Origin of the sequence: Nocardia sp. NPDC050710 (assembly GCF_040654375.1) — a bacterium.
Lineage (GTDB): Bacteria > Actinomycetota > Actinomycetes > Mycobacteriales > Mycobacteriaceae > Nocardia.
Map to the genome: position 1 here is coordinate 1 of NZ_JBFAHV010000033.1, position 57,671 is coordinate 57,671.

Genomic DNA, 57,671 nt, shown 5'->3' on the forward strand with positions numbered 1-57,671 from the left:
GAGGTCTGTCTTCACAAACTGACGTCGATACCCTCCGCCATGCCAAAACTCGAGCCCCTCACGCCCCGAACCGATTAGGAATCACTCGTCTAGGGGCGGACTCAGGAGTCGAAGGGCGTCCGGTCGGCGGAGCAGGTGGCGCCGGGCGCCGGAAGTTGCAGGTCGACGAGATAGCGCTCGTTCAGGCGACGGGTGCAGTCGTTGGTCGGATCGTGGCCGTAGCCGTCGGAAACCACGACCAGGCGGGCGTTCACCATCGCCTGCTGTGCGCGCTGAGCGAACGGCAGCGGGGTCACCGGATCGAACCGGTTGTTGATCAGCAGCGCGGGCTTGTCGGCGCTCAGCGTCCACGGCCCCGCGTAGCGCTGGGGATAGCCGTCAGCGGGCGCGGACCACGACGCACACGGCTGGCGCATATAGAGCCAGAACGCGCCGTATGTCGGTGCGGTGGTGGTGAATTCACTCGACAGGCGCGGCCACAGCTCGGGCTGCCGGGGAAAGGTGTTGTCCGCGCAAGAAATCGCGGTGAAGGAGTCGAGGAAGTCGAAGCCGATGCCGATCGCGGCGAGGACTTCTCGCACCACGTCGGCATTTCCGGCGGGGCCGCGCTCCAGTTCGGCGAGCAGTTGGGCCAGGGCGGGCCAGCCGCGCTCCGCGTCGTACAGCATCATCGTGTGAGCCTGGACGGCCTCGGCGTAGCTCACCGACACCGCGCGCTCACCCGCGCCGACCGTAATCGGTTCCTGCCGAAGCCGTTCCAGCAGCGCGTTATCGCGGGTCCGGATGTCAGCGTTGGGTTCGCCGCCGGTGACCGCATCGGCGGCGCCTTGGCCGCCGAGCGCGGGTGGCTCCGCGAACGCGCACCTCGACTTACCCGCCTTGCCACACAGACGGACGAACTCGCTCAATACGTCCTCGGTGCCGATCGCGGTATCGGTGATCTCCGCGCGGGTATCGGTGGTGTACGCGTCGGGATCGATCATCGAGCTCAGCTGCAGCGCCCGGACCCGATCACCGAACAGTGCGCCGTACACTTCGCCCAAATAGCTTGCGTACGAACCGCCCTGGTAGGTCAGGTGGGTATCGCCGACCGCGCGGCGCAGCAGGTCCAGATCCCGGGCCGCGTCGACGGTGGTCAGATGCGGCAGCAGTTTTCCGCTGTGTGCCGCGCAACCAGCGGCCAGATCCCGGCTGGCCCGCTCGGCCGCCGCCTCCTGCTCGGGCGTCACCGGTGGCAGCGCGGCCGCCAACCAGAATCGTTGCTGCTCATCCGCATTCGCGAAACAGCGCACCTGCGCGCTGCGGCCGATCCCGCGTTGGTCGAAGGTCACCACGTCGAATCGCCGACTCACCTCACCGGGAAACATTTCCCCGCGCGCGGCCCACTCGAAGCCGGATTCGCCGGGACCGCCCGCGGCGGTGAAGAGCGTGCCGACCCGGCGGGCCGGCTCCGATGCGGGCTGCCGGATGACGGCCAGCTCGATGGTCTCGCCATGGGGTTGCGTGTAGTCGAGCGGCACCGCCGCCGTGGCGCATTGGTACCGATCGAGCCGCGGCTCCGCGCACTTCCTCCAGTCCAGGCTCGGGGTCGGCGCGGCGTCGGCCTGCGCGACCAGATCGGCCACCGCCGATTCCTGTTGAGTGGTACGGCCGCACCCGCTCAGCGTGGGCAATGCGGCGATCAGTACCCCGGCGACGACAATCCTCCAGCTACGCACGGTAATCATCGTCCGCCGCCGGGGCCGCCGCGGTCGTCATCCTTAGTGACGAGATAACCCTGAATCGGATCGGAACCGCCGCGGCTCACGTGGTGAGCAGCCGGATGACGGCGATGGTGCCCACCACCACGATCACCGCGCGCAGCACGGTCGGCGACAGGCGCCTGCCCACCGTTGCGCCGAGTTGTCCGCCGATGATCGAGCCGACCGCGATGAGCGCGACGGCCCGCCAGTCGACGTCCGCGATCGCGATGAAAATCAGCGCCGAAACCGCGTTCACGATCAGCGCGAGCACATTCTTGACGCCGTTGAGTCGCTGGATGTCCTCGTGCACGAACACGCCGAGCAATCCGATCAGCAGCACACCCTGGGCGGCGCCGAAATACCCGCCGTAGATGCCGGTCGCGTAGACGGCCGCCAGCAGGATCGGCCCACCGTGCTCCGGCGCGGGACTCGTGTTGTTGTCCCTGCGTTGTTTGACCCAGCGGGCCAGCCGCGGCTGCACCATCACCAGGATCAGCGCCGCGATGATCAGCACCGGCACGATCGCCTTGAACGCCTCCGCCGGGAGGGTGAGCAACAGCACCGCACCGGTGATGCCGCCGAGCAGGCTGGCGGTGCCGAGTTGCAGCAGCCGGGCGCGCTGGCCCTCCAGTTCACGCCGGTATCCGATGACACCGCTGATCGAGCCGGGCACCAGCCCGATGGTGTTGGAGACATTCGCGGTCACCGGCGGCAGTCCGAAGGCGAGCAGTACCGGGAAGGTGATCAGGGTGCCCGATCCCACGATGGTGTTGATGCCGCCCGCCGCGATACCCGCGGCGAGGACGGCCAGCATTTCCAGCCAGGTCATATGAACGGTTTCCTTCGACGTCCTTCGCTCGGCGGAGCGACACGCGAGTGTCTCCGTTGAGGGTGGTGGTGGGTGACGGGCGGGCACCGCGCCCGTACAAGCGTTCAGTTCGAGTTCGAACGCTAGCCCCCGACGTCGGATGACCGGGCGATGGGACCGGGGTTCCGGCACGGGACAGCCACACGGTAAACTCGTGGCCATCATGCAGCGGACGCTTCTTCTCGGCCGCCGCGACGGGGTCTGATCGGACCGGTTCCCGTCGCGGGGTTTTGCCGCGCCGGTCGACCCTCATAACGGGACCAACCACACCCTCCCTGGAGAATTGCATGTCCCCCGCTGACGCCTATGTATCCGGCACGCGCACGATCGCCGCACCGTCCAAGCCCGCGCCTGCCGACCAGCCCTTCTGGAACAAGCAGAACAACTCGTCCATGCCGACCTTCCGGTACCGGCCCTTCGCCGAAGAGGTCGAGCCGATCACACTGCCCGACCGCACCTGGCCGGACAAGGTCATCGACCGCGCTCCCGGCTGGTGCGCCGTCGACCTGCGCGACGGCAACCAGGCCCTGATCGACCCGATGAGCCCGGCCCGTAAGCGCCGCATGTTCGACCTGCTGGTGCGGATGGGCTACAAGGAGATCGAGGTCGGCTTCCCATCGGCCAGCCAGACCGATTTCGACTTCGTCCGCGAGATCATCGAGGACGGGGCCATCCCGGACGACGTCTCCATTCAGGTGCTGACGCAGTGTCGCCCCGAGCTGATCGAGCGCACCTTCGAGGCCTGCGCCGGGGCCGCGAATGTGATCGTGCACTTCTACAACTCCACCTCGATCCTGCAACGCAAGGTGGTCTTTCGTGCCGACCGCGAGGCGGTGAAGAAGATCGCCACCGACGCGGCGGCGCTGTGCCTGGAGGTCGAGAAGCGCTACCCCGACACCAACTGGCGCTATGAGTACAGCCCGGAGTCCTACACCGGCACCGAGCTGGAATACGCCAAGGACGTCTGCGACGCCGTCACCGCGATCATCGCTCCGACCCCGGACAACCCGATGATCATCAACCTGCCCGCGACCGTCGAGATGGCCACCCCGAACGTCTACGCCGACTCCATCGAGTGGATGAGCCGCAACCTGGCCCGCCGCGACTCGATCGTGCTGTCGCTGCATCCGCACAACGACCGCGGCACCGCCGTGGCCGCCGCCGAACTGGGCTACCAGGCAGGCGCCGACCGCATCGAAGGCTGCCTGTTCGGCAACGGTGAGCGCACCGGCAATGTCTGCCTGGTCACCCTGGGCATGAATCTGTTCTCCCGCGGCGTGGATCCGCAGATCAACTTCTCCGATATCGACGAGATCCGCCGCACCGTCGAATACTGCAACCAGCTGCCGGTGCACGAGCGCCACCCGTACGGCGGCGACCTGGTCTACACCGCGTTCTCCGGCTCGCATCAGGACGCGATCAACAAGGGTCTGGACGCGATGAAGGCGGCGGCGGACGCGGCCGACTCCGATGTCGCCGACATTGTCTGGGAGGTCCCCTACCTGCCGATCGACCCGAAGGATGTGGGCCGCACCTACGAGGCGGTCATCCGGGTCAATTCGCAGTCCGGCAAGGGCGGCGTCGCCTACATCATGAAGACCGATCACGGCCTGGTGCTGCCGCGGCGGCTGCAGATCGAGTTCTCCCAGGCGATCCAGAAGATCACCGACGGCGAGGGCGGCGAGGTCTCGCCCAAGGAGATGTGGGACGTCTTCTCCGAGGAGTACCTGTCCCCGATCCGCCCGCTGGAGCGGATGCGGCAGAAGGTGACCGCCTCGGAGATCGACGGCGGCGTGGACGCGATCAGCGCGGTGGTCAAGGTCGACGGCGTCGAGCAGGAGATCACCGGCTCCGGCAACGGCCCGCTGGCCGCATTCGTGGACGCCATCGCCACCGTCGGTTTCGACGTACGGGTGCTGGACTACTCCGAGCACGCCATGTCGGCGGGCGACGACGCGCAGGCCGCGGCCTATGTGGAGTGCGCGATCGGCGACAAGGTGCTGTGGGGCGTCGGCATCGCCACCTCCATCACCACCGCCTCGCTGCGCGCGGTCGTCTCCGCGGTGAACCGCGCGCACTGAGCGCGGCGCCCGGGTAGCGTGAGGGCCGGACGTCCACTCGTACGCGAGTGGATGTCCGGCTCTCGATCTTGCTGGGAGAGACGGACAATCGTGGACCGCCGCGCAGTCACACGAGGCCGTGTGTAATCCGGCGTGTCCGCTGTATATACCGCGACGCGGGGGCGAGAACCCCGTGCTAGCGTTTATTCGCATTCAAGCGCCGAGCTCTCTGCTCGCTTCCGAGCAGATGGGGGAACTGTGACAAACAACGACCACAACCCGACTTCTCCGCCCTGGCTGCAGAGTCATTCGGTGGATACGGCCGACGTCACCACCGACTCCGCCGGCGGACCCGCGGCGCAAGACCAGGCGCCCGAACCGATTTCGGCCGATGCGGCCGCCGAGCACGGCCAGGAACAGGCGGCATCCGCCGCACCCGAGCCGCAGCAGGCCGCGCCCGAAGCGGAGCCGGAGGCGCAGTACACCGGGTACCCCGGGCCGCCGCTGGACCAGACGATGGCCTATCCGCAGGGTGGCGCACCGCAAAACTACGGGCCGGTAGAGGGTTTCGCGCCGCCCGCGGAACAGCAGCAGTTCGCGCCGTACAACCCCGGACAGTTCCAGCAGCCGTACGCGCCGGAGCAGTACCAGGGCGGTCCGTACCAGCAGGGTCCGGCCCAGGCGCCCGAGCCGCACAGCGGCAATCATCCGGTGGCGGAACAGCACTACGGCGAGTACCGCCAGGAGATCGGCCCGGACGGGCTGGTCCGGCGGGTACCGCAGGAGAGTGCGCCGGAAGCCGGTGTCGCACAGGACCATCAGGGTGGTCCGATCTACAGCTGGGCTCCCCCGCCCCCGCCCGCGCACCAGCCGCCCCCGCCGCAGCAGCAGATGTACCAGCCGCCCGCGGGCCCGAATCCGACCGGACCGATGGGACACGGCGGCCCCGGCCAGGGTTGGCAGGGTGGTCCGGCCGCACCCCAGCAGCAGCCGTTCCAGCCGCAGCATATGCAGCAGCCGGGCCAGCCCGGACATTCGGTCAACGACCTGAACCTGCTCAAGCGGGCCCGCAGGGCGCCGCGCAGCGGGTGGCGCCGGGCGGTGCACAAGGCCTCCGGCGGCATGATCAATCCGGGTGAGTCCTCGGCCGATATCGTCTACCGCGACCTGGTCGACCAGGTGAATCAGCCGGTGCGCGGCGACTATCGGATCGCGATCCTGTCGCTCAAGGGCGGCGTCGGCAAGACCACGACCACGGTCGGACTCGGCTCCACCTTCGCATCATTGCGTGGCGACCGCGTCATCGCGATCGACGCCAACCCGGACCTCGGCACGCTCGCGCACCGGGTTCCGCGCCAAACCCGCTCCACCGTGCGCAATCTGCTCGAGGACAACCACATCTCCAGGTACTCGGATGTGCGCGCACACACCTCGCAGGCCCCCAGCCGACTGGAAGTGCTCGCCTCCGAACAGGATCCGGCCGTTTCCGAGGCGTTCAGCGAGGCCGACTACCGCAAGGCCATCGGAATCCTGCAGTCCTTCTACAACATCATCCTCACCGACTGCGGTACCGGCCTGATGCACTCGGCGATGTCCGGCGTCCTCGATATGGCCAGCTCGCTGGTGCTGGTCACCTCGCCGGCCATCGATGGCGCGCGCAGCGCCTCGGCCACCTTGGACTGGCTGGACCACCACGGCTACGGCAAGCTCGTCGAGCGAACCGTGGTGGTGGTCAACGCCTCTCGCCGCGGCGCCTCCACCGTCGATCTGGACCAGTTGCGCAAGCTGTTCCTCGACCGCACCCGCGCGGTGCAGGTGGTCCCGTTCGACGACCACCTCGCCGAAGGCGCGGAGATCGACCTGGAGTTGGTGAGCAAGCCGACCCGACGCGCCCTGCTCGAACTCGCGGCCATGGTGGCCGACGACTTCGGCTATATCGGGGCACAGCAGTACCGCCACCCCGGGCCGCTCCCCGGCCACCGCTAGTCGCGCAAAGGCCGGGGCCGCACACTATTCGGCGGTGACCTGACGGGCCGCGGCGTGGAAGGCGGACAGGACGGCGGCGATGGCCGGACGTCGTTCGGCGTGCGGACGGGTGGCGAGTTCGTAGCTGCGGGCCGCGCGAACACCGGACAGGCGCAGGACGGCGAGGCCGGGGTGGGCTACGGCGAAACGGGGCATCAGGGCCACACCGTAGTCCGCGGCCACCAGGGTTTCGATGACACGGAATTCGTTGAGACGCTGGGCGACCCGCGGTTCCACACCGGTGACGGTGGCGATCGAATTCAGCACGTCGTCGACCGGGAATCCGCCGCGGACGCTGATCCAGGTCTCGTCGGCCAGTTCGGCCGGGGTCACCGCCGATTTCCGCGCCAGCCGGTGCGTCGGCGCGACCACCACGTCGATCGGTTCGCGCATCAGGATCCGCGCGGCGACGCGGGTGCCCGCCACCGAGGGGGCGCGTTCGTCCCGGTGGGTCAGCACGATGTCGTAGTCGGCCAGTAGCCGGGCGACGCCGGTGGGCGGCACATCCTCATCGCTGGCGACAACGTCGACCCCGCTGTCGGCCAACGCGGTCAGCACATGCGGCAGCAGCAGCGCACCGCCCGAGGGGAAGACCGCGACGCGCACGCGGCCGCGCGGCGAGCCACGGTAGTGCGCCATCTCGGCGACCGCGCGCTCCATCGCGGCCAGCACCTCGTCGGCGCGCACCACCAGCGCGTGACCCGCGTCGGTGAGCCGGACTCGGCGGCCGTCGGGCTCCAGCAGGGCGACGCCCGCCTCCTTGGCCAGCACCTTGAGCTGTTGCGAGACCGCCGAGGGAGTCATCGACAACGCCGAGGCCACGGCGCCGATGGTGCCGCGATCGGCCAGTTCCCGCAGCACCCGCAGGCGCTCCACCGACATTGCCGGACCGCTTGGCACAACCACATCGCCTCCCTGCTGCCAGATCCCTTCGACCGGGCGGATTGTGAAGTATTTCTACATGAATAGTCCATATTAATTCGATTGTTCTGATGCTTTCCCGGTCGGACGATGGGACGCGTGACCAAGCGTGACCGCCTCCTGGGACTGACCGTCGTGCTGCTGTGGGGGCTGAACTTCCTCGCCATCCGCATCGGCCTCGACCACTTCCCGCCGTACTTCTTCGCCGCGCTGCGGTTCGCGGTGATCGCGGTTCCGGTGCTGCTGTTCGTGCCGCGGCCGCAGGTGCGGTGGCGGTGGATCCTGCTGTACGGCAGCGGGTTCGGCATCCTGCAATTCGCGTTCCTGTTCACCGCCATGCGGGTGGGCATGCCGACCGGACTGGCCTCACTGGTCCTCCAGTCCTCGGCGCCGTTCACCGTGCTGCTCGGGACGCTGCTACTGCACGAACGGATCCGCCCGGTGCAGGTGGCGGGCATCGCCGTCGCGATGACGGGGATGGCGGTGATCGGCTGGGACCGGCTCGAGCACGCCACCCTGCTCCCGGTGCTGCTGACCCTGGCGGGCGGGCTCGGCTGGGCCTTCGGCAATATCGGCGCCCGAATGGCGGGCAGCGAGTCGCCCGGCTTCAACCCGCTACACCTCACACTGTGGATCGCGGTCGTCCCGCCGGTGCCGCTGTTCGCACTGTCGGCGCTCACCGAGGGAACCGCAGGCCCGCGCGATCTGGCGGACGCGTTCACCACCACCGGCTGGCCCGCGCTGGCGGCGCTCGCCTATATCGCGATCCTCGCCACCATCGTCGGCTCCGGGCTGTGGACCTACCTGATGGGCCGCTACCCCGCGGGCGTGGTGGCGCCGTTCTCGCTGCTGGTCCCGGTTGTCGGCATCGCCGCCGCCTGGGCATTCCTCGGCGAGACCCCGACTGTCACCTCGCTCGTCGGCGGCGCCGTCGTCATCGCGGGCGCCTTCGCCGCCACCGCGGCGAAGCGGCCCGCGCCGAGTCCGGTCGACGAGTCCGCGCGGGCGGCACGGCTGGTGGGGGTCCGATAGACCGAACCGGCCTCAGGTCACACCGTGAATCCGCGGCGAATCGGCATCCATGACGGTAATCTCGGGGCGCCTGTACTCGTGCGGCCGGTCGATGCTCGATGCCGACGGTGGTCCGCGGGCGGCGGCCGGGGTGGGTCGGAGAGCCCGGAGTTGTCACCTTAGAGTAGGTGCGGCGGTGAAGGTAGGGTCGGCGAAGGCTAGGCAGCAAAGAAGCGCATGGCAGAGAATCGATGGGCCGTCTCGCGAAGGTCGATGCTTCGCGGCACAGCGGCGATGGGGGTAGCGGCGGCCGGGGGACTATCGGCCGGTGCGCTCAGACCGGCGTCTGCCGCCGGAACTCCGGACGGCGGGCGGGTCGCGGTACTCGGTGGTGGCGTCGCGGGCCTGACCGCCGCCCATGAGCTGGCCGAACGAGGTTTCCAGGTCACGGTCTACGAGCGGCGCGCGCTCGGCGGCAAGGCCCGCAGCATCCCGGTGCCGGGCACCGGTTCCGGTGGACGGCCGGACCTACCCGGCGAACACGGGTTCCGCTTCTTCCCCGGCTTCTACCAGCATATTCCGGATACCATGCGGCGAATTCCGTTCGCGGGCAACGAGAACGGCGTCTGGAACAACCTGATCTCGGTACCGGAGGCCCGCTTCGCCCGGCGCGGCGGCGATGATTTCCGCCAGCTGCCGCTCGGCCCACGCGCCCGCCTCACCCCGTCACCGGAAGCGTTCCAGGAGACGGTCGGCGCGGCGATCTCCACCTCACTGAAACTGCCCGCGGCCGAAGGTCTCTATTTCGCCAATCGACTGCTGGTCTTCAACAGCAGCAGCGACGCCAGGCGGGTGGGCCAGTGGGAGCATATGTCGTGGCACAACTTCGTCGGCGGGCATCGGCGGTCCCATGAATTCCGCGCGCTCCTCTCCCGTGCCCTGACCAGCATCATGGTCGCGGCCAAGGAGGACATCGCCAGCGTCAAAACCATCGGCACCATGGGTGAGCAGTTCCTCGGCAACCCCTTCGAGGTCGGCAACGACGGTGCACTGGACCGGGTGCTGAACGGGCACACCAATGCCGCCTGGATCGACCCGTGGACCCAGCGCCTGCGCGAACTCGGGGTCGAATTCGCACTCGGCGCCGAGGTACGCGGGCTCGAGGTGCGGGACCGGCGGATCGCGGGGGCACGGATCGTCGACGCGGGCGGCGCCCGCACGGTGCGGGCCGATTACTTCGTGGTCGCGCTTCCTGCCGAGCAGGCGCGCACCCTGTGGTCGGCCGACGTGCTCGAGGTACAGCCCGAATTGGCCGCGATGGACCGGCTTTTCGTCGACTGGATGACCGGCATCCAGTTCTATCTGCGCAGACCCGCCGAAATCTCGCGCGGGCACACCGCCTATATCGACGCACCGTGGTCGCTCACCTCGATCAGCCAGAACCAGCTGTGGGCTCGCAAGCTCCCCGAATTCGGCGACGGCAGTGTGCAGGACTGTCTTTCGGTCGACATCTCCGACTGGAACACCCCGGGCGTGCTCTACGGCAAGCCGGCCAAGGAATGCACGCACGAGGAAATCGCACGGGAGGTGTGGGCGCAGATGCGCGAGCACCTCGACGACGCCGGTGAGGCCTTGCGCGACGCCGATCTGCACTCGTGGTTCCTGGATCCTGGCATCACCTGGCAGGCCGGGCAGGGCCGCAATGTCAATGCCGACCCGCTGCTGATCAATACCGCGGGTTCCTGGCAGTGCCGTCCCGAGGCCCACGGCGCGATCGAAAACCTTTTCCTCGCGGGCGATTACGTGCGCACCAATGTGGACCTGGCGACCATGGAGGGCGCCAACGAATCCGCCAGGGCCGCGGTGAACGCCCTGCTGGACGTGTCGGGATCGGATGCGCCACGCTGCCGGATGTACCGGATGTACCGTGCCGTGGAACTCGAGCCGCTGCGGCGCATCGACGCCGATCGGTACGCGGCGGGGCAACCCAACCTGTTCGACGTGCCGTTCTGAGCGATAGACTGGCCGGGGTATTACCCAAATACTCATTAGAACAACTGATTTCAGCAGTACATGGGTAACTCGTCGGGCACGCCCAAAAGTCTTTCGGCGCTTGCCGCCGGCCTGGCGCGAGACTGTCGAGGCACACACGCCCGGCAAAATACGCGGAGAGGCGGGCGAGCGAGATCACCGACACGAACGAGATCAGCGACCCCGCGGACCTACGCCGACTGCTCGGGGCCGCCATGCCCCGCGCGGTGGCCAAGGAGCGGGTAGCTCTGCACGCCAAGGATCGCGAGTGGATCGCTCGATCCCCGTTCGTCGTGATCGCCACCGCCGATGCCGACGGCAACTGCGACGCCTCCCCAAAGGGTGACCCGGCGGGCTTCGTCGAAGTGCTCGACGACACCACGCTGGCCATCCCGGAGCGACCGGGCAACCGCAGGGCCGACGGGTACTTCAATATCCTGTCCAACCCGCGGGTCGGGCTGATCTTCCTGATCCCCGGCCGCACCGAGACGCTGCGCGTCAACGGCCGTGCCCGCCTGGTGCGCGATGCCGACTACTTCGACAGGATGGTGGTGAAGGGCCACCGGCCGATCCTGGCCATGGAGGTCGATATCGAGCAGATCTTCTTCCACTGCGGCAAAGCATTCATGCGCAGCCACCTGTGGGAGCCGGAGAAGTGGCCCGCCGACACCCTGCCCAGCCATGCTCGCCTGGTCAAAGAGGTGCAGACCAACATCACGCAGTCGGTGGAGGAGTTGGAGGCGTACTACTCCACCGAGGTCTACAGCGCCAAGCTCTACGCGGACTGAACGATGTGGCAGCCGCCACAACGGTGGACCTCAGCGCGGTAACGCGCCTGGCAGGAGCCCTACGGAGTGAGTCCGATGAGCGACCGTTCGCGACCCGTCGCGGGGGCCGCGAACACGCGGCGGCGCAGACGCTGCAAAACTAACACCGTGGCAGACATATCGGTGCGTGGGCGGATTGCCCTGCGGGCCGCGGCGGCAGCGTCGTGGGCCTCGCAGAAGGCGGGCCGCGGCAAGGGGTCGATGATCGGCGGGCTGATCGCGCTGAAGATCGATCCGACCATCATGGATCAGCTCGGCCGTGGCCGGCGCACCGTGCTGGTCACCGGCACCAACGGTAAATCCACCACCACCAGGATGACCACGGCCGCGCTCGGCACGCTCGGCGCGGTCGCGACCCAGGCCGACGGCGCCAATATGGACGCGGGCATCGTCGCGGCGCTGAGTACGCACCAGGGGGTGCCGCTCGCCGCCATCGAGGTGGACGAACTGCATCTGCCGCATGTCACCGATTCGCTGAATCCGGCCGCGGTGGTGCTGTTGAACCTGAGCCGCGATCAGCTGGACCGGGTCGGCGAAATCAATATGATCGAGCGCAGGCTGCGGGCCGGGCTCGCCAAGCATCCGGACACCGTGGTGATCGCGAACTGCGACGACGTCCTGATCACCTCGATCGCCTACGACCACCCGAATGTGGTCTGGGTGGCCGCGGGCAGCGGCTGGGCGATGGATGCGACCAGCTGTCCGCGCAGCGGTGAGCCGATCGTCTGGGAGGGTGCGCACTGGCGCAGCACCGGCACGGATTTCGAACGCCCGGAACCGAATTGGTGGCTGGACGGCGAAGACCTCTGCGGGCCGGAGGGATTGCGGCTGCCGCTGGAACTGGCACTGCCCGGTCGGGCCAATCGGGGCAACGCCGCGCAGGCGGTGGCCGCCGCGGTCGCGCTCGGCGCACAACCCGCGCAGGCCGTCGCGGCCGCGGGCACCGTACGCGAGATCGCGGGCCGCTACCGCACCGTGCAGGTCGGCGCGCACGCCGCACGACTGCTGCTCGCGAAGAATCCGGCGGGCTGGCAGGAGGCGCTGTCCATGATCGAGCCCGCCTCGGCGGGGCTGGTGATCGCGGTGAACGGGCAGGTGCCCGATGGTGAAGACCTGTCCTGGCTGTGGGATGTGCGCTTCGAGCATTTCGAGGGCGTCCAGGTGGTGGCCGCGGGCGAGCGCGCCACCGATCTCGCGGTGCGCCTCACCTACGCGGGCGTGGAGCACACCACCGTGCCGGATCCCGTGCGCGCCATCGCATCCTGCCCCGCCGGACATGTCGAGGTGCTGGCCAACTACACCGCATTCCGCGATCTGAACCGCGATCTCGAGGCGCAGTCATGAGTGAATCGACCGTACGAATCGGACTGGTACTGCCCGATGTGATGGGCACCTACGGCGACGGCGGCAACGCGGTCGTGCTGCGGCAGCGACTGCGCATGCGCGGCTACGACGCCGAGATCGTCGAAATCACGCTGCCCGATCCGGTTCCCGAGTCGCTGGACATCTACACCCTCGGCGGCGCCGAGGATTCCGCGCAGCGGCTGGCCACCCGGCATCTACAGCGCTACCCCGGTCTACAGCAGGCGGCCGCGAAAGGCGCTCCGGTGCTTGCCATCTGCGCGGCGATCCAGGTGCTCGGTCACTGGTACGAAACCTCCACCGGCGAACGCGTCGACGGCGTCGGCCTGATCGACGTCACCACCTCTCCCCAGGCCAAACGCGCCATCGGCGAGGTCACCACCGCACCGATGCTGCCCGGTCTCACCGCGGCCCTGACCGGTTTCGAGAATCACCGCGGCGGAACCAAACTCGGCGGCGACGCGACCGGCCTTGCCCGCGTTACCCGCGGCGTCGGCAATGGTGTCGGCGACGGCCTGGAAGGCGTCGTCCAGGGCTCGGTCCTCGGCACCTACATGCACGGCCCCGCACTGGCCCGCAATCCCGAACTCGCCGACCTGCTCCTCATGCGCGCCCTCGGTGTCGACGCACTGGAACCCCTCGAACTTCCCGAGGTCGACCAGCTGCGCCGCGAACGCCTCCGCGCCTGAGGCGGCGACCGAGCGCCGCATCGACGGATCCGACACCACCGGACGCCGAGTTCGGCGGTCTCCGTGACGAGGGGGCCGGTCCGGCAGGCGATGATCGGGAGATGAGAATCGAGAACGAGGCGCCCGTCGACACCGCCCCCGTGATGCCGGTGTCGGTCGACGCAATGGCACCGGCCGAGATCGGACCCGGTGTGTGGGTGCGAGAGTTGCCCGGCACCGGAGCGATCCGGCCCTGGGTCGTCGACATCGCGCCCGGCGCCGAGTGGCCCGAACTCGACGTACACGCGGGGTACGGCGAGGCATATTTCGTGGTCGAGGGCGAGGTCATCGAGGGCGAGCGGCGATATGGGCCGGGTACCTACGTCTTCTTCGAGCCCGGCAGCAGTCACCGGCCGCGCAGCGAACGCGGAGCCCGGGTTTTCGGTTTCAACTTCGACGCACCCGAGACCGATGCCTAGCACCATGTGTGTGTCCAGCAGCAGGCTCACGGCATCGACTCGAAATCATCGGCGATCGCGGCATTGGTATCCGCGGAGTCCCAATCCGGCCCGAGCACGAGTCGACCACGCAGCGATCCGCGCCCGCGTCGTTCGGCCCGTCGAACCAACGGTACGACTTTGGCGACGGGATGACCGGCCCGACTGATGACGATCTCCTCCCCGCGCTCGACGCGTTCGATAATCCGCGAGAGATTGGTCTTGGCGTCGTGGATATTGAACTGTTCAGATGCGCTACCCAACATCTCACCTCCTTAGCTAAGGGGTTAGTCCAGCTGGGCGTCCGAAGATGGCACTGCCGTCGGGGAGGCGACCGTCGACGCGGAGCCGATCAGGCGACCGCGGCGGCGCAGAGTTCGTGCACCAACCGCATCTTCTCCAACACCGGATCGGGCAGTACGAACGGGTAGAGGTCGGGATGGCCCATGGAGCGGTTGACCATATTCAGCGCCCAGGCCAGTGGGAGCCACAGATCGATGATCTTGTCGAAACCCGCCCGGCCCACCTGCGGCCGATCCAATGTGGCGCCCGCCGGGGCGAAGCCGAAAGCGGCCGCGGTGTCCAGGGTGTCGCGGATGTGCAGGTAGTGGGCGAAGGTTTCGGCCCAGTCCTCGGCGGCGTGCATGCTCGCGTAGGAGGAGACGTAGTCGGCCTCCCAGCCGGGCGGCGCGCCCTGGGAGTAGTGCAGATCCAGCGCCGCCTGGTAGTCGGCGGACGGATCGCCGAACAACTCCCGGAAGCGTTGCCGCGCAGTGTCATCGGCGACCAGGACGGCGAAATAGTGGTGACCGATCTCGTGCCGGAAATGGCCGAGCAGGGTTCGATACGGTTCGTCCATCTCGATGCGCAGCTGCTCGCGGTGCGGATCGTGCGCCTCGGCCAGATCAAGGGTGATGACACCGTTCTGGTGGCCGGTCAGCACCTTGTCGGTGACGCTGGACAGTAGATCGAAGGCAAGTCCGTTCTGCGGGTCCTCGTCTCGGCCGACGATCGGCAGGCCGAGTTCGGCCAGCTCCACGATGAGGCGGCGCTTGGCGGCCTCCGCTTCGGCGAAGGCGTCGAGGCCCGCGGAGTCGAGGTCATTGGGGCGGGTACGGGTCAGCCGACAGGATTCGCACAGCGCCGGTCCACCGTTGCCGTGCGGGGCCTGGGCGAGGCCGGTCTCATCCGAAACCTGCACCAGCCAATTGCATTTCGCCATGTGCAAGTTGTCGCAGAGCCGGTAGCGGCGGCCGTCCACCACACCGCTGAGCTGACCGCCGGAACCGGTCGGGGCGAAATCGGCGATCACGACCAGGGTGCGCAGGGTGAGGCTGAATCCCAACGGGCTGGAACAGGACAGGCAAACCGAATTCTCGAAGGCAAGCTGCTGGCCGCAGTTGGGGCAAGCGAAATCGCGCACGCGGGTTCACACCTCCACCGGAGCCACATCGACCGACACGGTAATGATGCTCTCCTTGGCGTCGGTATAGATGATGCCACGCAGGGGCGGGACGTCCGCGTAGTCGCGACCCCAGGCCGCGGTGACGTAACGCTCGTCGGCGAATTGGTCATTGGTGGGGTCGAAGGCGATCCAGCGACCGGTGCGGCCCGCGGGCTCATCGCCGGGTACCCACACCGCGATCCAGGCATGCGTGGCGTCCGCGCCGATCATCCGCTCCTTGCCCGGTGGCGGATCGGTGGCCAGATAGCCGGAAATGTAGCGTGCGGCCAGCCCGTGCGAACGCAGGCAGGCCGCACCGATTCGGGCGAAGTCCTGGCAGACGCCCTCCCGGGCGGCGAAGATATCGGCCACCTTCGTCGAGACCGTGGTGGAGCCGGATCGGTAGGTGAAGTCGGTGTAGATGCGAGTGTTCAGTTCCGCCACCGCCTCCAGCAGCGGTCTGCCCGGCGTCAGCGATTGCGCCGCGTACGCGGTGACCTCGCGGGTGATCTCGGGCGGACGCAGATCGAGGGTGAACTCCACCGCGAGCGGGCCGGTGGCGGCGTCGGGGCGCGCCTGTTCCCATGGTCGCACGGCCGCGCCGACCGCCTCGAGCTCCGGCGGATCCACCTCGACCACCGAGCTTCCGGTGACCACCAGCTTGGTGTGTTCGGCGGTGACGTGGAAGTAGGAGGTGGTGTTGCCGTAGACATCGGTGCCGACCGAGCGATCCGAGGGCGTCGGATCGATGTGGATGTCGTGCGAAATCAGGCGCTGCCCGGGGAATTCGCGCGGTGTCAGATAGGTGCGGCCGTAGGAACTGTTGACCTCGGCGGAGTACGAATACGTGGTTCGGTGTTCCACCCGATACCGACGGGTGAATCCGTTCCGGCCGGTCATTCGACAACCCTCGTGCTGCCCCACAGCGGCTGTATACCCACCGGCAGCGAAAGCTTTGTGGTCTCGAACGATTCGGATACCTTGCGCAACCGCAAGTGCACACCGTCCAGTAGCTCGGCCAGTTCCGATCGCCTACCCGAGTCGTCGGTGACCTCCAGGTCGGCCGGATCCACCCGGCGCAGCATCCGCTGCGCGTCGGCCAGCAGTCGTTGCGCCCGAGACGATCCGGATGCCCCCGGCAGCGCCCGGAAGTCCGTGTCCAGCCGATCCAGCTGATAGGCCAGCGACCGTGGATTACCCGCGTCGAACAGCAGTAATCCGGCTACCGCCGAGATACGCACCGAATCCCGGTGGCGCCGACGGTAACTCACCAAGGACTCGGTCGCCCGCAGCACCGATTCGGTCACCACCCGCTGGGCCTCGCCGGTGTAGTCCTGGGTCAGTGCCGCGGCGAGCAGCGCGGTGAGCGACAGCCCGCGCTCGATGCGCTTACCGATATCCATGACGTACCAGCCGATATCGCGCACCAGCGATTCCGCCCCGATGCCCGACAGCGACAGCAGCGCCGCCAGGGTCAGCGAATGCACGGCCGACAGCGCCGCCTCCTGATCCTCCCCGCTGCCGCGATACTCGGCCAGCGCCCGATCCACCGCGCTCAGGATCATCCAGGTGTCCGACGACAGCTGATCACGCACCGCCCGCGCCGCGGAACCGTACCGATCGATGGCGAATGCCAACGAGCCCGGGTGATCCCGATCGATCGTCAACGAGACCAAATAGTTGTGCCCTTCGCGCGAAGCCCGCGGCGGCTCGGTTTCCGGCTCCTCCGGCCGTGCGGCACCGTTCGGGCCGAAGACGACAGCGGCCGGTGCATCGGTGCCGGTGGTGCGGGCCAGGGCGGACATCAGGACCGGGACCGCCTCCGCACCCTCCATCCAGGGGCGATAACGGTAGTCCTGATATTGGTCGTGAGTGGCGATGAGCAGACGGACGACCGCCTCGGCGCGTTCGCTGTAGCGGCCCATCCAGAACAGGTCGTTGAGGACGCGGGGTGAACTGACGGCCTCGACGACCGGGGTGGGGCGGAAGACGCGCTCCTCGGCCGGTTCCGCCGCGACCGCCGCGACGGGAGTGGGGGCGGCGCGTACCCAGACGTCCTTGGCGGCCACCTTGATGACCGTCCGGTCCGGCTCCACACGCTGACGCAGGTGCCCGAGTCCGCCCGCCATCGCCGTATATCCACCGCGTCGGGCCATCGAGAACAGGCGCATGCCGACGGGCGCCGAGGCAAGTCCGCCGAACCCACGCACCGCGGGCGCCACCGAGAACTGCGAGGGTTCCTGGCCGACCCACTGCCAGCCGTCCGCCTCGATGCGGGTCTTCAGTTCCTCCCGCTGCGCGCCGGACAGTTCCGGACCCGACAGTGTGGCGCAGTCGACCGCCGAGCGAATGATCAGCCGGTCCAGATTCGCCAGCAGGTGCGAGCGCTCGCGATCGTCACCACCCCAATACGATGGTGCGCTGTCCAGCAGCAACTCCTCACCGAGCAGGGCCTTCGAAATCCGAGGCAGGAACCCGGCCAGCGCCGGACTCTCCAACAGTCCGCTGCCCAGCGTGTTCACCACGGTCACCGCGCCCCGGCGCAGCACCTCGACAAGTCCCACGACCCCGAGCTGTGAATCGGGGCGCAGATCGAGCGGATCGGAGAACTCCGCGTCCAGGCGGCGCAGCACCACGTCGACGCGCTTCAATGTGCCGAGCGACCGCATCCACAGCGAACCGTCGCGCACGACCAGATCGGCGCTCTCCACCAGCGGAAAGCCAAGGATCGCGGCGAGATACGCCTGATCGAAGGCGGTTTCGGAGTGCACGCCCGGGCTGAGCACCACCACCATCGGCTCATCCGAGTCGGCGACCGGTGCGGCCTCGATCAGCAGCAACCGCATGGCCCGCGCGAACGGGGTGAGTGGGCGCGGATTGGAATGTTCGAACGCCTCGGGGATCGCGGTGGACACCACCCGGCGGTCGGCCAGCGCGTACCCCGCGCCCGAGGGCGCCTGCGCCCAGTCGGCGATCGCCCGGAACTCACCGTCGCCCCACCGGCTGATCTCGCAGGCGTGCAGGAACAACTGGTGACGACCGGGAATGGTGATGCCGTGCGCGGCCCGCACATACCCGTGGCTGCCGAACACCACCTCGGGCGGCAGCAGCCCGGAGGTGATGGTGCGCCGCGAGCCGTAGACGTCGGTGAGTACCTCGTCCAGCACCCGCGAGCGCTGGACCAGCCCAGCCTCCAGCCGGGTCCAGTCATCCGCGGAAACCAGCAACGGAATCGGATCCAGTTGCCACGGCACCGGCATCGTGGGCTCGCCCGAACCGCTCACCGCGGTATAGGTGATGCCGTCGTCCTCGATCAGCCTGCGCACTCGGGTGTCGAGGCGGCCGAGGCCGGTGGTGCCGAGTTCGACGAAGTCCGACGACAATTCCGACCACATCGGCCGCACCGTGCCGTTCGCATCGACCAGTTCGTCGTAGTAGCCCCTGGTCGGCCTGCCGCATTCATCGTAGGCCGCGCCCGCACCGCCCTCGGCCCGGTAGCGCGCGAACTGCTCGGCGATCTGCTCGCGCACCTCGCGCCGCTGCGCCTCGCGGGCGTCCCACAGCATGCCCTGCGCATCCCGCGCGGCGTCGTCCTCGTGGTCGCGGCGCAGATCGGGGTCGAGCATGTCCGGATCCACCGCATCGGCCACCATGCCGACCTCACTTCCACTGCCAGACGTGCCTACCGGTCGCTGACCAGTCCCCATACGGTGCGAGCCCGGCGTAGGTCCAGGATGCCCGGCGCGCCGACATCGGTCGACTGTGCAGCCATCTTCGCACGTAGCTCCGCCGGATCGACCCGGGTCGTGGTGTGCCCGGCCGCCTCGAAGCGTCGATTGCGGCGCGATTGCGCTACCACCGCATTCACCGGCGGCTCCTCCCAGTACTGTCCGCCGGGGTGCGCGACGTGGTAGGTGCAGCCGCCGCGGGAGAGCCCGGTCTCGGCGTCGAGCAGGTCGAAGACCAGCGGCGCGTCGACCGTGATCGACGGGTGCAGTGAGTTGGGCGGCTGCCAGGCGCGGTACCGGATGCCCGCGACCTGTACATCGGCCTTACCGGTGGCCAACAACGGAACCGGCATGCCATTGCAGGTCACCACGTAGCGACCGCGGTCGGCGCCGACCACCCGGATCTGGATCCGCTCCACCGAGGAATCGACGTAGCGGGCGGTGCCCTGGGCAATCGTCTGCTCGCCCAGGGTGTTCCACGGTTCGATGGCGCCGCGCAGTTCGATCTCGATATCGCCGAGTACCACGGTGCCGATGCGCGGGAACCGGAATTCGGCGAACGGGTCCAGCCAGCTGGTATCGAAATCGATGCCGTGCGCGCGCAGGTCGGCGGCTACCTCGGCGATATCGGTCATCAGAAAATGCGGCAGCAGATAGCGGCCGTGCAGGTTGGCGCCGTGCCGGATCAGTCCGGCGCGCAACGGCTCCGCCCAGAAGCGCGCGACCAGGCCGCGCACCAGCAATGACTGCACCATCGCCATCTGGAAGTGCGGCGGCATTTCGAAGCCGCGCAATTCCACCAATCCCAATCTGCCCCTGGCCGATTCGGGACTGTAGAGCTTGTCGATGCAGAATTCGGCGCGATGGGTATTGCCGGTGAGATCGGTGAGCAAGTGGCGCAGGGCGCGGTCGATATGCCAAGGAGCGGAACCCGATTCGGCGATTTCACCGAGATCCGCGGGGCACCCGGTCCTATCCCGCCTGGATTTCCCGGTCAGCCGGTCGATTTCGGCGAAGGCGATCTCCAGCTCGTAGAGCGCGTCCTCGCGTCCCTCATCCGCCCTCGGCGCCTGCGAGGTCGGGCCGACGAAACGACCGGAGAACAGATACGACAGCGCCGGATGCCGCTGCCAGTAGGTGAGCATCGAGACCAGCAGATCCGGCCTGCGCAGCAGCGGCGAACGCGCGGGCGTGACCCCGCCGAGAGTGATGTGGTTACCGCCGCCGGTACCGCCGTGGGTGCCGTCGACATCGAAGGATTCGGTGCTCAGCCGGGCCAGGCGAGCCTGTTCGTAGAGCGTGGAAAGCAGTGCGGACTGTTCGGCGAAGGAGGCGGTGGGTTGCACATTCACCTCGATGACACCGGGATCCGGGGTCACCGAGAGAGTACGCAGGCGCGCGTCGACCGGCGGCGCGTAGCCCTCCAGCACCACCGGATGTCCGCCGGGCAGTCCGCGATCGGGCACCGCGGGCGCGCCGAGCGATGCCGCCGCCGTTTCGATCCGTCGCACCAGGTCGAGGAAATCGTCGAACTCCTCGAGCGGCGGCAGGAAGACATGGAGCCTGCCATTGCGCACCTCGCCGACCAGCGCGGTCGTCGGCTCCCAGTCGGCGGGCTCCACCAGCGCCGGTGGCTCCCGCCGGGGATGGTGCCGCGGCGGGCCCATGAACAGCGGATCGCTGTCCGGCCGTGGCCGCGGCGGACGCCAGGAGATGGAATCGAGCGGCAACCGCAGACCGGCCGGAGAATCCCCCTCGGCCAAGACGATTCGCCCGGCGGGCCGATCGTCGGACCGACCGCGCCGCAACCGCCAGTCGGCGCTGGCCCACCCGCTGCCATCCGCCCTGCGGTGCAGCGGCAGCACATAGGCGGCGGGCTCGGTCACCGAATCGTCGAGCCGCCGCAGCAATTCGACCCGCGCCCGCGTCGAATCACCTTCGGGCTCGAGATCGTCCATCGCGGGATCCCCCGCCGGTGCGCGCACCTTTCCGGCCAGCCGGGCCAGCGGATCCTCGTAGGCGGGGCGCACCTGCGAGTCCGGCAGTCCGAGGCCCGCCGCGATATTCGCGATCAGGTCGCGGGCCATACCGGTGTCGGCAGCGGGAATCGACCGGGTCCGCGTGCGGGTTCCCACGCCGCCCGCGTCGGCGAATCCCTCCAGCCGCACCGAACGGATCCCGGCCGAGTCATCGTCGCCCCTGGTCATCGACCCGGCCGCGGTATGGTCACTTGCGGCCGATCCGGCCGCGCCAACGGAACTACTCGCCGAATCATTGTTCGGCGCAGCGCTATTCGACTGCGCTGCGGCGGCATATCGCACACCGTCCCCACTCGACGGCGCAATGCCGACGGCGGGCTGGGGATCACTGGTTCCCGCGGCCGGCGATCCCTCGCCGGAATCCACCCGCACGGAGACCGAAGCGGGTCCGGCATCCATCACGTGGCCGCGGGAATCGACGAGCTCGGCAACCTCGCCCTGCCCGGTCCTACCCGTGGCCGGATGACTCGCAGGCGCCTTGGCGAGCGGGGTCCACGGGTCGGTGAGCAGGTCGGGACGGGTCCACAGGGGTTCGCCGTCGGCGCGCCAGGCGATGGCGATCTCCCAGCGCGGCAGTGGTTCTCCGGGATACCACTTGCCCTGGCGGTACTGGACGAGCCCGGTGGGTGCGTAGATGCGGCGGAGCCGGTCGGATAGATCGACCGCGCGTTCACGTTTGCGCGGGCCATCGGCCTCGGTGGTCCATTCCGGGCCGGTCTGGTCGTCGATCGACACGAAGGTGGGCTCGCCGCCGACGGTGAGACCGACCCCATCGGCGGCCATCCGGGCGTCCACCGCCGCACCCGCGGCGGTAATGCGCCCCCACTGGGAGTCGGTATAGGGCAGCGTGACCCGCGGATCCTCGTGAATGCGCCGGACGGTGTTGGCGAAGTCCAGGGTGGATTCGGCCGGTCCGGTCGCGCCGGTGATCGCGGCCGACGAGGTCGGGTGCGGGGTGGCGGCGAGCGGAATATGACCCTCGCCCGCGAAGAGTCCGGAGGTCGGGTCCATCCCGATCCAGCCCGCGCCGGGCACATAGACCTCGGTCCAGGCGTGCAGATCGGTGAAATCGGCGGACGGACCGGAAGGACCGTCCAGCGAGGGGACGTCCTGGGACAGCTGCACCAGATAGCCCGAGACGAAGCGGGCGGCCAGGCCGAATTCCCGCAGGATGGAGACGAGCAACCAGGCCGAATCGCGGCACGAACCGATTGCGCTGCGCAGTGTGTGGTCCGGTGTCTGAACGCCCGGCTCCATCCGGATCGTGTACCCGACATCCTCGCGCAGCACCCGATTCACCTCGACCAGGAAGTCGATGGTGCGCGGCGCACCGTCGGGCCGGTGTGCGCGCACCCACTCCCGCACCAGTTCCCCGGGCCCCGCACCCGCGGCCGACTCGTCCACCGGCCGCAGGTACGGCTCCAGATCCGCCGACAGTTCCGCGCCGTAGGTGAACGGGAAGTGTTCGGCGTAGTCCTCGATGAAGAAGTCGAAGGGATTGATCACCTCGAGGTCCGCGATCAGCCCGACGGTGATCGACAACTCCCGCGCCGGTTTCGGAAAGACGAGCCGCGCAAGGAAATTCCCGAAAGCATCCTGTTGCCAATTCACCCAGTGCTCGGCCGGTGTCACGCGCATCGAGTACGCCTCGATGCGGGTCCTCGAATGTGGCGCCGGACGCAGCCGCACCACATGCGGATACACCTCCACCAGCCGGTCGAAGGAGTAGGTGGTCCGGTGCTCGAGTGACACCTTGATGCCCATACAGCAAGTTCATCACACGGGCGGGGCGCGCGAAGGGGCATGGAACCGGCGTTTCACGACGGCAACATGAGACATCCCACCGACACGCGCCCGGCCTCCCACCACCTGTCCACATCGGGTGCTATGACCGAATTACCCACCGATCCGGTCAGGAGGTCACATGCGAAAACCGAGTTGCCTATCCTGCGAATCCGTCATCGACCACTGCCACGGCACCCTCATCATCCATCCGGCCCGCATCGCCGAATGCACCGATCTCGACTGCCTCGACCTCACCCACGCGCGCCACGCCTTCGTCATCGACTGCGCGGACATAGCGGGCGGCTGCCCCTGCACCGCACAGACTCCAACCCGCGTCACCGGCTGACACCGGACTCAGTCGATCCCGTCATCCAGTTCCTGCCACGTGGCACGCACACCGAAGGGAACCAGACTATCGAGAGCAGCGGCCGAACCGTCACCGCGGCTTCGGTAGCCCGATGATGCGTACTCCCCCGCCGAGTTGAGCGTCAACATCTCGATCGAAACCGCCGGACCGTCCTCATTGGCCATCCGAACAATCCAGTAGTGCTGGATGCCGAATCGGGCATATTCGGCACGTTTGTCGACCAGGTCGGCGGTGATCGTGGTCGGGGAGACGACCTCGACCACCAGTACCGTATCGGCGGCAGTCGGCTCCATTTTCCACTTCGGCCGGGGCCCATCGATGCAGCGGTAGACGATGACATCAGGGCGCTTGTAATGGAAGGGAACTTCCGATACCAGCATGTCCACGTCACGGTTGACGCGCAGGCACGGTTCCGCCGATCCCCGCTTCGCATATCCGTCCAGCAGAGCCCGCTCGACATTCCGGGAAATCGCGTTGTGATTCGGCGACGGCGACTCGCAATGAACGATCATCCCGTCTTTGACCTCGATGTTCCGTGACACATCAGAGGGCATCGACAGATAGTCGTCGATGTCGACAGGAAAGATGTAGGTCTTCGGCGAAGACCAGTCGAACGCTTCGGACACGGTGACCATCCTTCGGCTGGTAGTCGCAGTAATCGTAGGTCAGCCGGGAGCGCCTGCGCCGCGGCCCGGAATTCCTGGCCCGTACGCTGGCCGGGTGAACTACGACCACGTGCTGTTGCCGTCCGGGGTTGCGTCGACGCCCGGTGAGGTGGACGACTATTTGGCCGGGCAACAGGGGGTTGCCGAGGCGGGGGTGGTCGCGGAGCTGGCGGCGGAGCTGAACAAGCGCAACGGTGAGCTGCCGGAGGAGGACAGTTTCCTCGGGACGGAGTCGGTGGGTGGGGCGGCGACGGGGACGGCGCTCCAGGTGTCGTGTCCCTACGACGCGATCGGGTTCGTGCGGAAACTACTGTTCGATATTGCTACGCCGCGCGGATACGCCGTGTACGACCCGCAGCTGGCCTGGCTGATCGATCCGGCGGACCGGGTGGCCGTCACCGTGACCCACGGCGGGGCCGGGGAGTTCCCCTATCTGACGAAAGCGCTGGTGGAGCAGTGGGTTCCCGAGTTGGCGGAACCGAATCCGTATCTGATCGTGGAACGCGGGCCCCAGGTGTACATCCAGACGTACCGGGATCCCTCCGGCGTCTACACCGTCGAGCATCGGGACGGCGCGCCCGATAAGCATTTCGGGACCACCATCGAGGACCCCGCCGAGGTCGCGGCGCTGATCTGGGCGTGGGCCGCCGGCGACCAGCTCCCGGATATCGCGTGGAGCCGGGTCGAGTTCTGACCGGAATGCGGTCGCCTACTGGTTCTGCACCGCCAGCCGCCCCGCGAGCGCTACGAAGGACGCGCCGAAGACCCGCCGCATCCACGTCACGACCGCGGGCCGCGAGATGACCTGGTTGCGTACGGCCGCCGCGCAGGCGCCATACGCCGCGAACACCACGAAGGTCGCGAGCATGAAGATCCCGCTCAATTCCATCATGCGAGCCAGCGCGTTCGGCGCACCGGTCGGCACGAACTGCGGCAGGAACGCGAAGAAGAAGATGGTCAGCTTCGGGTTGAGGATATTGAGCAGCACCGCGGAGACGATCACCTTGCGCGCCGACGGAGCCGGACCGGCCGTCGCCTCGGGCATCGCCAGCGCGCCCTTGTCCCGGAACGTGTTCCACGCCATGTACAGCAGATAGGCGACGCCGAGATACTTCAAGGTCTGGAATGCGACCGCGCTGGCATTGAGCAGCGCCGCCAGGCCGGTGATCGCCGCGATCATATGCGGAACGATGCCGAGTGTGCAGCCGAAGGCCGCGATCACACTGGCCCGCGTCCCACGCGACAGCCCCGCCGCCAAGGTGAAAAGAACCCCGGTTCCCGGGGTAGCGACGATGACCAGCGTTGTCAGCAGGAACTCGATGCTCATCCCCCGCACAGTAACCCGCTGCGGCCGGATCGCAACCCCCATTCCCGGATCCGGCGGGGGCGAATTACAGTGCGCGACGGCCGGATAGGGCGCGGCCGAGGGTGAGCTCGTCGGCGAATTCCAGATCGCCGCCCATGGGGAGACCGGAGGCCAGCCGGGTGACGGCGAGGCCTGGGAAATCGCGGAGCATGCGCACCAGGTAGGTGGCGGTGGCCTCGCCTTCGGTATTCGGGTCGGTCGCGATGATCACCTCGCTGACATCGACGCCGTCCTCCTGATTCCCGATGCGCGCCAGCAGTTCCCGAATGCGCAACTGGTCCGGCCCGATGCCGCTGAGCGGATCCAGCGCGCCGCCGAGTACGTGGTAGCGGCCACGGAATTCGCGGGTGCGCTCGATCGCCTGCACATCCTTGGGCTCCTCGACCACGCAGATCATGGTGCGGTCGCGGCGCGGATCGGCGCAGATGCGGCACTTCTCGTTATCGGAGACGGTGCCGCACACCACGCAGAACTGCACGCCGTCGCGCACCTTCTGCAGCGCGGCCTGGAGCCGGTCGATTTCGGGCGGTTCCACCTGCAACAGGTGGAAGGCGATGCGCTGGGCGCTCTTCGGACCGACGCCGGGCAGTTTGCCGAGTTCGTCGATCAGATCCTGGACCGGACCCTCGTACAACGGTGTGTCCCTTTAGAAGTCCGGCAGACCGGGCAGCGAGCCACCGCCGAGCCCGCCGGAGAGCGGACCCAGCCGCTCGGCCGCCAACCGCTGGGCATTGGCCATCGCGTCGTTGACCGCGCCGATCACCAGATCCTGGAGGCCCTCGACGTCCTCGGGATCGACCACCTTGGGGTCGATGGTCAGCGCGACCACCTCGCCGGTCGCCTTGATGGTGACGTTGACCAGACCGCCACCGGCCTGGCCCTCGACCTCGGAGGCCGCGATCTCGGCCTGCGCTTCCATCACCGCCTGCTGCATCTGGTGCGCCTGGGCGAGTAACTGCTGCATATCGAACTGACCACCGGGCTGCACGGCATGTCCTCTCTGCGGAAAGTGTCGCCGTCCAGCCTAATCGACGCCGCGGGTCACACTCCGACCGCGGGCGCGCCTGCCATACGTCCACCGCCCGAATGGGCCGAGAGCACCGATCCCACAGATAACGGATTCATCGCTACTCGACGGCGGAGGTTCTCGCGAGCCTACGATCGACGCGGATCGGAGATCGGTGCGGCGAGTCTGGAGACGGCATGGTCACAAACCGAGCGAACTTCCTGACGACCCTGGTGTTTTCCCTGGGTATGACCGGTGTATTCGGTATCCCGGCGGCGACGGCGGACGATCACGCGGCGGCCTCCGATTACGGCGGCGGCTGCGTCGTCGATCCCGGCGATCGCGCCGCGACGATTGATGCGCTGCGATTTCGCTGTTCCCTGGAGCAACAGGTCGCGATCTTCCACGCAGCCCCTCGCGGCGAGGTCCCGATGGGCACGAAGAACGGCTGGGTGATCAGCCCGGGCTACCTGCAATCCTCGGCCCCGGCCATCTGGATCGGCAAGACCTTCTACACCGGCCCGGACGGCGGCTACGTAATGAACCGCATCACCGGCGCGGGCATCGAGGGCTGGCAGGCCGACGTCTCCGCCGGGCCCGCCATCATGGACGGCGCGCCGGCCTGGGTGCTGAACTACGCCCCGTCCCCGACTCCGCAGATCCACGACGAAATCCGGGAGATCACCCCCGGCGTGTGGTTCGGCTTCTCCTGGCGACGCGACACCGCCCCGCCGACGCTGCTGCTGAGCTTCGCCCTCGCCTGAGGCGCGACCGGCGGTCATTCGACGCGGCCGCTTGACTCTCCTCCCACTGGAGGGTGTTCGCTGACAGGTATGACAGCGACCGTCTCCATCGGGGAGTTCGCCCGGCTGACGTACCTGACCGTGAAGACGCTGCGGTACTACCACGACATCGAGCTGCTCGAACCCGCGGCGGTGGACCCCGGCTCGGGCTACCGCCGCTATTCGACCGATCAGGTGGAACAGGCCCATCTGATCCGTCGCCTACGGCTACTCGATATGCCGCTCGACGAGATCAAAGCGGTGCTGGCGGCGCCGGACGACAACGCGCGCAACGACGCGCTGCGCGCCCACCTGACGCGGATGGAGGCGGAGTTGATCCGCACCAGGGATGTGGTGGCATCACTGCGTTCGCTGCTCACCTCGGCGGCACCGATCGCGGTCGAATACCGTTCGGTGCCCGCATTCGCGGCGCTGGCCATCGGCGCGACCATCACCAGATCGGAGACCGGCGCCTTCTGCGAATCGTCGTACGCACTGCTGTACGAGACGCTGGCCGCGGCCGGAATCGACCCCGCGGGGCCGGGCGGGGCCACCTATTCGATGGCCTTCTTCGAGAACGACGAAGGTGAAGTCGTCGCTTATGTGCCGATCCCCTCCGATGCCCGGCTCACACCACCGGAGGGCACTCGGATCATCGAGTTGCCCGCCCGCCGGTTCGCGATCACCGTGCACGACGGCGCCTTCGAGGATTTCGACCGCACCTACGGCGCACTCGGCAGCCATGTCGCCGAGCACGACACCGCACTGCCCGAGCCCGTCCGCGAGGTCTACCTGGTCAGCCCGCAGGACACCGCCGACCCGAGCGGCTATATCACCGAAATCTGCTGGCCCATCGGCCGGCCGGAGAAATAAGGAGGACGTCATGACCCTGTCCCTCGGACACATCACCTTCGACTGCGCCGACGCGGCCGCACTGGCCGGGTTCTGGGCGAAGCTGATCGGACAACCGGTCGATCCGGAGGCGAGCACGGAGTTCGCCACCGTCGGCAAGGGCCCGGGGCTGGCCCCGGCATTGATGTTCATCCGGGTGCCGGATAAGAATCCGGGCAAGAACGTGGTGCACCTCGATCTGCTCACCGACGATCTGCCCGAACAGATCCAGCGCGCGATCGACCTGGGTGCCGTGCGTATCGGTGATTTCGACGAGTACGGCGCGAAGTGGACCACCCTGGCCGACCCCGAAGGCAACCTCTTCGATATCGGCGCCGCATAGGGCAGGCGAGAAATATGGCGGCCCGGCACGCATTACCGTGCCGGGCCGCCGTGTCATGCGATGCCGTTGCCGCCTATTCGAGCTCGCGCTTCAGATTGCCCAGCACCTCGGCTTGGATTTTCTTCAGACCGAGCGGGGCGAAGATCCCTTCGAAGATGCCCGAGATACCGCCCGCGCCCTGCCACGAGGTGCGCAGTGTGACCTGCGAACCCTTGCCCTCCGGCGTGACCGTCCAGGTGTTCACCATGGTGGAGTTCGAATCCCGTTCGGTCACCATGGAATCCGATACCGAGACGACCGCGTGCACATTGCGCTGTCGCTTCTCGGTGGCCTGCAGGGTCCATTCGGCGATGGTGCCCGCGCCCTTGCCGCCCTCGACCACCTTGTAATCGCGGTAGTGCGGCGAGAGGATGCGCGGACGCACTGTCACGTAGTCCGCGATGGCCTCGAGGGCGCGCTGCGGATCCGCCGCCACAGCGATCGAACTGCTGGCGCTGACCTGTCCCACGATGAACTCCTTGTCCGGGTACGTTGCTCGGGCTCTTGGGTCCAACCCTATGCGCTGCCGATCGGAATGGCGTCGGCGCCGTGCCACCCGCGGCATGGGCGGCGTATGCGGGATGCGATCCCAATCGCATAACGGAGTCTGCGTTACCGTCATCCACGGTCGATATTCCCGTTGCAACATATGCGTGACATTTCTCCTCCGACGGTGGCCTCGCGGTGGCTGTCGGCCATGGTGCGTACTAGCGTCGAGGAGTGGCAGTGAGTCTGTTGGGGAAGGCCGGTCACACTCCGGCCGCACACGAATCAGGGTTTGCCGCGCATCGAGCGGGTGTGGATCGCCTCTTGGCGAGTTATCGGGCCATACCCGCCAACGCCGATGTCCGATTGGCCAAAAAGACCTCGAACCTGTTTCGGGCCAGGGCCAAGAACACCGCCCCCGGTTTGGACGTCTCCGGGCTGACCAAGGTCATCCAGGTGGATCCGGTGGCCAAAACCGCCGACGTCGCGGGGATGACCACCTACGAGGAACTGGTGGCGGCCACCCTGCCGTATGGGCTGGCGCCGCTGGTGGTTCCGCAACTCAAGACCATCACCCTCGGCGGCGCGGTGACCGGCCTCGGCATCGAGTCCACGTCGTTCCGCAACGGCCTGCCGCACGAATCGGTGCTGGAGATGGACGTACTGACCGGTGCGGGCGAGATCATCACCGCGACCCCGGACGGTGAGTACTCGGATCTGTTCCGCGGGTTCCCGAACTCCTATGGCACGCTCGGCTACACGGTCCGGCTGAAGATCGAACTGGAAGCCGTGCAGCCCTATGTCGCGTTGCGCCATGTGCGCTGCCACGACCTGCGCGAACTGGAGACCACGCTCGCGCGCATCGTCACCGAGAAGACCTATGACGGCGAGCGGGTCGACTACCTCGACGGCGTCGTATTCACCGCCGGGGAAAGCTATCTCACCCTCGGCAGGCAGACCGACGAGCCCGGCCCGGTCAGCGATTACACCGGGATGGATATCTACTACCGCTCCATCCAGCACGACAGCACGCGACCGAAGCGGGACCGGCTGACCATCCACGATTATCTGTGGCGCTGGGATACCGACTGGTTCTGGTGCTCACGGGCCTTCGGCACCCAGAACCCGAAGATCCGCCGGTTCTGGCCGAAGCGCTACCGGCGCAGCAGCTTCTACTGGAAGCTGATCGCCCTCGACCACAAGTACCACATCGGCGACAAGCTGGAGGCCCGCCAGGGCAACCCGCCACGCGAGCGGGTCGTGCAGGACATCGAGGTGCCGGTGGAACGCACCGCCGACTTCGTCGAGTGGTTCCTGCGTGAGATCCCGATCGAACCGATCTGGCTGTGCCCGTTGCGGTTGCGCGATACCGGCCAGGCAGCGAGCGGCAGCGAGCGGACGTGGCCGCTCTACCCCTTGGAGCCGCACCGGACCTACGTGAACGTGGGCTTCTGGTCGGCCGTCCCCACTGTTCCCGGACAGCAGGAAGGCGCGGCGAATCGAGCGATCGAGCAGACCGTGACCGACTTCGACGGGCATAAGTCGCTGTACTCGGATGCCTACTACGACAAGGATGAATTCTCGGCCCTGTACGGCGGCAGTACGTACACGGAACTGAAGAAACGCTACGACCCAGACCAGCGCTTGCTGGATTTGTATTCGAAGGCGGTGCAACGCAAATGACGACATTCAAGGACCGTTCCGATGTCTTCGCGGATCTCGGAACCAAGCTCAGCATTGCCGAAATCTTCGAGACGCTGATCGACGGCGAGATGCCGATCCGGTTCACCGCCTACGACGGCAGTGCCACCGGGCCGGAGGATTCGGAATTCGCGCTGGACGTCACGACGCCGCGCGGCATCAATTACCTGGCCACGGCGCCCGGCGACCTGGGCATGGCCCGAGCCTACATCTCCGGTGATATGACGGCTTCCGGCGTACACCCCGGCGACCCGTACGAAATCCTGAAGGCGATGGACAGCTTGAAGTTCCGTCGCCCCTCGGCGCTGGCGCTGGTGACCATCGCTCGCTCGCTCGGCTGGGAACGGCTGCGGCCGGTCTCCCCGCCGCCGCAGGAGACGCTGCCGCGGTGGCGGCGCATCGCGCTGGAAGGTCTGCGGCATTCCAAGACCCGCGATGCCGAGGCCATCCACCACCACTACGACGTCTCGAACACCTTCTACGAGTACGTCCTCGGTCCCTCCATGACCTACACCTGCGCGGTCTACGAGGACGAGAAGTGGACGCTGGAGCAGGCGCAGGAGAACAAGTATCGCCTCGTCTTCGACAAGCTCCGGCTGAAGGAAGGCGACCGGCTGCTCGACATCGGCTGCGGCTGGGGCGGCATGGTCCGCTACGCCGCCAAGCGCGGCGTCAAGGTCATCGGCGCGACGCTGTCGGCGGAGCAGGCGGAGTGGGCGCAGCAGCGGATCGCCGAAGAAGGTCTGTCCGAGTTGGCCGAGGTGCGGCATTCCGATTACCGCGATATCGCGGAGAGCGGATTCGACGCTGTCTCCTCGATCGGGTTGACCGAACACATCGGCGTGCACAACTACCCGTTCTACTTCGGCTACATCAAGAGCAAGCTGCGCGACGGCGGACTGTTCCTGAACCACTGCATCACCCGCCCGGACAACCTGCGCAGCACCAAAGCCGGTGACTTCATCGACCGCTACGTATTCCCGGACGGCGAGCTGATCGGTTCCGGGCGCATCATCAGCGAGATCCAGAACATCGGGCTCGAGGTGGTGCACGAGGAGAATCTGCGCGAGCACTACGCGCTCACCCTGCACGAGTGGGGCAAGAACCTGGTCGCCAACTGGGACGCCTGCGTCGAGGAGGTCGGCGAGGGCACCGCGAAGGTGTGGGGCCTATATATGGCCGGATGCCGGCTCGGCTTCCAGCGCAATGTCGTTCAGCTGCACCAGGTGCTCGGCGTCAAGCTCGGCCCGAACGGCGAGTCGGGGCTGCCGCTGCGCCCCTGGTGGCAGGTGTAGCGCAGGACAGACCCGCGGCCCCGTCGCTCCGGCTTCGCGCCGGGTGGCGGGGCCGTATCAATCCAGCAGTTCCTCCAGGAAGAGGGCCGGTAACGTCACCTCTTCCGCACCCTCCGGCGGCGTGTGCATCTCGGTGCGCAACACCCGCAGGATGGCGACCACGCCGGGCCCGGCGTCGAGTAGCGGCCTGGTCCACCCGAGCTCCGCGCAGGTGGCCGCGGCCGGTAGCAGCAGTCCGGTGGCCTCGCCCACCCAGCCGGAGGCGGCCAGGCTTTCGGCGAGCAGTAGTGCGGAATCCAATTCCGCGCGGGGCCGGTTCTGTTCGAGCATCCGGACATGCAGCGCGCGGGCCCGGCGCACGGCGCGGTCATCGGCGCGCAGCTGACCTTCGGCGAGTAATGCCCTGATACCCGCGATCTCCTCCGCCTCCGCGGTCAGCGCGGCCGCGCCCGCCTTCCGATGGGTCTGCTGGACGGCGCCCGGCTCCGCGGCCGCCGCGTCACTCACGGGCAGTCCGAGCCGCAGCCGTTCCGCGCGAATATGCGCGGCCAGTCGAGACAGCTTGTTGTCGGCGGCGATCCGAGCGCCCTCGTCCAGCCGGACGGCGGCGGTATGCAGATCACCGCGCACCGCCTTGACCCGCGCGCCGACCACGAAGGTGGAGACCAGGAAGTCGACCGGCCCGACCCGGGTCACCAGCTGGTGGCTCTCGTCGAGCAGCAGATCGGCGGCGTCGAGATCGCCTCGCCGGTAGCTCAATTCGCCGAGCAGTGCCGCGGCCACCCGCACCGGGTGCGAACGTGGACCGGACCGGGTGTGCGCGGTCTCCCATGCCAGCTGGAAACACTGGTACGCGGTAGCGATATCGAGCTGTTCGTAGGCGGCGGCGCCCTGCCCGCACAGTCCGAAGACCGCGCCGAGCGGATCCTTCGAGCGCGCGTGATACTCCGCCGCCCACTCCTGGATCTCACGTGCACCGTCGAAATCGAATTCGCACAGCCGCACGAACGAGGTCAGATTCGCCGCCGTGGACACCGTCCAGGCGGGTAGTTCCTCGGCCCGTTCCAGACAATCCGCGACGCGGTCCAGCACACCCTCGGTCTGATCGCGGGCGACCTGATCCGAGGCGGCGAGTACGGCCGCCTCGCAGCGCTGCCGGATGACGTCGGCGTCGGTGGAGGACCCACGCGCAAGAATATTCGACAGCCGTCCCAGCGCCGTCCGAGCCGCGCTGGATTGCTGTAGGTTCACATTCGCCCTGGCCACCGCCATCAACAGCTTGGAGCGCGACGCCACCTGCTGCACCGGCAGTTTCGAGACCGTGCCGAGTAGCGTCGCCAGGCGCGAGCCGTCGATGAGGTCCATGCCGCCGCCCTCGATCAGATCCAGCGCCAGCTTGAGATCCGTCGCCGCCAACGCGTGATCGACCGATTTGCGCAGCAGTTGATGTTCGGCGTACCAGCGGGATGCCTTGCGGTGCAGTACCTTCAGCTGACCGGGTTGGGTGCGTTCCAACCTGGCCCGCAGATGTTCGGCGAACAGCGGCTGCATCCGGAACCATTCGGGATCGTGCTCGATGCGCTGGAGGAACAGTTCTCGCTGCTCGGCCTGGGCGAGCAGCAGTTCGCCCTCGCTATCGCCGGACAGCGCCGAGGCCAGCGAACCGCAGACGCGCTCGGTCACCGAGATCGCGGTCAGGAAGTCGAGCATTCGGGGTTCCAGGGTGTCGAGCACGTTCTCCGCCAGATATTCCCGGATGCCGTGACTGCCCTCGGACAGATTCTCGATCAACTGGGCCGGATCCGCGTTGCCGCGCAGTGACAGACTGACCAGCTGGATGGCGGCGGGCCAGCCGTCGGTGACCGCGTGGATCTGCTGCACCTGGGCCTCGGTGAGCGCGAACCCGTTGCGCTCCACCAGAATCTGTTCCGTCTCCGCGACGGTCAACCGCAGCGCCGCCGAACCGATCTCGACCAGTTCGTCGTGCACCCGCAGCCTGCTGGTCGGCAGTCCGTACTGCTCCCGGCTGGTCACCACGAATCGCAGATGGTGACAACCGTTGTCCAGCAGGGACTCCATCGCCCGGTGCGCACCCAGATCGGTGACCCGATGCCAGTCGTCGACGATCACCACGACGGTCTCCCCGCTTGCGTGGATCTCGTCGATCAGCGTCGAGATGACATAGGCGACGGCGTCCTCGGGCCGCTCCTCCAACACCTGGCCCAGCCCGGTGCCGACATCGGGGCGGACCCGGCGGATCGCCTCGATCAGGTGGGCCAGGAACCAGATCTCGTTATCGTCGTCGTGATCCACCCCGATCCAGGCGACCGGGACATCGCCCGCGGCGAGCTCGGCCCGCCACTGCGCGGCCACCGTGCTCTTGCCGAAGCCGGCCGGGGCGTGGATCACCGCCAGCCTGCGACGACCGCCCGCACGCAGGGTGTCCAGCAGCCGGGGGCGCGGCACCGGTTCCCGGGTGGGGGTCGGCGGACGGAATTTCGTCGCCGCGGTGGGCGGCAGGGTCGTCGACCCCGAAGCCGTCCCGGTCGGATGCTGCGAGACCGCGGGACGCAATGTCAGCGGCCAGCTGCGGCGTGCGGTCACCGCGGGCCGAGATCGGGTGGACAGCTGTGACAATTCCCCGTCGCCGCGCGACCCGTCGACCTGCTCCGCCACGATCGTGGTATCCAGCAGCGCCATCTCATCGGGCACCTGCTTGTGCTCCAACTGCACCGCACGCAGCATTTCACCGAATTCGAACGCCGTTTCCGGGCGCTCGCGCGGGTCGGGCGACATGGCCTGTTCGATCGCCGCGGCGACATCGGCCGGGATGTCCTGCTCGCGCAGGTCCGGCAGCGGCTGGGTGGTGATCCGCAGGAACTGCGCGACCACCTTCTCCCCCGCCTGCCTCTCATAGGCGGCGTGGCCGGTGAGCAGGGCGAAGAGGGTGGCGCCGAGCCCGTAGATATCGGAGCGGACGGTCGGCTCGTCACCCTTGAGCACCTCGGGCGCGGTGAACGCGGGCGAGCCGGTGATCAGGCTGCTGGAGGTCTGGAAACCACCGGGAATCCGGGCGATCCCGAAATCGGTGAGCTGCGGTTCGCCGTAGCCACTGAGCAGGACGTTCGCCGGCTTCACATCGCGGTGCAGAATCCGGGCGCGGTGCGCGCTTTCGATCGCCCCGGCCAGCTTCACCCCGGCCCGCAGCGAATCCGTCCAGGTGAGCGGACCCTGCTCGCGGACCAGCCGCTCGAGCGAACCGCGGGTGCAATACGGCATCACGATGAACGGCAACCCGGTGGCCGTGACATCGACCTGGAGGATGTCGACGATGTTCGGATGGCCGGAGAGCCTGCCCATCGCCTGCTCCTCGCGTAGGAACCGCTCGCGGCTTTCGCTGTCGATCTCCGAGGAGAGCACCTTCACCGCGACCACGCGTTCCAGGGCCGATTGCAGACAGCGGTAGACGACCCCGAATCCGCCCCTGCCGATCTCCACCGCCCCGGCGAGCCCCATCGCCTCGAGCTCGTCGGCGATCGCGATGGGCTCGCTGCGCTGGGTATTCGCTTCGTACTCCGGGTCCTCGCCGCGCTGGGTATTCGATTCGGCCGGGGTTTTCCCGGGACTCGTTCGGCCCGAAGGCATCTGTGGATTCATGTGACCACCTCGAACTCACATCGAATCGGCGTCACCGGCGATCGTGAAAACGCCGACGACGGACACCCCGCGGTAACCCCGGGGTGTCCGATATGTCTGCGCATACTCCAACGTAGCGCGGTGCGGTGTCGGTTGGGTGGAGATTGATGTCGGCGTCGTTTCCGCCCGGTCACACCGGTCTCGCCAGATGTCTCAGCGCTCGGCGGACGGCTTGGAATCGGGCGAGAACAGGAAGGAGAAGCGCTCCATGACATTGCTGCGCTTGGTGTTCTGGAAGGCGGCGATCAGCCAGCGACCGTCCTGCCTGACCACGGTGTAGGTCTGGGTCTTGGACAGATCCCGCGCCTGCTCGCGCTCACCCTTGTAGGTGTCGCCGCGGCTGGTGACCACCGCGGTGTCGGGGCCGTAGAAGCGGATATCCAGGAAGGAGTCGGCCAGCCGGGTGTCCTTCAGGAAGCTGTCGAAAAGTGCGCGGTGTCCCTCGACGATATCGGTGCGGCCGCGGTAGTAGGTGCCGAGGTAGCTGGTGTAGGTGGCGTCCTCGGTGAAGACCGCGCCGTAGGCGTCGGCCACGCGATGCGGTGGTGTCGGTGCTGCTCAGGATGCCCTTCGTGGTAGATTCCCTTCTTAGAAGATCTTTCTTCTTCCAAGAAATCTCTTCGTTTAAGAAGAGATTATGAGCCGGAGGTATCCCGTGTCAACACCCATGCGTGCCGATGCGAGCGAGATCTATCGCCGCTACTTGAGCGCGGTTCTGATGCACGGCCAGGCGGGCGCGCGCGCGGTGGATCTGGGCGCCACCGACCTCTACGCGCTGAACATCCTGGAACTGAGCGGCCCGATGACCCCGGGCGAACTCGGTGCGCGCAGCGGCCTGACCACCGGCCCGACCACGCGACTGATCGACCGCCTGGAGGAGGCGGGATATGTACGGCGCGTACCGGTCCCGGGCGACCGTCGCAAGGTCACCGTCGAATTGGTCGGCAAACCAGCGGAATTGGATCGGGTACTGGCCCCGGCTCGCCGCCGCGTCGGCGAGATCGTGGCGGGCTACTCACCCGAACAACGCGAGGTGCTGTTCGACTACTTCACCCGCGCCGCGGACGCCTTCTACCAGGCCGCCGAGGATCTGCGTCCGAGTTGAGAACTACACCCCGGACGGAACGGGTTCCGCGATCGGTTCGGCGATCGGTTCCGCGGCAGGCCGAGGCACGTCCTTATCCTTCAGCACTTCGATCCCGAGCTCCGCGCGAGTGGCATAGATGACCGACGTCTCCTGCTCGACCGTCTTGGCCATGGCCTTATGCCACAACGTCAGGACGTCGAGGACTTCCTTGCTGCTCGGATCGTCATCCAGTTCGGTCTTCAGCCGCTGCAAGGTGATGTTCTGAGCGGCGGTCAACGTGCGCAACAGATCTTCACACCGATTGGGGATCTTCTTGTTCGACAGCACCCGCAACCTGCTGACGGTTACGCCACACCCCTCGATGATCCGCTCGACCGCTTCGCCGACAGCGTCGATTTCCTCGGCGTCCTCGGCGTTCCAATGGGCGCACGACCCCAGCTGTTCGCGCACCTCCTCGGAGACCGCAAGCACCGAGGAGACGGCGGCCAGAATCGAATCGCGTCGCCACTGATCGCGTTCGCGACGCTCGGCGGCCGCATTCGTGAGCTCGGTGCTGCGCTGCGCGTTCTCGAGGGTGATCCGGTTCCGCTCGTCGGCCGCGGTGATCGCGTCACGATTCGTGCGGTTGTTGACGAGGACGCCCACGAGCGCGACGCCGGCAACAATGAGCGAGCTGAGGAGCGGAAGCCACTGAGTCACCAGGGAATCATCGCATCGCGCCACCCTCCCGCGTCTCGCAACCGACCCGACACCCGGCCGAGTCGGGTGTGTCGGCCGCGCGAACGCGCGCGCGGCGCAGGTCGGCGCGGTTCGGTCAGCGGACGGCGAGCGCGATGATCTGCGTTATCTGCTTCTCGCTGAAGTTGTTGTCGCTCACCAGAATCAGCGTGCGCTCGCCCGACGCCAGGCGCGGACCCCAGGTCATACCCTCGACATTGTCGATGGCGCCCAGACCGATATCCGCGAGATCGACCAGCAGGCGCTTGGTGACCGGACGGGCGGCGGCGAGCGGGGCGTCCAGCACATCGGTGGCACCGGCGAGGTCGGCCTCGTAGATCCTGATCTTGTTGCCGACGCCGTCCACGAAGGCGCGTTCCAGCACAAGAAGTTTCGTCGGATCGAGCGGGTCGGCCGCGAGGATCGAGGCGATACCGTTGCCGCCCCGGCCGGGCTCGGGCCGGGATTCGGCGAAGACCGGATCCATCGGATACGCGTACTGGGCCAGCAACGGACCGGAACGGGCCTGCACCGTGATCCGGGACAGCGCGCCCGAGGTCGTGGTCGCCTCCGGTCCGTCCTGCGACAACGGGCTCTCGACCGAGGTCACGAATAATGTGCCGCCCGCCACGAAGGTGGCGCCCTCCAGGACGCCGTTGCATCGGGGGCCCGAATTCGGCCGCATCCGTTCGTTCTCCGGGATCGGCAGCTCACCGGCGAAAGCGCCGTCGGGCCGGGCGATCCGGACCGAGGGGTCGATCAGCACCGCCTCGTCGCGCTCGCCCTCCTGCGTCCAGTAGTAGTCCCCGGTCCACGGATCGACCCGAATCTCCTCGGGATCCACCGATTTCGCCGGGTAAGTGCGGCCCGCCGAGGTCAGCAGCGGCCGGGTTCCGGTGAATTCGACCTGGCCGAGACCGGTACCGTCCACCCCGATCCGGGCGGTGTAGATCCGGACCGGATTCCGCTCCGATCGGTCGTCGCTGATCAGGATGTACTCGCCGGTGCGCGCCGAATAGTCGATGCCGGAAAGGCCGCCGACCGTGGTGCCACGGAAGTCCAGGTGGTAGGGCAACACCCGCTCGCCGAGCAACCGGATCGGCGCATCCTCGGGTGCGGCGGTCGCGGCGGGCGCAGACCCGAGCGCGACCGCGCATATCGCTACCGTCAACGCCCGTCTCGCCTGTCCACGCCGTGCCACGGTTGATCACCGTAGCCAAGTCCGCGGGCCGGGAAATGAACGGCGCCGGAACTCTGTACCGGACCCGAAAACGGCGAAAGCCCGCCGCCGCGCCGGGATTTCTCCGCGGAACGCGACAGCGGGCTCTGCCGTTGCTGCTACCTGCCTACTTGCGCAGCGAGGCCGGAACCTCGAAACGCTCGCCGTAGGTCGCGGCGAGGTAGTCGGCGCGGGCCACGAAGGCCTCCTGGCCGCCCGGGTAACCGACGATGAACTGGTGCACACCACCGGTCCAGGCCGGGTAGCCGATGCCGAAGATCGAGCCGATGTTGGCGTCGGCGGTGGTCGTCAGCACGCCCTCGTCGAAGCACTTCTGGGTCTCGATCGCCTCGATGAAGAGCATGCGGTCGATCAGATCCTGCAGCGGGACGGTGAAGTCCGCCGTGGTCTTGAAGTGCTCACGCAGGCCCGGCCACAGACCGGTGCGCTTGCCGTTCTCGTCGTACTCGTAGAAGCCGGCCTTCTCGAGACGGCCCGGACGACCCTCGCCGACCAGGTACTCGATGACGTCGATCGCCGGGTGCCGCTTGCGGCCCATGGTCGCGTCGCCCGCGGCGATCGCTTCCTCGGTCTCCTTGGCGATCTTCAGCATGAGCTTCATGTTCAGCTCGTCCGACAGCTGCAGCGGCGCGGCCGGGTAGCCCGCCTGCTGACCGGCCTGCTCGATGGTGGCGGGCTCGATGCCCTCACCCAGCATGGCGATCGCCTCGTTGACGAAGGTGCCGATCACGCGCGAGGTGAAGAAGCCACGGCTGTCGTTGACGACGATCGGGGTCTTCTTGATGGCGAGGGTGTAGTCGAACACCCGGGCCAGCGCCTCGTCGGAGGTCTTGTCACCCTTGATGATCTCCACCAGCGGCATCTTGTCGACCGGCGAGAAGAAGTGGATGCCGATGAAGTCCTCTTCGCGCTTCACGCCGGTCGCCAGACCGGTGATCGGCAGGGTCGAGGTGTTCGAGCCCAGCAGCGCGTCGGGATCGACGATGTCCTCGATCTCCTGGAACACCTTGTGCTTGAGCTCGGTGTTCTCGAAGACGGCCTCGATGACGAAGTCGACGCCCTTGAAGTCGGCCGCGTCGGCGGACGGGGTGATCCGATCCAGCAGCGCCTTGGACTTCTCCTCGGTGGTCTTGCCACGCGAGAGGGCCTTGGCCTCGATCTTCTCGGAGTAGTTCTTGCCGCGCTCGGCCGCCTCGATGGTGACGTCCTTCAGCACGACCTCGTAGCCGGCCTTGGCGGAGACGTACGCGATGCCCGCGCCCATCATGCCCGCGCCGAGCACGCCGATCTTCTTGATCTCACGCTTGGCCACGTCCTTCGGACGCGAACCACCGTTGTTGATCGACTGCAGGTCGAAGAAGAACGCCTGGATCATGTTCTTCGCGACCGGGCCGGTCAGCAGGCCGACGAAGTAGCGCGACTCGATCAGCGACGCGTTGTCGATGTCGACCTGCGCGCCCTCGACCGCCGCGGCCATGATGGCACGCGGAGCCGGCATGTTGGTGCCCTTGAGCTGCTTACGCAGGTTGGCCGGGAAGGCGGGCAGGTTCGCCGCGAAGGCCGGGGTGGACGGGGTGCCACCGGGGATCTTGTAGCCCTTCTTGTCCCAGGGCTGCACGCCACCCTCGGGGTTGGCCTTGATCCACGCCTTGGCGGCCGGGACCAGCTCCTCGATCGAGCCGACGACCTCGTTGATCAGGCCGATTTCCTTGGCCTTGCCCGGGCGGTACTTCTGGCCCTGCAGCAGCACCTGCATGAGCGCGCCCTGGAGGCCGAGCATGCGCACGGTGCGGGTGACACCGCCACCGGCGGGCAGCAGGCCCAGGCTGACCTCGGGCAGACCCAGCTGCACACCCGGCACGTCGGCCGCGATGCGGTAGTGGGTCGCGAGGGTGATCTCCAGGCCGCCGCCGAGCGCGGCGCCGTTGATCGCGGAAACGACCGGCTTGCCGAGCTGCTCGAGGCGACGCAGCGCACCCTTGATGGCGCCGAGCTCGTCCATCAGGCCCTGGCCGTCTTCCGGGCCGACCTTCATCATGTTCTTCAGGTCGCCGCCCGCGAAGAAGGTCTTCTTCGCCGAGGTCAGCACCACGCCCGTGATGTTGTCCTTCTCGGCCTCGAGCCGCTCGACGGTCGCGGTCATCGACGTCTTGTACAGCTCGTTCATCGTGTTGGCGCCCTGGTTCGGGTCGTCCATCGTCAAAACGACGATGCCGTCCGAATCCTGCTCCCAACCGATCATGTTGGTTTCGCTCACAGCTCTGTGTCTCCTTGAATTCTGTGCTGTCGGTTGGGGTTAGACGCGCTCGATGATCGTCGCGACGCCCATGCCGCCACCGATGCACAGCGTGATCAGCGCGTAGCGGCCGTTGCGGCGCTCCAGCTCGTCGACCATGGTGCCGGTGATCATCGCGCCGGTGGCACCCAGCGGGTGGCCCATGGCGATCGCGCCACCGTTGACGTTCAGCTTCTCGTCCGGGATGTTCAGGTCCTTCTGGAACTTCAGCACCACGGAGGCGAAGGCCTCGTTGATCTCGACCAGGTCCATGTCGTCGACGGTCAGGCCCGCCTTGGCCAGCGCCTTCTTGGCGGCCGGGGTCGGACCGGTCAGCATGATGGTGGAGTCGGCGCCGCTGGTGGCGGTCGCGACGACGCGCGCACGCGGGGTCAGGCCGGAGGCCTTGCCCGCCTCTTCCGTACCGACCAGCACCAGCGCGGCACCGTCGACGATGCCCGAGCTGTTGCCGCCGTGGTGCACGTGGTTGATCTTCTCCACGAAGTGGAACTTCTGCAGCGCCACGGCGTCGAAGCCACCCATTTCACCGATCACGGCGAAGGACGGGTTCAGCTTGGCGAGGTCCTCGGCGGTGGTGCCGGGACGCATGTGCTCGTCATTGTCGAGGACGACGAGGCCGTTCTGGTCCTTGACCGGAACGATCGACTTGGCGAAGTAGCCGCCGGTGGTGGCCTTGGCGGCGAGCTCCTGCGAGCGAACGGCGTAGGCGTCCACGTCATCGCGGGAGAAGCCCTCGATGGTGGCGATCAGGTCGGCGGAAACACCCTGCGGCACGAAGTAGGTGTCGTAGTTGGTGGTCGGGTCCATCGCCCAGGCGCCGCCGTCGGAGCCCATCGGAACGCGGGACATGGACTCGACGCCACCGGCGATCACCAGGTCGTCGAAGCCCGAGCGCACCTTCTGCGCGGCCAGGTTGACGGCCTCGAGGCCGGAGGCGCAGAAGCGGTTGAGCTGGAAGCCGCCGACGGTGTCGGGCAGACCGGCCACGGTCACGGCGGTGCGGGCGATATCGGCACCCTGGTCACCCACCGGTGCGACGACACCGAGAATCAGGTCGGAGATCCGGTCCTCGTCGAGGTTCGGGAAACGGCCGCGCAGCTCCTGGATCAGACCTACAGTCAGGTCGATCGGCTTGACCGAGTGCAGCGAACCGTTCTTCTTGCCGCGTCCGCGCGGGGTGCGGATGGCCTCGTAAATGTAGGCCTCTGTGGTCATGTGGAGTGTTTCCTTCCTTAGGGTGCGGCGGCCGGACTTTCGCCCGCCCGAGCGCTCTTTGCACCGCGAACCGCCTATGCGGAGCGGCCGCGGTTAACCTCGCCGACCGGCCCTAAGACCGACCGTTTCTAACGCTGTACAAAACTCGGCACGCAGCAGCTGACGTGCGTTCCGGGCGCCCGTACGCATGGGCATACCATAGAACCTCGTCGAACCGGAGCTGGCGCCCACCCGCTCATACTACCGTGGTGTGCGAACTCCGGTTAACTTAACGTCCTCGAGGCGGTGGTTGTCAACCATCCAGCCGTGTGGCACCGAGCTCACTGCGCAGCAATTCCAGGGCGACCTCATCGGGGTCGCGCCGGTCCTCCGGAGCCACCGGCCGGGCGGCCTCGGCGAGCATCTCCTGCTCCTCCTCCGGTGTCGGCGCCTGCGGCACCCCACCTCGGAGTCCGTCGTAGCCCGAGCCCGGATCCGGGGGCATGAAGTCGGCCGGACCGGGGTCATCCGGTAGATCGGGGAAATCGGGCGGCGGAATATCGTCGTCGCCCCCGAAGGATCGGGCGCCGGAACCCGGCCGCTGGCCACCGCCCGGCGCATTCCCGGCCGTCTTATTGGCCTGACTCGGCCGCGAGAACCGCGGCGGCGCGGACGCATCCGAACCCCGTCCGCCCGCCGCCCCCGATCCGCGCCCGGCCGCCGCACTCGGCTGCGTCGCAGCTCCACGGGACCGGCCCGCGGCCTGCGCCGCCGCCGAGGGCCGCGTCGCCGCACCACCCGCTTCCCACCGCACCTCGTGGTCGCGGCCGAGCACCGCCCGTACCGCGGACCGCACCGCCTCCAGATTCCGCGGATCCGACAGCCGTTTCGCCAACGGCGCGTGCTGATGTGCGAAGACGATGACGTCACCGTCGATCCGGGACACCGAGGCGCCGGACAGCAGTGCCTGCACCGTCGGCCCGAACTCCCGCACCTTCGCGCGGATATCCGCCCACGCCCCCTCGACGGCCCGCAACAGCTCCGCATCGGATCCGGCCCCCGGCAACCCCGAGGCCATCGATTCGTCGGCGGGCGCCACGGCGGCGGCGGCACCGGCCGGACCGTCCTGGCTCGCACCGGACTGCGCGCTCACTTGTGCCCGTTCCCACGGCGCATTGGAAACCGATTGCGGCGCTGCGGATTCCGCGGTGAACGCACTCCGCGCAACCGCGGATTCGGTACCGGACCGCCCAGCGACCGGCACATCGGATTCGGTGCGACCGCCGCCCGAAGTCGTACCCGCGGGCGATCCATCCGCATTGCCCTGCTCCGGCCCCCCGACCTGCGACGCCGCAATGTCATGGCGACCCGCGACAGCCGCGGGTCCACCGACGGCGGTAGACCGATCCACGCCGGATCCGGCCGAACTACCGCCTACCGCATCGGCAGCGGCGGCAGGACCGGGCTCGATCGCGTCGGTTCCCGAAGGTCGTCCCACATCCACCGACTCAGCACCACGACCGGCCGCTTGCGCAGTCGCGGAACTGGTGTGCGCCGTATCGGAAGCGCCGGGGTTGTCGATGAACTGCCTCGTCGACGTCACGTTCTCACTCGAATGGTCGACGTCGCCGCTTTCCCGCGGCGCCACGTCGTCCGCCCCCCGTGCAACAGGGTCGGCGGCAGGACCCGGCCCAACCGCGCCGGTTCCCGAGGGTCGTCCCGCATCCACCGACTCAACGCCGCGACCGGCCGCAGACGCGGAGCCGGTGTGCGCCTCATCGGAAGCGCCAGAGCCGGAGGGATCGCCCGATTCGCGGTATTCGGCGCCCGCGCTCCCGGTTTCCCCGGATGTCCGGTCGCCGGGTGCCACGCCGGAAGCGGCAGCCCCTGGCCCACCGTCAGCACCGAGCGCGGCAGGCTGCGGCGCGCCCCGGTCGCCGGATGTCACGCCGAAGACGTCAGCACCGAGCGCGGCGGCCCGCGATACACCCCGGTCGCCGGTTCGATCCTCCGCACCACCGCTCGCGGACGCACCGGGAGCGTCGGGTCCGGGCCGCGGGCTCGGCTGCGCGGATGTCCGCTGATCGACGGACGGTTCGCGTTGAGCGGCAGCGGTCGGCGGGGTGACCTGCGCTCCCCCGGCCGGTGCGGCGGCGGAGCCCTCCCGCGCGCGACTTTCCCGCAGGGCGGCAAGCGCTTCCGCGCCGCGCCTGCGACCGGGCTCGGCGGGGGCGGGACGAGATGGTGCGTCGGCGGGCGCGTCCGTGGCCGGGTTCGCGGCGGCCGGGTTCGCGTGGGTCTGCGATACGGGGGCCGCGGCGGGGGCGATGGCGCCGGTAGCAATGCCGCGTTCGAGGCGTTCCAGGCGCTGCAAGGTCGCGGATTCGGCGTCGGAGACCGAGGGCAGCAGCATGCGGGCGCAGACGACCTCGAGCAGCAGGCGGGGAGCGGTGGCGCCGCGCATTTCGCCGAGACCCTCGTGCAGCAGTTCGGCGTAGCGGGCCAGGGTGGCCGGACCGATGCGCTGGGCCTGGTCGCGCATGCGGTCGAGCATGTCACCGGGCCCGGAGACCAGGCCGCGATCGGCGGCATCGGGTACGGCGCGCATCAGGATCAGATCGCGGAAGCGTTCCAGCAGGTCGACGGCGAAACGGCGCGGATCGTGTCCGGCCTCCATCACCCGGTCGACGGTGCCGAACAGGGCGGCGCCGTCGTCGGTGGCCAGCGCCTCGACCGCGTCATCGATGAGGGCGACGTCGGTGACGCCGAGCAGCGAAACCGCGCGCGGGTAGGTGACACCCTCGGGTCCGGCGCCGGCCAGCAGCTGGTCGAGCACGCTCAGACTGTCACGTGGGGAGCCGCCGCCCGCGCGAATCACCAACGGGTACACCGCTTCTTCGACGGGAACACTTTCCTGCTCGCAGATCCGGCCGAGCAGCCCGCGCATGGTCGCGGGCGGCAGCAACCGGAACGGGTAGTGGTGGGTGCGCGAGCGAATAGTGGGCAGCACCTTGTCCGGCTCGGTGGTGGCGAAGATGAAGATCAGGTGCGCCGGCGGTTCCTCGACGATCTTCAGCAGCGCGTTGAAGCCCGCGGTGGTGACCATATGCGCCTCGTCGACGATGAAGACGCGGTACCGGGATTCGGCGGGTGCGTAGAAGGCGCGATCGCGCAGCTCACGGGTGTCGTCGACACCGCCGTGGCTGGCGGCGTCGAGCTCGATCACGTCGAGGTTGCCGGGACCGCCGGGACCGAGCGCAACGCAGGAGGGGCAGATACCGCATGGTGTCGAGGTGGGGCCCTGCACGCAGTTCAGCGACCGCGCCAGGATGCGCGCCGAGGAGGTCTTGCCGCAGCCACGTGGACCGGAGAATAGATAGGCATGACTGATCCGCCCGGTGTCGAGCGCGGTACTCAGCGGGTCGGTGACGTGCTCCTGACCCACCACCTCAGCGAACGTTGCCGGTCGGTATTTCCGGTACAGAGCCACGGCCAGAGGTTACCGGCGAGCACCGACAAAGAACATTCCCGCCGATCGGACCGCCGCGCGCCGCTCGATTCGGGCGCGGCGTGGCAACAAACTGTGATCTATATCACATAGCTGCGCGGCGACTTCTTCTACCGGACCGACCGGTCACCGAGATAGCAACGCGGGAGCAATCACGGAATGCGTTGCAATGCAAGGCGTGGATTTACCGCCCACCAGTACCTTTTACCTGCATCAATACAGACTCGCACCCCGATAACGACCTCCATTCCGGATGTAACGAATCCATGAACAGCAGTGACAGCCATGCAATCGGCTGGCTACCGTGGCTATTGGCAACTTCGGTAGCCAAACCTTCATCAGGTTGGTCGCCCCGGCCGGTCCCTCATCCCGACCGGGGCACAACCTGGCTCTTGCGAAGACATACATACCTCGGGCGATATCCGCCGAAATCCACCGCCTTCACCCGGAGGAATGTTCCACCGTGCCGTCTTGTGACGACATCGCCGCAGCCTGGCTCTCCAGCACCGACTTCGCGGGCGACCCGACCGCGGTCGACCTGCTCAGTCGTGCGATCAGCCCACAGGACTTCGCACTCAAACGCGACTCACTACCGGTGGCCGCGGCGGCCGATCCCGCCACCGCGACGGCCATCCTGGAGCTGCTGGAACGCGGCCAGGTGCCGACCATGGCCGCCATCCGGACCCTCACCGCGCAGAACGAAATGCGACGCGAGGCCGAGCGCATCGAACGCCTCGGACGGCGAGCTCAGCGCAGCATCGACGATTTCGGCCGCGTGCTCGCCCGCCTCGCGCATGAGCACTGGGTCGAGCACGGCACCGGCCCGATCCGGCGGGACGTGCTGAGTTCCGAGCCGGTCATGGCGCTGGTCAGGGACCGTATCGGCGATATCGCGCCCACCGCGGTGAAACATCTCTGGTTGATCGAGCGTGCCCAGCGGGCGGGTTGGATCGCCTCCAATGCGAATCCGCAATCCCTGTGCGCCGCACGGCGATTCCACGCCGCGAAGTACGGCAACCGGGTATCGCTGCGTCCGGTGAACACCATCGGCACGCTGGTCGCGGGCTTCCTCGCGGAATATCTGAGCAAGCACGGCCGCCCGCCGCGCTGGTCCGTCGTCGTGCACGAGCTGCGCGACGATCGTGGTCGCCGCGTGTTCCACGACACCGCCGATGCCCAGGCCCAGCAACTCTGGCTCAGCACCGCCGAATGGATCGCCATCGAAGACGGTCTCCCGGTCCCCGGCCGCCGCGGCCTGCGCGCATTGGCGAAGAAATCCCGGCGGTGACGATGCCGAATCGGGCAACTCGCAGCATCGCTCGACTTCATAGGTTAACAGCGTTACTCTAACGCCGTTAACCTAGCGGAGGGGACCATGCTCACCAGGATTGCCCAACTCGCCACCGGCAGGCCGCGTACCGTCCTCGCGGCCGCATTCCTCCTGCTGCTGCTCTGCGGAATCTTCGGCGCCACCGCGGCCGGCCACCTGAAGTCGGGCGGGTTCACCTCCGACGATGCCGAGTCATCCCGGGTCAACCAGCTGATCGCCGACAACTTCGACGGCGCCGCCCCGAACTTCGTGCTGCTGGTCGAGTCCGGCGCGGGCGCCGACAGTGCGGCCAGCCGCGCGGCGGGAAGCGCGCTCGTCGACACCCTTCGGGCACGCCCGGACGTTCGGGGAGTCCAGTCGTATTGGACCGCACCCCCCACCCTCGCCCCGGCGCTGCGCGGCACCGACGGCAAGAGCGCGCTGATCCTCGCCTACCTCACCGGCGACGAGACCGATATCCAGGAGACGGCGGGCGAACTCGCCGATCAGCTGACCGGAACCACCGACGGCGTCACCGTCCGCCAGGGCGGTATCGCCGCGATCTACCACGACGTCAACGCCCAGACCACCCGCGATCTCGCGGTCGCCGAGTCGGTCGCGATCCCGCTGTCGATGATTGTGCTGGTCCTGGTCTTCGGCAGCGTGGTGGCCGCCGTGCTGCCGCTCGCGATCGGGTTGTTCGCCATCGCCGTCACGCTGGCCATCCTGCGGTTGTTCACACTCTTCACCGACGTCTCGATCTACGCCCTCAACCTCACCACCGCCATGGGCCTGGCCCTGGCCATCGACTACGCCCTCTTCATCGTCAGCCGCTACCGCGAGGAACTCGGCAACGGCCTCGACCCGGTCGCGGCCGCCATTCGCGCGGTGCAGACCGCCGGTCGCACCGTGCTGTTCTCCGCGCTGACCGTCGCGCTGTCGATGGCGGTGCTGAGCGTTTTCAATCTGTACTTCCTGAAATCCTTCGCCTACACCGGCGTCGCCGTGGTCGCGGCCGCCGCGGCCGCGGCGATCATCATCCTGCCCGCCGCACTGGTATTGCTCGGACACCGGGTGAATTCGGCCGACCTGCGAGTTCCATTGCGGCGCTTGTTCGGTCGGCCCGCCCCGACCGGCCCGGTGCCGCCGGAACAGAGCGGCTGGCACCGCCTGGTGCTGGTGGTGATGCGGCATGCCGCGCCGGTCGCGGTGGTGATCATCGCCGTGCTGCTCGCCCTCGGCGCGCCATTCCTCTCGGTGAAGTTCGGTTACCCGGACGATCGGGTGCTGCCCACCAGCGCACCCGCCCACCAGGTCGGCGATACATTGCGCGCGGAATTCCCGCAGGCCGATCCCGCCTCTGTCACCACCGTCGTCCTCGACGGCTACCGGGGCGACACCGCGACGCTCGGCGCGTACGCGTCCCGGTTGTCCGGCATCGACGGGGTGCCCGGGGTGCTGTCGGCCGCCGGAATCTATGTCGACGGACAGCGCGTCGCGCCTGCCCCACCCGGGATGTCGAACAGCACCGGCACCTACATCCGCGTCGCCACTCGATTCGATCCCTACTCCTCGGCCGGGCAGGACCAGTTGCGCGAAATCCGCGATGTGCCCGCACCCGCGCCCGCGCTGTACGGCGGTGCGGCCGCGGTCAACGCGGATTCGCTCGGTGCGCTCGGTGCCCGGCTCCCGCTGGCCCTCGCGTTGATCGCGCTCACCACCTTCGTGGTGCTGTTCCTGTTCACCGGCAGTGTGGTGTTGCCGATCAAAGCGCTACTGCTCAATACCCTTTCGCTCGCCGCCGCCTTCGGCGCGATGGTGTGGATCTTCCAGGACGGACATCTGTCGGGGCTGCTCGGCTTCACCGCGGTCGGACATTTGGTGCCCACCATGCCGATCCTGATGTTCTGTCTGGCCTTCGGCCTATCGATGGATTACGAGGTATTCCTGCTTTCACGCATTCGCGAGGAATGGCTGGCCACCCACGACAACACACGCGCGGTCGCCATCGGTGTGGCCAGGACCGGGCGCATTTTCACCGCCGCCGCGCTGCTGATGGCTATCGTGATGGGCGCGATGATTACCTCGAAAGTGTCGTTCATGCAGATGATGGGTCTCGGGCTGACCCTGACCGTGCTCGCCGACGCGACCATCATCCGCGGCCTGCTCGCCCCCGCGCTGATGCGGCTGCTCGGTCCGCTCAACTGGTGGGCTCCGAAACCATTGGCCCGCCTGCACGCCAGGATCGGACTGTCCGAAGAGGCAGCGCCCCAGGGCAATATGGCCGGCGCCGGACGCATATGATCCGTCGCCCTCGTTCCCCGCGCGGCTCCGGAGCCCAACTGCGCACCGAAATCCTCGACGCCACAGCGGAATTGCTGGCCAGCACCGGTCATGTCGACGCGGTCTCCATCCGCGAGGTCGGCAAGCTGGTCGGGGTCAGCGCGCCGTCGATCTACCGGCATTTCGCCGATAAGGACGAACTGATCGATGCGGTGGTGGCGCAGGCCTTCGAGGATCTGGCCGACGCCATGTGTGCGGCAGGCGACCCGAACATGTCGGCCATCAGCCGATTGCGCGAGAAGGGGCTGGCCTACGTGCGGTACGCGCTGGAGCATCCCGCGCAGTACCGAGTCGCCACCGCGCCTGCCGAACAGGGCGGCGCGGTGGACCGGGTGCTGTCCAGCGGCGCCTTCCAGCACTTCACCGGGGCGGTGCGCGAATGCATGGACGAGGGCACCATGACCCAGGGCGATCCCACCCCCATCGTGCTCGAGCTGTGGGCCGCCGCGCACGGCATCGCCTCGCTGCTGATCGCCAAACCTTTCCTGCCCTGGGGTGAGGTCGAAGCGACCGCGAACCGGGTGCTGTCGGCCGCCTGCGTCGGACACGCGGTACTGGACCTGATCGGCGTCGACCCGGAACCGGATGTTGTGACCGAATGGCTGGACCGGGTGAAGCGGGAGCAGTCCGGGACCTGATCCCGGCGCGGCTGTCATCGCACATCCGCGGCTGCCGCGCACCACCTCGCGACAACGAACCTGCACGTTACAGGCATGTTACGCACTCCTACGGGGTGTCGGGGGTGCGGTGAGCGTTCGGTAATTTCCTTGCAACGCACGCAGGCGTCGAAGGAGTTACCCATGCCACCGACCATCGATCCAGCGGCCACCGCGTGGCTGCTCATCAGCACCGCACTGGTGTTGCTGATGACGCCGGCGCTGGCCATTTTCTACGGCGGGATGGTGCGCTCGACCGGCGTCCTCAACATGCTGATGATGAGCTTCATCTCGATCCCGCTGGTGACCGTGGTCTGGCTGCTGGCCGGTTACAGCCTGGCCTTCGGCGACGACGCGGGCGCCGGCCTGATCGGCGATCTCGACCACTTCGGTATGGCGGGCGTCGACCCGGGCACCGTGCATCAGACCGCGCAGGGCGGGGTGCCCGAACTGCTGTTCGCCACCTTCCAGCTCACCTTCGCGGTGCTGACCGTCGCACTGGTCAGCGGCGCCATCGCGGATCGCGCGAAATTCTCCGGCTGGATGATCTTCGTGCCGGTGTGGGCGCTGGCGGTGTACGTGCCGATCGCGCACTGGGTGTGGGGCCCGGACGGCTGGCTGCTGTCCTTCGGCGCACTGGATTACGCGGGCGGCATGGTGGTCGAGATCGCCTCCGGCGCATCGGCGCTGGCGCTGGCGCTGGTGCTCGGCCCGCGCGTCGGCTTCAAGATCGACGCGATGCGCCCGCACAACCTGCCCTTCGTGCTGCTCGGCGCGGGCCTGCTGTGGTTCGGCTGGTTCGGGTTCAATGCCGGATCGGCGCTGGCCGCCGATGGCATCGCCGCGGCCGTCTTCCTGAACACCCTGGTCGCGGGCTGCCTCGGCATGCTCGGCTGGCTCGCCGTGGAGCAGATCCGCGACGGGCGTCCCACCACCTTCGGCGCGGCCTCCGGTGTGGTGGCCGGTCTGGTGGCGATCACCCCGTCCTGCGGTTCGGTCAATACGCTGGGCGCGCTCATCGTCGGCCTGGCGGCCGGTGTGGTCTGTTCCTTCGCCGTGGGCTGGAAGCACAAGGCCGGCTACGACGATTCACTCGACGTGGTCGGCGTGCACTTCGTCGGCGGTATCGTCGGAACCCTGCTGATCGGCCTGCTGGCCAACCGGGTGATGACCGGCGGCGTCGAAGGCCTGCTCTACGGTGGCGGCCTGGCGCAGCTCGGTAAACAGCTGGTCGGCGTGCTGGTGGTCGCCGCCTACGCGTTCTGCGTGACCTTCGCGCTCGGCAAAGGCATCAACCGGATCATCGGCTTCCGGGTGAGCAAGGAGGACGAGACCGCGGGCATCGACTTCGCGCTGCACGCGGAAACCGCGTACGCCGAGGGCGTGCACGGACACTCCCCCCGTCGCTTCGGCGAGAGCTAGTCCGCCGCTCGGGTTTCCGCCGGCCGCGGGACCGCTGGGCCGGGCTTCATCCGATCAGTTGACCGAGTTCGCGGCGGCGGTGAAGGTATTGCATTGCGCCGTACGGTTTTTGTCGACGCCGAGTTCGAACCAGGCGCCACTGTTCTCCGGTGTGCCGTGGTCACGCGAATCGCTGGGCGCGTCACCGCGGCCGCGGGCATCCCGCTTGGCCACGGTGATCTGCGAATTGGTCAGCGAACCACCGGAGGCCGATGAACCCAGGTACATCCCGTCGAAGCACTGGGCCTGCAATTCGACTCGGCGCGACAGCTCGAGACCGCGGGTGCTGCGCGCGCCCGCGTCGACGCGTTCGCTGTTGGCCTTGCGCAGGATGCCCGACATGGCCTGCACGTGATGACCGTATTCGTGGGCGAAAACCGAAAGGTAGACGACCCAATTGTCCTTGAACAGATCGGTTTGCAGCTGGCTGATCGGCATGTAGATGGTCTTGTTCGCCGGGCAGTAGAACGCGGCGAAGTTGGTGGTGGTGCCGGTGCACGGGGTAGTGATGCCCGAGGTGCTGGCGCTGACGTTCAGCGTCGGCGACTGGAAGGGCAGATTCGCCTCGGCCAGCACCGGCTTCCACGCGGCCTCCAGGCAGGTCGCGGCGCTCTCGAAGAATTTGCGGGCCGCGTCCACCTGGGTGCCCCATGGCGAATACGCGCAGCGCGCGGGGATCAGAGTCGCTTCCGGATCGGTCAGCAGCGGATTGGCCGCCGTCTCCGCCGATCCCGAGGTGCCGCCGGAGCGGAATGTCATGCTCGGGTTGGGTCCGGTGGCGCTGTCATCGCCGCGTTCGCTGCGCACCGCGTTCAACACCAGACCACCCGCCACCAGCACGATCACGACGAGCAGCAGCGCGAGCATGCCACCACCACCGCGTTTGCGCGGCGGCTGCGGCGCACGGCCGGGCGGTCCGTACGGCATCGGCGGCGGCATCGTCGGGCGATATCCGGGCGGCGGATATCCCTGCGCCGGATATCCCTGGGGCGAACCGTATCCGGGCGGCGGACCGTATCCCGGGGGTCGGTAGCCGGGTTGTTGTCGGCCATAGCCGGGTCGCTGCCCATATCCGGGTTGCCGACCGTGACCGGGCGGCGGTCCGTAGCCCGGAGGTGGGGATACCGGACGCCCGCCGGGTGGAATCGGTCCCGATCCGTACGGTGGTTGTGTCACTTCCCCCGTACCCCCTCGTCTCAGATGGTCGCCGACAGTGTTGGATTCGCGGAGCGAGCGAATTCCGGGTCCGTTCGTAGTCACGCTCCGCATCCGGACCCGTCGCTCTCGCCACGCCGCGCCGCTGACGAAGAATAGCAACCTGTCTAGAGTAGGCAGCCATGCTGACATTTCGGGGGGCCGCCGCGAGCGCGCTGATTCTCGCCGGCCTGGGAATGACGGCGGCCGCGCCCGCGCACAGCCAGCCCGCCCCCACCGGCGTGACCATCACCGCCGATCTGACCCTCGATCGCGAGGGTGTACTCGACGTGATCGAGACGGTGAATGTGCCCGAGGGCGGCGAATTCAAGATGACGCTGCCGCTGCGGTTGCAGGTGCGCGACGATGTCGAGCGGGTGTTCAAGGTCACCGACGTGGATACCGTCGGCGCGGGCACCGCGACGGTGGCCAACGATCAATTCACCATCGATGCCAAGCCCGGTGAATCGACCTTCCGCTATTCCCTCCACAACACCGTCAGTGACGCGCCGGGCACCCAGGTGTTCCACTGGCTCGGGGTGATGAACGCCGATATCGCCTCGATCAGCGCCTCGGTGATCGCCCCGAGCTTCGAAATGGGCATCGTGGACTGCAAACTCGGTCCGCCCGGCAATGTCCGGCCCTGTGCCGACGTACGCATCGAGGCCACCGGCGCGCTGTTCCTCGAGCAAACCGATCTGCGTAAGGGCGATGCCATCGACCTCACCCTGCAACTGCCGCCCGGCACCGTCCCCGCCAATGCCGATATCCGCGAGGACGATTCCGGCCCGTTCGCAGTCACCGCGCCGGTGTTGCTCGCGTTCGGGGTGCTGCTGCTCGCGCTGGCGGGCCTTGCCGCGGTCGTGTTGCGGGAACGGCGCGACAATGCCGCCGCCGGAGCGGGCTCCGACACCATCGACCCGCTCCAGCGCGAGGCCGGTCAGGTGCGCTTCACCTCCCCCGACGGCATCCTGCCCGGCGAGGCGGGCCTGCTGCTCGACGAGCACGCCGACCCGATCGATATCGCCGCGACCGTGGTGGATCTCGCGGTGCGTCGCTACATCTGGGTGACGCCGATCAGCGCGCCCGCCAGTACTCCCGGCGGAAACGACTGGCGGATCACCCGGGTCAACGCCGCCGACGATCAGCTGCGCGACTACGAGAAGGCCGTCTACACCGCACTGCTGCCGGCGGGCGCCGACGCGGTCACGGTCAGTGAATTGCGTGCACCGGGCCGGGTTTCGGTCGATCCGATCCGCAAGGCCATGCTCGCCGACGCCGTGACGCGCGGCGCCTTCGCCGATCGCTCGCGCCCCGGCTTGCCGGTCTGGCTGGGCGGCGCGCTCGTCGCGGCGGGCATCGCCGTGACGGTCGGTCTCGCACTCTCCGCCGGACACGCCCTGGTCGGCGTGGCAATCCTGCTCGCGGGCGGGGCCGCCCTGTTGCTGCCCAAATATCTGCCGGTTCGCACCGCCTACGGTCGCGAGCTCACCGGCCGGGTGCGCGCGCTCCAGCGTGGATTGGATGCGACTCGGCGCGAACAGATTCCGGAGAGCGACCAGGAAACCGTCTTCTCACGCGCACTCCCGTTCACGGTGATCGGCGGTCGCGCCGACAACTGGATCCGGGTATTCCGCGATCTCAACCCCGCCGCCGACTCCCAACCCGGCCTCTACTGGTTCGGCGGCTTCGACCGCGACGCGAACCTCCAGCGCTTCGCGGGCCACTTCCCGTACTTCATCACCGCGATGGAAGGACTGTTCGGCGACAGGTGAGACCACCCCGACCGGGTTCGGTGAAAGAACCCGGCCGCGGGATCGTTCGGCGCGTCAGTCGGCCGGTGAAATACGTCGCATCGCCGCGAGCGGGTCGGCATAGATCGAGCTGAGCGAGGTCACCACGGCGGCGAATTCCTGTACCTTGCCGCCGAATCCGCTGATGCGGATATCGGTCGGCGGCAGTGTCGAACCCTGCCGGAAGGCGCTCGCCACGTGGGCCACCGCGGGACGGTAGCCGGTGAAGGCCTGGCCGCCCAGGATGACGCGGTCCGGGTTGAGCATGTCGCGCACCATCGCCACGGTGTGACCGAGCATGGTGGCCCGCTCCGCCAGCAGTTCCCGCGCCGACTCCGAGCCGCCCTCGGCCGCCCGGTACACATCGGCGATGGTCGAGCCCGCGGTTCCGTTGTACGGCGGGATGATTCCGCGCCCGACGGCCCGTGCGTGCAGCGCCCGATCACCGACGGTGACCTCCAAGCAGCCACGCCTGCCGCAGGTGCATTCCACATCGGAACCGGTCGGCAGGTGCGCGATGGAACCGGGACCATTGCTCGGGGTGTGCACGCGGCCATCCAATGTCACGGCGATACCGGCGGTTTCGCGAACGTAGAAGTACAGGCTGCTGCCGCGCTCCTGACCCTCGCGTGGTTCCGGCGTCGGCAGCAACAGTTCCGAGGCGGCCATGGCCTCCACATGCGGTGCCACCGAGACGGGCAACTCGAGCACCTCACCGAGGACCGTGCCGACCGGCGCGCCCTTCCACTCCAGCTTGGGGTGATCGACCACACCGGTGAGCGGGTCGACCCGACCACCGATCGCGACACCTGCCCACAGCGGTTTTCGCCGATGCCAGCGCTGGAGGAAGGCCCGGGCGCTGCGGGCCACCGTGGTGGTCGCGAAATCCTGTCCGGTCTGCGGGGTGGCGATGGCGAGACCGCCGAGGATACGGCCGCGCAGATCGGCCGCGACGATCTTGGTGACAGCGGCCCCGATATGGATGCCGAGGGTCAGGTATGCCTCGTGATCGATCTCGAAGGGCACCCGCGGACGCCCCACCGCACCCGATGCGGTCAGATCGGGGCGCTCGCGCAGCAAACCGGCGGCCAATAGCGCGGAAACCTGCCGATTCACCGTCGCGATGCTCAAACCCGTTGCGCGCGCGGCATTATCGCGAGATACCGGACCTCCGGTGGCGGCGCGCAATACCGCCGCGGCCGGATTGTCGGCGATGCGGAGTTCGGGCGCGATTACGGGACGCTGAACGCGGACACGACCGGTAGCGACCCGCGAGGCGGATCGCTCCATGATGGGGAGGGACATATGAAGATTCCTTGCTGAAGTCCCGTATCTAAACAGAACATGCCTACACGTGCGGCGACGAGGCAGCGTGCGAGCTCGAAGCAGAGCTCAGCTCAGCTGCTGCAGCAGGGACAACACAGTTCACGAGTCAGCGGCAACCGCAGACCCAGCGCGGCGGTCACGTAGGTGACCCGCAGGGCGGTGGGGCGGCTGGTGCACATTGAAAAAAGGTAACACCGAGATCATCGGCATACCAAGCTTCAAATTTCTCGCGGTGCGCGAGAACACACCGTTTTCGCTGGTCACGGCGGCGAGGTTCGAGAGCGTGTACGGACACGCCGATACCCCGCCCAGTCGAGAAGCACTGGGCGGGGCCGGGATTCCGCGGCCAAGACTTGCCGCGGTGGATTTACTTGGCCGGAGCGGGCGCGTTGAACGGTGCGCTGATGGTGGCGAAGTACTGGATCGCCGCACCGATGGCGACCGGGGCGGTCACGAAGATCTGGCCCAGCAGGGTGCCCAGGGCGCCGACGGTCAGGATGCCCGCGACGCAGCCGACGGCCGCGGCCGGGATGAATGGACCGAACAGGCCGACGATGGTCGCCGAAGCAACGGTCGCGCCCGCGATGCCGCCGAGGACGCAGCCGGTGGCACCGCCACCGAGACCGCCGACCAAGGTGCCGATGGTGGCGCCGGTGCTGATGGTGTTGGTCAGCCGGGTCCACGCGGCGACCTCGCGGTCGTACTCGTTCTTCCAGGGCGCCTTGTCCTCGAAGGGCAGGGCGACCGGCTTGTAGACGGCCTTGTCCACGTCGAGCTGCGGGGTCAGGGTCGCGGTGCGGCCGGAGATATCCGCGGCGATCGGCAGTTCGAAGTCATCGAGCCGGAACTTCAGCGAGGCGCCCGCCACCACCGCGCCATCGGCGGCCTTGATCTTCAGTGCGTCATCCTCCACGACGATGGAACCGGCGTCGGTGGTGATGATCGATTGGGTATCGGTGGCCCTTGCGGTGAAATTGATCGGGGCGCTCTCGGCCTCGGGCGCCGCACCGGCGGTACCCGCCGCCACACCGGTCGCCACGGTAAGCAGCGCGGCCACAACGGCCAGTTTCCTCATCCTCATGAACTGCAATCCCTCATCTCGGTCCAGCTTTCGAGGGGCAAGCATCATCGAGAATGCACGGGCGGACGAGGAAAAAACGCAGGGAGATTCCAATGCAGCAAATCCGCAGCGGAGCTACTTGCCCGCGGCCTCCTTGGCCGCCGCCTTCATCTGCTTCTTGAACGCGCGGACCTCGAGCAGCGACTCACCGTCGACGATATCGGCGGCGGAACGGCGAGATCCCTTCTCGGAATAGGCCCCAGCGGCCTTCTCCCAACCCTTGGGCCGCACGCCGAGCTGTTTTCCGAGCAGCGCCAAGAAGATTCGCGCCTTCTGGTCGCCGTATCCGGGCAGAGCCTTGAGCCGCCGCAGCACCTCCTTGCCGTCGGGGTCGCCCTCGGTCCAGATCGCTTCGGTGCTGCCGCCGTAGTTTTCGACCACGTAGCGGGCGAGTTCCTGGGTGCGGCGCGCCATCGACCGCCCGTAGCGGTGGATCGCGGGCGGGGTGGCGCAGAGTTCCTCGAAGGCCTCCGGGTCGGCCTGGGCGATCCTGTCGATATCGAAGCCGTCCATGCGGTCGGCGATCTTCTTCGGGCCGCGGAAGGCGTGTTCCAGGGGAAATTGTTGATCGAGCAGCATGCCCGTCAATAGCGCGAAGGGATCTTCGGACAGCAGCTTATCCGCTTCCGGTTCCTGTGCGAGACACAGTGTGGCGGTCACCGTCGGTCCTTTCGCAGTTGTCGGCGTGCTCGAGCCATCTCCGATCATCCCACCGCGGTCCAGTGGGTGACCCTGCCCATTCCGCGATGGGCGACCCGGCCGAATCGTGATCCAGCTCACAA

45 protein-coding genes are annotated in these 57,671 nt (G+C 67.8%); 21 read left to right on the top strand and 24 right to left on the bottom strand.

What is annotated here, in order from left to right; translation table 11 throughout:
* Nucleotides 1-101 precede the first annotated feature (101 nt).
* Both AB0H61_RS35410 and AB0H61_RS35415 read right to left on the bottom strand, forming a co-directional pair.
* The gene (locus tag AB0H61_RS35410; RefSeq protein ID WP_357312306.1) at nt 102-1,718 is read right to left on the bottom strand and encodes an alpha/beta hydrolase; all 1,617 of its coding nucleotides are present in this window, start codon (nt 1,716-1,718) and stop codon (nt 102-104) included.
* Nucleotides 1,719-1,803: 85 nt separating this feature from the next.
* Nucleotides 1,804-2,571 (bottom strand): sulfite exporter TauE/SafE family protein, encoded by a 768-nt coding sequence (locus AB0H61_RS35415; RefSeq protein ID WP_357312308.1) that lies wholly within the window; start codon nt 2,569-2,571, stop codon nt 1,804-1,806.
* Nucleotides 2,572-2,897: 326 nt separating this feature from the next.
* Here AB0H61_RS35415 and leuA point away from each other — a divergent pair, with 326 nt between their 5' ends.
* On the top strand, nt 2,898-4,691 hold the full coding sequence (gene leuA / locus AB0H61_RS35420) for a 2-isopropylmalate synthase (protein WP_357312311.1): 1,794 nt from the start codon (nt 2,898-2,900) through the stop codon (nt 4,689-4,691).
* A 495-nt stretch (nt 4,692-5,186) separates the two neighbouring features.
* On the top strand, nt 5,187-6,656 hold the full coding sequence (locus AB0H61_RS35425; RefSeq protein ID WP_357312449.1) for a MinD/ParA family protein: 1,470 nt from the start codon (nt 5,187-5,189) through the stop codon (nt 6,654-6,656).
* 24 nt (nt 6,657-6,680) lie between these two features.
* Here AB0H61_RS35425 and AB0H61_RS35430 read toward each other — a convergent pair whose 3' ends face one another.
* Complete coding sequence (locus AB0H61_RS35430) at nt 6,681-7,577, bottom strand: LysR family transcriptional regulator (RefSeq protein WP_357312452.1); 897 nt, start codon at nt 7,575-7,577, stop codon at nt 6,681-6,683.
* Between the two features lie 138 nt (nt 7,578-7,715).
* Here AB0H61_RS35430 and AB0H61_RS35435 point away from each other — a divergent pair, with 138 nt between their 5' ends.
* From AB0H61_RS35435 to AB0H61_RS35460, 6 genes are all read left to right on the top strand, one after another.
* On the top strand, nt 7,716-8,648 hold the full coding sequence (locus AB0H61_RS35435; protein ID WP_357312314.1) for an EamA family transporter: 933 nt from the start codon (nt 7,716-7,718) through the stop codon (nt 8,646-8,648).
* A gap of 252 nt (nt 8,649-8,900) precedes the next feature.
* On the top strand, nt 8,901-10,640 hold the full coding sequence (locus AB0H61_RS35440) for an FAD-dependent oxidoreductase (protein ID WP_357312317.1): 1,740 nt from the start codon (nt 8,901-8,903) through the stop codon (nt 10,638-10,640).
* A 173-nt stretch (nt 10,641-10,813) separates the two neighbouring features.
* Nucleotides 10,814-11,446 carry a pyridoxamine 5'-phosphate oxidase family protein gene (locus AB0H61_RS35445; protein WP_357312454.1) on the top strand — a complete coding sequence of 211 codons (633 nt, stop codon included), beginning with the start codon at nt 10,814-10,816 and terminating at the stop codon, nt 11,444-11,446.
* Between the two features lie 147 nt (nt 11,447-11,593).
* Nucleotides 11,594-12,829 (top strand): MurT ligase domain-containing protein, encoded by a 1,236-nt coding sequence (locus AB0H61_RS35450; RefSeq protein ID WP_357312319.1) that lies wholly within the window; start codon nt 11,594-11,596, stop codon nt 12,827-12,829.
* The gene (locus AB0H61_RS35455; protein WP_357312321.1) at nt 12,826-13,536 is read left to right on the top strand and encodes a glutamine amidotransferase; all 711 of its coding nucleotides are present in this window, start codon (nt 12,826-12,828) and stop codon (nt 13,534-13,536) included. Before AB0H61_RS35450 ends, AB0H61_RS35455 begins: the two co-directional genes overlap by 4 nt.
* 101 nt (nt 13,537-13,637) lie before the next feature.
* Nucleotides 13,638-13,994, top strand: coding sequence for a cupin domain-containing protein (locus tag AB0H61_RS35460; RefSeq protein WP_357312323.1), 357 nt, complete (start codon nt 13,638-13,640; stop codon nt 13,992-13,994).
* 26 nt (nt 13,995-14,020) lie between these two features.
* Here the strand turns inward: AB0H61_RS35460 and AB0H61_RS35465 are convergent, their stop codons facing one another.
* The 5 genes from AB0H61_RS35465 to AB0H61_RS35485 all read right to left on the bottom strand — a co-directional run bounded on the left by AB0H61_RS35465 (nt 14,021) and on the right by AB0H61_RS35485 (nt 22,987).
* A complete protein-coding gene (locus AB0H61_RS35465) occupies nt 14,021-14,278 on the bottom strand; it encodes a type II toxin-antitoxin system prevent-host-death family antitoxin (protein WP_357312326.1) in 258 nt (85 codons plus the stop codon).
* 86 nt (nt 14,279-14,364) lie between these two features.
* Nucleotides 14,365-15,435 carry a putative zinc-binding metallopeptidase gene (locus AB0H61_RS35470; protein ID WP_357312329.1) on the bottom strand — a complete coding sequence of 357 codons (1,071 nt, stop codon included), beginning with the start codon at nt 15,433-15,435 and terminating at the stop codon, nt 14,365-14,367.
* A 6-nt stretch (nt 15,436-15,441) separates the two neighbouring features.
* Nucleotides 15,442-16,356, bottom strand: coding sequence for a transglutaminase family protein (locus AB0H61_RS35475; RefSeq protein WP_357312332.1), 915 nt, complete (start codon nt 16,354-16,356; stop codon nt 15,442-15,444).
* Nucleotides 16,353-19,109 carry a circularly permuted type 2 ATP-grasp protein gene (locus AB0H61_RS35480; protein WP_357312335.1) on the bottom strand — a complete coding sequence of 919 codons (2,757 nt, stop codon included), beginning with the start codon at nt 19,107-19,109 and terminating at the stop codon, nt 16,353-16,355. The genes AB0H61_RS35475 and AB0H61_RS35480 overlap by 4 nt, the downstream gene beginning before the upstream one ends.
* A 29-nt stretch (nt 19,110-19,138) precedes the next feature.
* Nucleotides 19,139-22,987, bottom strand: coding sequence for a transglutaminase family protein (locus AB0H61_RS35485; RefSeq protein ID WP_357312337.1), 3,849 nt, complete (start codon nt 22,985-22,987; stop codon nt 19,139-19,141).
* A 160-nt stretch (nt 22,988-23,147) separates the two neighbouring features.
* Here AB0H61_RS35485 and AB0H61_RS35490 point away from each other — a divergent pair, with 160 nt between their 5' ends.
* Complete coding sequence (locus AB0H61_RS35490) at nt 23,148-23,354, top strand: hypothetical protein (protein ID WP_357312339.1); 207 nt, start codon at nt 23,148-23,150, stop codon at nt 23,352-23,354.
* Nucleotides 23,355-23,362: 8 nt separating this feature from the next.
* On the opposite strand, the gene AB0H61_RS35495 is transcribed toward AB0H61_RS35490, so the two are convergent.
* Nucleotides 23,363-24,001: a Uma2 family endonuclease gene (locus AB0H61_RS35495; RefSeq protein WP_357312342.1), complete on the bottom strand. Its 639-nt coding sequence runs from the start codon at nt 23,999-24,001 to the stop codon at nt 23,363-23,365.
* Between the two features lie 94 nt (nt 24,002-24,095).
* Here AB0H61_RS35495 and AB0H61_RS35500 point away from each other — a divergent pair, with 94 nt between their 5' ends.
* Complete coding sequence (locus AB0H61_RS35500) at nt 24,096-24,734, top strand: hypothetical protein (RefSeq protein ID WP_357312344.1); 639 nt, start codon at nt 24,096-24,098, stop codon at nt 24,732-24,734.
* A gap of 15 nt (nt 24,735-24,749) precedes the next feature.
* On the opposite strand, the gene AB0H61_RS35505 is transcribed toward AB0H61_RS35500, so the two are convergent.
* The 3 genes from AB0H61_RS35505 to AB0H61_RS35515 all read right to left on the bottom strand — a co-directional run bounded on the left by AB0H61_RS35505 (nt 24,750) and on the right by AB0H61_RS35515 (nt 26,394).
* Complete coding sequence (locus AB0H61_RS35505) at nt 24,750-25,367, bottom strand: LysE family translocator (RefSeq protein WP_357312347.1); 618 nt, start codon at nt 25,365-25,367, stop codon at nt 24,750-24,752.
* 64 nt (nt 25,368-25,431) lie between these two features.
* A complete protein-coding gene (recR, locus tag AB0H61_RS35510) occupies nt 25,432-26,040 on the bottom strand; it encodes a recombination mediator RecR (RefSeq protein WP_357312349.1) in 609 nt (202 codons plus the stop codon).
* Between the two features lie 12 nt (nt 26,041-26,052).
* Nucleotides 26,053-26,394 carry a YbaB/EbfC family nucleoid-associated protein gene (locus AB0H61_RS35515; protein WP_357312351.1) on the bottom strand — a complete coding sequence of 114 codons (342 nt, stop codon included), beginning with the start codon at nt 26,392-26,394 and terminating at the stop codon, nt 26,053-26,055.
* A 215-nt stretch (nt 26,395-26,609) separates the two neighbouring features.
* Between AB0H61_RS35515 and AB0H61_RS35520 the strand changes: the two genes are divergently transcribed.
* The 3 genes from AB0H61_RS35520 to AB0H61_RS35530 all read left to right on the top strand — a co-directional run bounded on the left by AB0H61_RS35520 (nt 26,610) and on the right by AB0H61_RS35530 (nt 28,428).
* Nucleotides 26,610-27,176, top strand: a complete 567-nt coding sequence (locus AB0H61_RS35520) for a hypothetical protein (RefSeq protein WP_357312353.1) — start codon at nt 26,610-26,612, stop codon at nt 27,174-27,176.
* 69 nt (nt 27,177-27,245) lie between these two features.
* Nucleotides 27,246-28,067 carry a MerR family transcriptional regulator gene (locus tag AB0H61_RS35525; RefSeq protein ID WP_357312356.1) on the top strand — a complete coding sequence of 274 codons (822 nt, stop codon included), beginning with the start codon at nt 27,246-27,248 and terminating at the stop codon, nt 28,065-28,067.
* 10 nt (nt 28,068-28,077) lie between these two features.
* Entirely contained in the window at nt 28,078-28,428 is a 351-nt protein-coding gene (locus AB0H61_RS35530; protein ID WP_357312359.1) for a VOC family protein, read from the top strand.
* Between the two features lie 73 nt (nt 28,429-28,501).
* Here AB0H61_RS35530 and AB0H61_RS35535 read toward each other — a convergent pair whose 3' ends face one another.
* The gene (locus AB0H61_RS35535; protein ID WP_357312361.1) at nt 28,502-28,936 is read right to left on the bottom strand and encodes an SRPBCC family protein; all 435 of its coding nucleotides are present in this window, start codon (nt 28,934-28,936) and stop codon (nt 28,502-28,504) included.
* Nucleotides 28,937-29,193: 257 nt separating this feature from the next.
* On the opposite strand from AB0H61_RS35535, the gene AB0H61_RS35540 reads away from it, so the two are divergent.
* Both AB0H61_RS35540 and AB0H61_RS35545 read left to right on the top strand, forming a co-directional pair.
* On the top strand, nt 29,194-30,636 hold the full coding sequence (locus AB0H61_RS35540) for an FAD-binding oxidoreductase (protein WP_357312364.1): 1,443 nt from the start codon (nt 29,194-29,196) through the stop codon (nt 30,634-30,636).
* The gene (locus AB0H61_RS35545) at nt 30,633-31,949 is read left to right on the top strand and encodes a class I SAM-dependent methyltransferase (protein WP_357312366.1); all 1,317 of its coding nucleotides are present in this window, start codon (nt 30,633-30,635) and stop codon (nt 31,947-31,949) included. The genes AB0H61_RS35540 and AB0H61_RS35545 overlap by 4 nt, the downstream gene beginning before the upstream one ends.
* Before the next feature lie 57 nt (nt 31,950-32,006).
* Here the strand turns inward: AB0H61_RS35545 and AB0H61_RS35550 are convergent, their stop codons facing one another.
* Nucleotides 32,007-35,606, bottom strand: coding sequence for a protein kinase (locus tag AB0H61_RS35550; protein ID WP_357312369.1), 3,600 nt, complete (start codon nt 35,604-35,606; stop codon nt 32,007-32,009).
* A 192-nt stretch (nt 35,607-35,798) separates the two neighbouring features.
* On the bottom strand, nt 35,799-36,179 hold the full coding sequence (locus AB0H61_RS35555; RefSeq protein WP_357312371.1) for an SgcJ/EcaC family oxidoreductase: 381 nt from the start codon (nt 36,177-36,179) through the stop codon (nt 35,799-35,801).
* Nucleotides 36,180-36,300: 121 nt separating this feature from the next.
* On the opposite strand from AB0H61_RS35555, the gene AB0H61_RS35560 reads away from it, so the two are divergent.
* Nucleotides 36,301-36,750 (top strand): MarR family transcriptional regulator, encoded by a 450-nt coding sequence (locus AB0H61_RS35560; protein ID WP_357312374.1) that lies wholly within the window; start codon nt 36,301-36,303, stop codon nt 36,748-36,750.
* Nucleotides 36,751-36,753: 3 nt separating this feature from the next.
* Here the strand turns inward: AB0H61_RS35560 and AB0H61_RS35565 are convergent, their stop codons facing one another.
* The 5 genes from AB0H61_RS35565 to AB0H61_RS35585 all read right to left on the bottom strand — a co-directional run bounded on the left by AB0H61_RS35565 (nt 36,754) and on the right by AB0H61_RS35585 (nt 45,669).
* Nucleotides 36,754-37,431, bottom strand: coding sequence for a hypothetical protein (locus AB0H61_RS35565; protein ID WP_357312376.1), 678 nt, complete (start codon nt 37,429-37,431; stop codon nt 36,754-36,756).
* A gap of 115 nt (nt 37,432-37,546) precedes the next feature.
* Complete coding sequence (locus AB0H61_RS35570; RefSeq protein ID WP_357312378.1) at nt 37,547-38,650, bottom strand: esterase-like activity of phytase family protein; 1,104 nt, start codon at nt 38,648-38,650, stop codon at nt 37,547-37,549.
* A 145-nt stretch (nt 38,651-38,795) separates the two neighbouring features.
* On the bottom strand, nt 38,796-40,946 hold the full coding sequence (locus tag AB0H61_RS35575; protein WP_357312381.1) for a 3-hydroxyacyl-CoA dehydrogenase NAD-binding domain-containing protein: 2,151 nt from the start codon (nt 40,944-40,946) through the stop codon (nt 38,796-38,798).
* Between the two features lie 39 nt (nt 40,947-40,985).
* Nucleotides 40,986-42,200 carry an acetyl-CoA C-acetyltransferase gene (locus AB0H61_RS35580; protein WP_357312383.1) on the bottom strand — a complete coding sequence of 405 codons (1,215 nt, stop codon included), beginning with the start codon at nt 42,198-42,200 and terminating at the stop codon, nt 40,986-40,988.
* A gap of 292 nt (nt 42,201-42,492) precedes the next feature.
* Nucleotides 42,493-45,669 (bottom strand): DNA polymerase III subunit gamma and tau, encoded by a 3,177-nt coding sequence (locus AB0H61_RS35585; RefSeq protein ID WP_357312386.1) that lies wholly within the window; start codon nt 45,667-45,669, stop codon nt 42,493-42,495.
* Between the two features lie 481 nt (nt 45,670-46,150).
* Between AB0H61_RS35585 and AB0H61_RS35590 the strand changes: the two genes are divergently transcribed.
* From AB0H61_RS35590 to AB0H61_RS35605, 4 genes are all read left to right on the top strand, one after another.
* Nucleotides 46,151-46,975 carry a hypothetical protein gene (locus tag AB0H61_RS35590; RefSeq protein WP_357312388.1) on the top strand — a complete coding sequence of 275 codons (825 nt, stop codon included), beginning with the start codon at nt 46,151-46,153 and terminating at the stop codon, nt 46,973-46,975.
* An 87-nt stretch (nt 46,976-47,062) separates the two neighbouring features.
* Entirely contained in the window at nt 47,063-49,300 is a 2,238-nt protein-coding gene (locus tag AB0H61_RS35595; RefSeq protein WP_357312391.1) for an MMPL family transporter, read from the top strand.
* Complete coding sequence (locus tag AB0H61_RS35600) at nt 49,297-49,977, top strand: TetR/AcrR family transcriptional regulator (protein ID WP_357312393.1); 681 nt, start codon at nt 49,297-49,299, stop codon at nt 49,975-49,977. Before AB0H61_RS35595 ends, AB0H61_RS35600 begins: the two co-directional genes overlap by 4 nt.
* A 162-nt stretch (nt 49,978-50,139) precedes the next feature.
* Complete coding sequence (locus AB0H61_RS35605; RefSeq protein WP_357312396.1) at nt 50,140-51,417, top strand: ammonium transporter; 1,278 nt, start codon at nt 50,140-50,142, stop codon at nt 51,415-51,417.
* A gap of 54 nt (nt 51,418-51,471) precedes the next feature.
* Here AB0H61_RS35605 and AB0H61_RS35610 read toward each other — a convergent pair whose 3' ends face one another.
* Nucleotides 51,472-52,383 (bottom strand): neutral zinc metallopeptidase, encoded by a 912-nt coding sequence (locus AB0H61_RS35610; RefSeq protein ID WP_357312398.1) that lies wholly within the window; start codon nt 52,381-52,383, stop codon nt 51,472-51,474.
* Nucleotides 52,384-52,793: 410 nt separating this feature from the next.
* On the opposite strand from AB0H61_RS35610, the gene AB0H61_RS35615 reads away from it, so the two are divergent.
* The gene (locus AB0H61_RS35615; protein WP_357312400.1) at nt 52,794-54,425 is read left to right on the top strand and encodes a DUF2207 domain-containing protein; all 1,632 of its coding nucleotides are present in this window, start codon (nt 52,794-52,796) and stop codon (nt 54,423-54,425) included.
* Nucleotides 54,426-54,479: 54 nt separating this feature from the next.
* Here the strand turns inward: AB0H61_RS35615 and AB0H61_RS35620 are convergent, their stop codons facing one another.
* The 3 genes from AB0H61_RS35620 to AB0H61_RS35630 form a co-directional block, all read right to left on the bottom strand.
* Nucleotides 54,480-55,733: an ROK family protein gene (locus AB0H61_RS35620; protein WP_357312457.1), complete on the bottom strand. Its 1,254-nt coding sequence runs from the start codon at nt 55,731-55,733 to the stop codon at nt 54,480-54,482.
* Nucleotides 55,734-56,136: 403 nt separating this feature from the next.
* On the bottom strand, nt 56,137-56,850 hold the full coding sequence (locus AB0H61_RS35625) for a hypothetical protein (protein ID WP_357312402.1): 714 nt from the start codon (nt 56,848-56,850) through the stop codon (nt 56,137-56,139).
* Between the two features lie 114 nt (nt 56,851-56,964).
* Nucleotides 56,965-57,549, bottom strand: coding sequence for an HhH-GPD-type base excision DNA repair protein (locus AB0H61_RS35630; protein ID WP_357312404.1), 585 nt, complete (start codon nt 57,547-57,549; stop codon nt 56,965-56,967).
* Nucleotides 57,550-57,671 lie beyond the last annotated feature (122 nt).

Bases quoted from the DNA above. Each gene is read 5' to 3' on its own strand.
- AB0H61_RS35415 (WP_357312308.1), bottom strand. From the start codon at position 2,571: ATGACCTGGCTGGAAATGCTGGCCGTCCTCGCCGCGGGTATCGCGGCG.
- leuA (WP_357312311.1), top strand. From the start codon at position 2,898: ATGTCCCCCGCTGACGCCTATGTATCCGGCACGCGCACGATCGCCGCA.
- AB0H61_RS35425 (WP_357312449.1), top strand. From the start codon at position 5,187: ATGGCCTATCCGCAGGGTGGCGCACCGCAAAACTACGGGCCGGTAGAG.
- AB0H61_RS35430 (WP_357312452.1), bottom strand. From the start codon at position 7,577: ATGTCGGTGGAGCGCCTGCGGGTGCTGCGGGAACTGGCCGATCGCGGC.
- AB0H61_RS35440 (WP_357312317.1), top strand. From the start codon at position 8,901: ATGCTTCGCGGCACAGCGGCGATGGGGGTAGCGGCGGCCGGGGGACTA.
- AB0H61_RS35455 (WP_357312321.1), top strand. From the start codon at position 12,826: ATGAGTGAATCGACCGTACGAATCGGACTGGTACTGCCCGATGTGATG.
- AB0H61_RS35460 (WP_357312323.1), top strand. From the start codon at position 13,638: ATGAGAATCGAGAACGAGGCGCCCGTCGACACCGCCCCCGTGATGCCG.
- AB0H61_RS35465 (WP_357312326.1), bottom strand. From the start codon at position 14,278: ATGTTGGGTAGCGCATCTGAACAGTTCAATATCCACGACGCCAAGACC.
- AB0H61_RS35475 (WP_357312332.1), bottom strand. From the start codon at position 16,356: ATGACCGGCCGGAACGGATTCACCCGTCGGTATCGGGTGGAACACCGA.
- AB0H61_RS35480 (WP_357312335.1), bottom strand. From the start codon at position 19,109: ATGGTGGCCGATGCGGTGGATCCGGACATGCTCGACCCCGATCTGCGC.
- AB0H61_RS35485 (WP_357312337.1), bottom strand. From the start codon at position 22,987: ATGGGCATCAAGGTGTCACTCGAGCACCGGACCACCTACTCCTTCGAC.
- AB0H61_RS35490 (WP_357312339.1), top strand. From the start codon at position 23,148: ATGCGAAAACCGAGTTGCCTATCCTGCGAATCCGTCATCGACCACTGC.
- AB0H61_RS35505 (WP_357312347.1), bottom strand. From the start codon at position 25,367: ATGAGCATCGAGTTCCTGCTGACAACGCTGGTCATCGTCGCTACCCCG.
- AB0H61_RS35520 (WP_357312353.1), top strand. From the start codon at position 26,610: ATGGTCACAAACCGAGCGAACTTCCTGACGACCCTGGTGTTTTCCCTG.
- AB0H61_RS35525 (WP_357312356.1), top strand. From the start codon at position 27,246: ATGACAGCGACCGTCTCCATCGGGGAGTTCGCCCGGCTGACGTACCTG.
- AB0H61_RS35530 (WP_357312359.1), top strand. From the start codon at position 28,078: ATGACCCTGTCCCTCGGACACATCACCTTCGACTGCGCCGACGCGGCC.
- AB0H61_RS35545 (WP_357312366.1), top strand. From the start codon at position 30,633: ATGACGACATTCAAGGACCGTTCCGATGTCTTCGCGGATCTCGGAACC.
- AB0H61_RS35550 (WP_357312369.1), bottom strand. From the start codon at position 35,606: ATGAATCCACAGATGCCTTCGGGCCGAACGAGTCCCGGGAAAACCCCG.
- AB0H61_RS35580 (WP_357312383.1), bottom strand. From the start codon at position 42,200: ATGACCACAGAGGCCTACATTTACGAGGCCATCCGCACCCCGCGCGGA.
- AB0H61_RS35595 (WP_357312391.1), top strand. From the start codon at position 47,063: ATGCTCACCAGGATTGCCCAACTCGCCACCGGCAGGCCGCGTACCGTC.
- AB0H61_RS35600 (WP_357312393.1), top strand. From the start codon at position 49,297: ATGATCCGTCGCCCTCGTTCCCCGCGCGGCTCCGGAGCCCAACTGCGC.
- AB0H61_RS35605 (WP_357312396.1), top strand. From the start codon at position 50,140: ATGCCACCGACCATCGATCCAGCGGCCACCGCGTGGCTGCTCATCAGC.
- AB0H61_RS35610 (WP_357312398.1), bottom strand. From the start codon at position 52,383: ATGCCGTACGGACCGCCCGGCCGTGCGCCGCAGCCGCCGCGCAAACGC.
- AB0H61_RS35615 (WP_357312400.1), top strand. From the start codon at position 52,794: ATGCTGACATTTCGGGGGGCCGCCGCGAGCGCGCTGATTCTCGCCGGC.
- AB0H61_RS35620 (WP_357312457.1), bottom strand. From the start codon at position 55,733: ATGGAGCGATCCGCCTCGCGGGTCGCTACCGGTCGTGTCCGCGTTCAG.
- AB0H61_RS35625 (WP_357312402.1), bottom strand. From the start codon at position 56,850: ATGAGGATGAGGAAACTGGCCGTTGTGGCCGCGCTGCTTACCGTGGCG.